This is a genomic window from Streptomyces sp. HM190, assembly GCF_009857135.1.
GTDB lineage: Bacteria > Actinomycetota > Actinomycetes > Streptomycetales > Streptomycetaceae > Streptomyces > Streptomyces heilongjiangensis.
In genome coordinates this window covers 2643228-2700072 of the sequence record NZ_CP047318.1, presented here as the reverse complement: position 1 = coordinate 2700072, position 56845 = coordinate 2643228, and the positions used below count along the sequence as shown (strand labels likewise).

Here is a 56845-nt window from a genome sequence, read left to right as displayed (position 1 = left end):
TCCCCCGGTCTGGTCCGTGGCGCGGGTACCGTCGAGAGTGGGAATAACGCCTTCGTGCACGTTGCCCTCCGCAATGACCTGTGGATGGATCGGAAGTCGCCGTGATCGGACCGGCAGACAGGATTCTTCGGGCAGCGGGGTCGTCACCGACAGTGTTCCCCTCACGCCTCCCATGTGAATTCGTCATGGGTCACCGCCTCCGTAATTCACGCGGCAGCGATGAAGCGCTCACTGGGGCGGCGCGGGCCACCGTGCCACTGTGGAGCGCTCGGAAACGCTAGCCGAGCGGTTTTGGCTGGAGGGAGAACCACAATGGAGGTCCGGGTCCTGGGGCCGCTCGTCGCCCAGCTCGACCACACGTCCGTAGTGCCCAGCGCGGCCAAGCCCCGCCAGGTGCTCGCCCTGCTGGCGCTGCACGCCGGCCAGGTCGTGACCGTGTCCACCCTGCTCGACGAACTGTGGGGGGACGCGCCGCCACGCACCGCGCCCGCGACCCTCCAGACGTACATCCGGCAGCTGCGCCGCCGACTGGCCACGGCGCTGGGCCCGACCGCGGTGCGCGGCCCCAAGGACGTCCTGTGCACGCGGTACGGCGGCTACGCGCTCGACGTGGCCGGCGCCTATGACGCGACGGAGTTCCAGCGGCTGTCCGCGGCGGGGCAGACCGCCCTGCGCGAGGGATCCGTCCGGGAGGCGTCCGTCCTGCTGCACCAGGCGCTCGCGCTGTGGCGCGGCCCCGCCCTGGCCGACGTGCAGATCGGCCGGGCGCTGGAGGTGGAGACGGTACGGCTGGAGGAGACCAGGCTGGGCGCGCTCGACGCCAGGATCGAGGCGGACCTGCGGCTCGGCCGGCACGCCGCGCTGCTCGGGGAGCTGACCGCCCTGGCCGCGCAGCACCCCCTGCACGAGACCGTGCACGCGCAGCTGATGCTGGCGCTGTACCGCTGCGGCCGGCCCTCCCACGCTCTCGGCATCTACCAGAGGCTGCGCCAGTGCCTCATCCGTGAGCTGGCGTTGGAGCCGTCGACGCGGCTGCAGCGGCTGCACCAGGCCATCCTGCGGGCCGACCCCGTCCTGGAGTCCCCCGAACCGGCCGTGTCCGACGGCCCCGCGTCGCGCGTCAGGCCGCTGACCCCCGCCTCGGTCTGACCCGCGCCCCGCCCCGGTCCGTCCCCCCCCACAGCCCTCCCGGTCCGCCCCCCCACAGCCTCGGTCTGCCCCCCACCGCCCCGCCGCGGGCTCCCGGTCGCCCCGTGGCCCGTGGCCGGTGGCCGGTGGCCGATGGCGGGTGGCCGGTGGCCGTGCGGGCGATCGGGACGTTCCTCCCTCTTCGGGCCCTGTCGTGGTTTGGCGGCCCTTAAGCGCCGCTCCCGACGCTGTGGGCACTGCGGGGGCTGGTCACCTGGTGGCCACCGCGTGACGAGAGGAGTTCCGGGGCACTATGACGCGATATCTGAGACGCGGTGGCACACGCCACGACGGTCGCCTGCGCATGTTCTGCTTCCCCTACGCGGGTGGCGGCGCCTCCGCCTACGCGGGCTGGCAGCGGTGGCTGGGATCCGGCGTGGAGGTGCTGCCGGTGCAGTTGCCCGGCCGTGAGGGCCGGATGGCGGAGCCGCGCTTCACCGACCTCCCCGCGCTCGTCGCGGACCTGGACCGGGAACTCGGCGAGGAACTCGACGGCCCGCACGTGCTGTACGGGCACAGCATGGGCGCCCTCGTGGCGTTCGCCCTGGCCCAGTACCGCCGTGCCCGCGGCGAACGGCTGCCCCTCGCGCTGCTCCTCGGCGCGCACCGCGCCCCGCACCTGCCCGCCCCGCCCCTCACCCACGGCTACGTGGCGGACGACATGGAACTCATGCGCGGGCTGTCCGCGCTGGGAGGTCTGCCCCGGGTGCTGCTGGACCGCCCGGAATGGCTGGCGGCGCTGCTGCCCGTCGTCCGGGGCGACCTGATGCTCTGTGAGGGCGCCGGGAGCGTGGACCGCACCCCGCTGCCGATCCCGCTGCACACCTTCGCCGGCGCGGAGGACCGGCTGGTGACCGTCCCCGAGGTGCGGGAATGGTCGCTCTACTCCACGGTGCACTGCGAGACCGTGGTGGTGCCGGGCGGCCACTTCTACATCAGGGAGCAGGAGAGCGCCTTCCTCGACCGGCTCACGGAGGTCCTGAGCCGGTACACCGACATCGCCGACCTGCTCGGCATGGACCTGGTGGGGGCGCCGAGCGACTGACCCTCCTGCGGCGGTCCGGGCCCTGCGGAGCCCGAGGCCGCCGGCGGGCACCGGGCACACAGCGGCCGCCTCCCCTCCCGAACTCGCGGAGGGGAGGCGGCCGTTCGCGTGTGACGGGCCGTCCGCCCGAGGGGCAGCCCCCCGCGCGCCGGGTCCGCCGGTGCGCCCGAGCTACGGCTCGCCGTACGCCTACACGGTCGTTGGGCACGCCGCGCGCCCACCCGGTCGTTGGGCACGCCGCACGCCGCACGCCGCACGCCGCACGCCGCACGCCGCACGCCGCACGCCGCACGCCGCACGCCACCGGGATGCCGTCGGCGGGGTGTAGTCGTCGGGGTGGCTCAGCCGACGGGCGTCCGTCCCGCCGGGGCCGGGGTCTTCGGAGCCCGGCCTCCCGGTGCCGGGGTTCCGGGGGCTCCGGTGCCGTCGGCCCGCGCTCCCGCCCCGCCGGACGTGCCGCCGACCGCCGCGCGGCCCGGCATCAGCAGGGCGGCGACCACCGAGCCGACCGCCACGCCGGCCGCCGCCACGGTCAGGCCGACCCCGGCGGCGTGGTCGAAGGCCGACCTCGCGGCCGCGGCGAGCACCTGTCCCGCGTCGCCTCCGGTGCGTTCGGCGAGGGCCAGGGCGCTCTCCAGTGTGCGCCGCGCCGCCCGTGGCCGGCCTGCGTCGGTCATCGCGTCCGTGTAGCTGTGGGCCAGCACGCTGCCGACCACGGCGACGCCCAGCGCGTTGCCGAACTCCTGCATCGTCATGTCCAGCGAACCCGTCGCCCCCGACCGCTCCGGCGGCACCAGCGACATCACCACGTCCGTGGTGGGCCCCATCGCGAGCCCGAAGCCGATGCCCGCGAGGACCAGCCCGGCGAGGACGGGCGCGTAGCCCTCGCCCACCCGGCCGAGGACCAGCACCCCCGCCGCCCCGAGCGCCAGACCCACGGCGACACTGCCGCCGGGTCCGGCCCGGCGGACCAGCGCGGGGCACACCACCGTGCCGAGCAGCACGGCGAACGCCACCGGCATCACGGCGAGACCGGCGCGCAGCGGCCCGTAGCCGAAGGCGAACTGCAGCCGCTGGGTGAGCACGAACAGTGTGCCCGCCAGACCGAACATCAGCAGCAGGATGCTCACGCTCGCCCCGATGAACGGCGCCCGCCGCAGCAGCGCGAAGTCCACCATCGGGGAGGGGTGCCGGCGTTCCCACAGCACGAAGCAGACGCCCGCGACGGCGGCCACGGTGAAGCCGGTGACCGGCCCCGTGGAGGTCCAGCCGTGCTTCGCCGCCTGGATCGTCCCGAAGACCAGCCCCACCATGGCGCCCGTGCCGAGCAGCGCGCCCACCGGGTCGGGGCGGCGCGGCGAGGGATCGGCGGACTCCGGCAGCAGCAGCGCGCCGGCGACCAGCACCACGGCCACCGGCACCAGGTTCACCAGGAAGATCGAGCCCCACCAGAAGTGGCTGACCAGGGCGCCGCCGACCACCGGACCGGCCGCCACCCCCAGCGCGGAGCAGCCGCTCCACACACCGATCGCCCGCGCCCGTTCGGCCGGCGGGAAGACGTCGACGAGGACGGCGAGCGTGCCGGGCATGATGCACGCGGCACCCAGCCCCATCAGCACCCGCGCCCCGATCAGCTGGCCGGTGCCGTCGGCGGTCATCCCGACCAGCGAACCCACGCCGAAGACGGTGGTCCCGAGCAGGGTCGCCCGCTTGTGGCCGTACCGGTCGGAGAGCGTTCCGGCGGTCAGCAACGCCCCGGCGAGGGCCAGGGCGTAGCCGTCCACGATGAACTGGATCTGGCCGACGTCGGCGTCCAGGCTCCGCATCATCTGCGGGATGGCCACGTTGAGCAGGCCGTTGTTGAGCACGATCGCGAACAGGGCGAGGGAGAGCACACCGAGGATCCACCAGCGGCGGGGATCCGCGGTCTCGGTGCCGGTCATGGGTTCGGTCCTCCGTCGGTGGCGGGCACAGCGGTCCCCGCCACCCTCACGGGCCCCGCTGAAGGGGGACTTGCGGCGGGTGCCGTCGCCCCGTGCCGTGCCGCCGTCCGCTCAAGCCGCGCTTCAGCGCCGCTCCCTACGGTCCGGGCGGTGCTGCCCTCGGGTGAGCGGCGGCGAACACCGAAGGAGGTGCCATGGAGCTCCCGGTTCGGCTGCGGCAGGCCCGCTCCGCACTACTGCTGATCTTCCTCGTCCACGGCGCGGTCTTCGCCCTGCTGGTCACCCGCATCCCGGCGATCCAGGACCGGTACGGACTCAGCGACGGCGAGCTGCCGCTGGCCCTCGCGGCCGTCCCGGTCCTGGCCGGCGTCGGCACGGTCACCGCCGCGCGGGTGGTCCGCCGGGTCCCCCCGCACGTCGTGGTGCGGGTCGTGCAGCCGCTGATCTGCCTGGCGCTGGTTGGGGTGGGCGCGGGCGAGGCCGTCTGGCAGCTCGCCGTCTGCCTGGTGGCCTTCGGGCTGCTGGTGGGCGCCATGGAGGCGAGCCTGAACATGACCGGCGTGGGCATCCAGCGCGGCTACGGCCGCAGCATCATGCTGGGCTTCCACGGCGCCGCGAGCCTCGGCGGCATCCTCGGCGCGGCCCTGTCCTGGGCCGGGGCCCACTGGCACCTCTCCCTGTTCACCGTGTTCGCCTCGTCGGTCGTCATGCTGCTCCCCGCCGCGGTGGCGGCCGGCCCCCGCCTCGGCGCGCGGCCGGCCGGCACCGCCACCACGAGCGGGGCCCCGTCCGGCGCCCCGACCGCCGCCCCGTCCGACGCCGGGACGGCCCCGGCGCGGCCGGCCGGCCGGCGTGGCGTCCCCTGGAAGCCGCTGCTGCCGCTCTGCCTGATCATGGCCGTGTCCGTCGTCGCCGACTCCACCGCGACGAACTGGAGCGCCAAGTTCCTGGAGGACACCCTGCACAGCTCGGAGGCGATGGCGACCGTCCCGTACGGCCTCTACATGGTGGCGACCCTGCTGGGCCGCGCGCTCGGCGACGGCTGGGTGCAGCGGTGGGGGGCGGCGGCCGTGGTCCGGGCGGGCGCCGTGCTCGCCGCCCTGGGGTTCGCCGTCGTCGCCGCGGCGCCGGAACCCTTGACCGCCGTCCTCGGTTTCGCCGTGCTCGGCGTCGGACTGTCCGTCATCATCCCGCAGGCCCTGGTCATCGGCGCGCAGCGGCTGCCGGGGGCCGAGGACACCGCCGTGGCACGCGTCAGCCTCTTCAACTACGTCGGCTTCCTGGTCGGCCCGCCCCTGGTCGGGGCCGTCGGAGCCGCCGTCTCCTACCGCGCGGCCATGTGCGTGCCGCTGCTGCTCGTGCTGGGCGTCCTGCTCGTGGCCCGTTCCCTGACCGCGCCGGACCCGGCCGGATCCGCCGCCCGCGTCCCGCGCCCGGAGGCGCCCCGGACCACCGTCGGCTGACGGCGCCCCGCGTCCCCCGGCGCGGCGCCCGCCCGGACGTGCCCCGGCTGCCCGCACGGCAGCCGGGGCACACGCGTTCCCACCCCGCGCGCGTTCCCGCTCCGCTCCCGCGATCCCGTTCCCACCCCCGCGCACGCCTCCGCCTCCGCCCCCGCGCACGCCCCCGCCCCCGCCCCCGCTCCCGCGCGGGCCGTCCCCCCGCCGTTTCGAACGCGCGCGTGCCGTCGTCCCCGAGCCGTTCCCCGCGCCCGCCGCGCCCGCCCCCGGTCTTTAGCCGGGCCAAAGCGGCAGGGCCGACGATCCCCGCAGGGCGGATCCCAGGAGCCCGGCCGTGCGGCCCGGCTGCCCGGTCATCCATGGGTGAGCCAACCGACGATGGGAGAACCATGCGCTGGGAAAGCGTTTACGTGGCGGGGACGGGGGCCTGGCTCCCCGAACCGTTCTCCGCCCGCGCCGCCGTGGAGGCGGGTGAGTACGACCCCGAGCAGTTCGAGGCGGACGGCCTGCTGTCCGTCCGGGTGGCCGGTGAGGACGTCCCGCCACCCGACATGGCCGTGCAGGCCGCCACCACCGCGCTGAAGCGGTCCGCTCTGGCCCCGGAGACCGTGCGTCTGCTGCTGCACAACTACGTCTGGTTCCAGGGCCAGACCATGTGGCCCGTGGCCTCGTACGTCGCCGACCACGCCGTCCACTGGGGCGTGCCGGCGTTCGAGGTGAAGCAGGAGTGCAACGCGGCCGTCGGCTCCCTGGAGCTGGCGGCCCGGCAGCTGACCACCGAGCAGGACGAGGCCGCGGTGGTGCTCACCACCGCCGACCGCTTCGCCGAGCCGCTCATCAACCGCTGGAGCGCGGAGGCGGGCCTCGTCTACGCCGACGGCGGCACCGCCCTGGTCCTCTCCAACCGCGACGGCTTCGCCCGCGTCCTGTCGACCGTGACCCGCGCCGACAACCGCATGGAGGCGCTGGCCAGGGGAGCGGGCCTCACCCCGCTGCCCACCCAGGAGCCCTACGACCACGCCGGCCGCTTCGCCCACTACCTGCGCTCCCGCGGCGGCAACATCCGCGAGGCCACCGACCGGCTGGTCGCCATGGTCAAGGGCGCCGTCGACGACGCCCTGGCCGAGGCCGGGACCACGCCCGACGAGCTGGCCCACGCCGTCATCCCGACCGGCGGCCGCAGCAAGATGCAGTGGCAGGCCGAGCAGTTGCTGGGTGTGCCCGAGGAGCGCACCACCTGGGAGTTCGGGCGTCGCACCGGACACCTCGGCGCCGGCGACCAGTTCGCCGCGCTGAACGACCTCGCCGAGACCGGGGCCCTGCGTCCGGGCGACCGCGTGCTGATGCTCTCCGCGGGCCCCGGCACCGCCAGTTGCGCCGTCCTGGAGATCCTCCGCACACCGGGCTGGGCGACCCCGGCCGCCGATCCGCAGACACCCGAGGAGCAGCGATGACCGCGACCGTGATCGGAACCTTCCCCGGCACGGCACTGATCGACAACGCCGTGGGCACCGACACCGCCCCCCGCGTCGACAACGCCGCGGAGGTGTTCCTCACCGCCGCCGTCGCCCGGCGGCCCGACGCCCCCGCCGTGCGGGACCGCTACGGCGTGTGGACGTACGCCGAACTCGACGCCGCCGCCGACTCCTTCGCCAGGGAGCTGCGCCGCCGCGGCATCCGGCCCGGCGACCGGGTGCTCGCCCGCGTCGACAGCGTCAAGGAGTTCACCGCCCTGCTGTACGGCACCTGGCGCAGCGGCGCCGTCCTGGTGCCGATCAACCCGGGCATGAAGGCGTTCCACCTCCAGGCGGTGCTCGCCGACTCCGAGCCCTCCCTGATCGTCGTCGACGCCGCCGAACGCGCGGGCGCCGAGGGCCTGACGTGGCCCGCCGAGGTGCCGGTCGCCGTCGTGTCGGAACTGGACCTGTCGGGACCGGCCGACCCGGCCGCCCGCACCGGGACCGAGGTGCCCGCCGACCGGCTCGCCCTGCTCATCTACACCTCCGGCAGCACCTCGGCGCCCAAGGCGGTGGCCTGCCCGCACGGCCCCGTCGCGTTCGCCGCCCGCGCCATCGCCGCCCGGCTGGACTACCGCGCCGACGACGTCGTCCTGACCGCCGTCCCGCTCTCCTTCGACTACGGCCTCTACCAGATCCTGCTGAGCGCGCTCGCCGGCGCCGAACTCCTGCTGTCCGGGCCCGCCGACCACGCCCGGCTCCTCGGCTTCGCCCGCGACCACGGGGCGACCGTCGTGCCGCTGGTCCCGTCGCTCGGCGAACTCCTCGTCAAGCTCGCCTCCCGCGACCCCCGGCCCACCCGGATCCGCCTGTTCACCAACACCGGCGCCGCCCTCAACGCCCCCCTCATCGCCACCCTGCGCGAGACGTTCCCCGGCGCGTCGGTGGCCCCCATGTACGGCACCACCGAGTGCAAGCGCATCACCATCCTGGAGCCCGACGGCGACCTGGCCCGCCCCGGCTCGGTCGGGCCCGCCCTGCCCGGCACCGAGGTGCTCGTCGTCGACGACGAGGGCCGGCCGCTGCCGACCGGGGAGACCGGCGAGATCGTGGTGCGCGGCCCGCACGTGATGGCCGGCTACTGGCGGGCCCCGGAGCAGACCGCGCTGCGCTTCCGGCCCGGCGCGGACGGCGGCCCGGTCACCCTGCACACCGGTGACTACGGCCGCCTCGACGCCGACGGCCACGTCTACTTCCAGGGCCGCCGGGACGACCTGTTCAAGCGGCGCGGCTCGCGCATGAGTTCCGTCGAGATCGAGGCCGCCGTCCTCGACATCGACGGCGTGCGGGAGGCGGCGCTGCTCGTCCCGGAGGAGGACCGCGACATGGTCCTCTTCGTCGTCGGCGAGACCCCGGACGTCACCGGCGAGCAGGTGCTGGCCCGGCTCGGGGACCGCCTGGAGGCCGCCAAGGTACCGGACGTGTGCCACGTGCTGCCCGCGCTCCCGCTCACCCCCAACGGCAAGACCGACCGCAAGGAGCTGCGCCGACGGCTCATGGAGGGCACCGATGGCCACTGACCACGACCGCACCGGGCACCCCGCCGACGACCTGACGGCCCGCCGGCTGGTCGAGCGGTACGGCAGCCCCCTCTACGTCTACGACCTGGCCCGGGTGCGCGCCGCGCTGGAGGACCTGCGGGCCGCGCTGCCCCAGCCGTGCCGCGTCTACTACTCCCTGAAGGCCAACTCCCATCCCGATCTCGTCGCCGAGCTGCGCCGGGGCGGGGCCCGCGCCGAGGTCACCTCGCGCGGGGAACTCGCCGCGGCCCTGGAAGCGGGCCACCCGGCGGCGGAACTGATGTACTCCGGTCCCGGCAAGGTGCCCGCGGAGCTCGACGAGGCGATCGCGGCGGGGATGCGCACCTTCTCCGCCGAGTCCTTCGGCGACCTGGAGCGCATCGGCGCCGCCGCCGACGCCCAGGGCGTCACCGCGGACTGCGTCCTGCGGATCAACGCCGCCGGGGCGCCCGGCCAGGCCGGGCTGCGGATGACCGGCGGCCCGTCCCAGTTCGGCTTCGACCTCGACGACCTGGCCGAGCACGGGGCGAGGCTCCTGGTGAAGGGAGTCCGGATCGTCGGGATGCACTTCTTCCCGCTCACCAACTCCCGCGACGAGGACGGCCTCATCGCCGAACTCGCCCAGAGCGTGCGCACCGCCGCCCAGCTCCGCGAGGAACTCGGTATCCCCCTGCACCTGCTGGACCTCGGCGGAGGCTTCGCCGCCCCGTACGCGACGCCCGGCGAGCGGCCCGTGTACGGGAGGCTGCGCACGGCCCTGACCGCCGTGCTCGACGAGCACCTGCCGGGCTGGCGGGACGGCGAACCGGTGATCGCCTTCGAGTCCGGGCGCCACCTCGTCGGCGACAGCGGCCGGCTGGTGACCACCGTCACCGACGTGAAGAACAGCCGCGGCAACACCTACGCGGTGCTCGACTCCGGCATCAACCACCTCGGCGGCCTCTCGGGCCTCGGCCGGCTGCTGCCCCTGTCCGCCCGGCCGCTGGCGGACACCGGCCGGCCCGCGGACCCGGCCGACGACCTGACCGACGACCTGACCGACGGCGCCGAGGACCGCGAACCGGTCACCGTGACCCTCGCCGGCCCGCTGTGCACCCCCGCCGACATCCTCGCCCGCGCGGCCGAACTGCCCGGACTGCGCGCGGGCGACCTGCTGGCCTTCCCCAACGTGGGCGCCTACGGCCTCTCCGCCAGCCTGCTCGGTTTCCTCGGCCACCCGGCGCCCGCCGAGATCGTCGTGGACGGCGGCGAGACCGTCTCCGCCACCCGCCTGGCCCTGCGCCGCCACGGCGTCGCACCCCTCACCGGATCCCGTACGGAGGACCTCACCACCATGAACGAGACGACCACCCGGACGGCGCCCGCCGCAGCGGACGCACCGGCCGCGCCCTGGGACGCGACGTTCGAGACGCTGCTCCTGGAGGCCCTGCCCCGGCTCGCCGCCAAGGGCGGACTGCGGCCCGACACCAGCCTCAAGGCGGCGGGCCTCGACTCGCTCGCCATGGTGGAGGTCCTGGTCCGCGTGGAGGAGACGTACGGCATCGCCGTCCCCGACTCCGAGCTGGCGGCCGACACCTTCGCCACCCCCGCCTCGCTGTGGCGCGTGGTGGCCGCCCTGCGGGAGCAGTCCGTCGGATCGGCCTGACCCCCCAGCGGCCGGAGAGGAGACCTCATGCAGTGGGACAGTGTGTACGTCGCGGGGACGGGGGTGTGGCTGGGCGAACCCGAGTACGCCCGGTCGGCCGTGGAGTCCGGCGCGTACGACGCGGAGCAGTACGCGGCGGACGAGATCGTCTCCGTGTCCGTCGCCGACGAGTCCATGGCCCCGCCGGACATGGCCGTCCACGCCGCGACGACCGCGCTCAAGCGGTCCGGGGTGGACGTGGCGGACGTGGATCTGCTGATCCACAGCGGCATCTGGTTCCAGGGCGTCGAGATGTGGCCCGCCGCCTCCTACGTGGCCGGCCACGCGCTGCGCCGGGGCGTGCCCGCCTTCGGGCTGGAGCAGGAGTGCAACGGCGGCCTCGGCGCGCTGGAGATCGCGGCCCGCCAGGTCGCCGCGCGCCCGGACGGCGGAGCCGCGATGGTCACCACCGCGGACCGCTTCGGGGCGCCCCTGGTGCGCCGCTGGAGCAGCGAGCCCGGATTCGTCTACGGCGACGGCGCCACCGCGCTGCTGCTGTCCGCGCGGGGCGGCTTCGCCCGTCTGCTGTCCACGGCCACCGGCGCCGACAACTCGCTGGAGGCCGTGGTGCGGGGCCCCGGACTGCGTCCCCTGCCGTCCGGTGAACCACTGGACCTGCTGGGCCGGGTGGGGCACTACATGCGCGCCCACGGCGGTGTCCGGGAGGCCACCGAGCGCGTCGCGGCGGTGGTGAACGCCGTCGTGGACACCGTGCTGGCCGACGCCGGCATGGCCAGGACGGACGTGGACCGGGTGGTGGCCCTCGCCAGCGGGCGCAGCCGGCTGGAGTGGCAGGTGCCGCAACTGCTGGGCATCCCCGTGGAACGCGCCACCTGGGAGTTCGCCCGCACGGTGGGCCATCTGGGCGCCGGCGACCAGATCGCCGGGTTCAACGACCTGCTGGAGCGCCGGGAGCTGGCCGCGGGCGACCGGGTGCTGCTCGTCGGCGGCGGCTCCGGCTTCAGCTGCACCTGCGCCGTCGTCGAGATCCTCGACGTACCGCGGTGGGAGCCGCTGCGCGGTCCGGGCGGTGCCGGGCCGGCAGACGCGTGACCGGGTGCGCGGGCGGGAAGGATCCGCCCGCCACCTGCGGCTTCAGCGCCACTCCAGCGGCCCGCCGCATACTGCGTTGTTCGATCGCTCGTGGCGTACGGCCGGGGCCGGAGCGTACGGCCCGCACGGCCGGCCCGGGCCGTACGCCTCGACACCGAGGAGAGATACATGGTGATGACCGAGTCCACCGGCGCCACGAGGAGTTCCGCGCCCTTACCGCTGCGCGTCGCCTGGGGCGTGCTGGCTGCCTTCCTGCTGCTCTGGGACGTCTTCGAGGTGCTCAAGCACATGGGCTGGGTGATCCCGGGGGCCGCCCTCGGCGCCGCCCTGCCCTTCCTCGGCCGGCTGGCCGGGCTGGGCCGGCCCCACGAGCCGGGTCAGCTCGCTCCCCGGGCCGTACCCCTGCACAACCTCCTGAACCGGGCCGTGATCCCGTTCGCGATCATGGTCGTCTTCTCCTTCCTCGGGGACGGCCCCGAGGACATCGCGGCCCCCTTCACCTTCGGCATGAGCTGGCTCACCTCCATCGCGTTCGCCCGCGCCCTCGGCTTCGGCCTGCGGACACCGGACGGCTGGCAGCGCTGAACCCGCCACGGTCCCAGGCCCGCCGCCCTTCCCCCGGGGCCGCGGGCCTTTTCCGTGCGCGTCCGACGCCCTTGGGGGCCGTCCGTGCGCGCCCCCGCCGGTACAGGGAGCCTTTATCGCTGCACAAGGCGCTCCTGCGACTGTCGGCTGGCAGCCCGACACGTCTGTGAACCGAAGTAGCCCTGGAGGCCACACCGATGGACACCGCCTCAGTGCCCCCCGCCGGGACCGGGACCGACAGCGAGACCGAGTACGAGTACCCCTTCCACCGTCCGTCCGCGGTGGAGGTGCCCCCCGTCTACGAGGAACTGCGCGCCAAGTGCCCCGTGGCCAAGGTGAGGCTGCCCAGCGGCGACGAGGGCTACGTCGTCAGCCGGTACGACGACGCCCGCGTCGTGCTGGCCGACCCCAGGTTCAGCCGGGCGGCGATGCTGGCCGAGGGCGCCCCCCGCCTCACCGCGGCCCCGCCCATGCCCGGCAGCCTGTTCACCATGGACCCGCCCGAGCACACCCGGGTGCGCAGGCTCGTCTCCCGCGAGTTCACCGCCCGCCGCGTGCAGAACCTCCGCCCGCGCATCCAGCAGCTGACCGACGAGCTGCTGGACGAGATGGAGGAGCTGTCCCCGCCGGTCGACCTCAACCCGGTCTTCGCCTTCCCCCTGCCGGTGATGGTCATCTGCGAACTGCTCGGCGTGCCCTTCGAGGACCGGGACCGCTTCCGCGGCTGGTCCGACGCGTTCGTCTCCCTCACGGCGCACACCGCCGACGAGGTGATGGAACAGCGGATGTCGATGGTCCAGTACCTCGCCCAGCTGGTCCAGCGCAAGCGCGAGGAGCCCGCCGACGACCTCATGAGCGCCCTGGTCGCCGTGCACGACGACGACGGCGACCGGCTCAGCGAGCACGAGCTGATCACCATGGGCATCACCCTGCTGGTCGCCGGCCACGAGACCACGGTCAGCATGATCGGCAAGTGCGTCCTGACCCTGCTGCGCCACCCCGAGCACCTGGCCGCCCTGCGTGAGCACCCCGAGAGCATCGACCACGTGGTGGAGGAGCTGCTGCGGATCAACCCCATCGGTGACGGCGGCCCGTTCCGCGTCACCCTGGAGGACGTCGAGATCGCCGGCACCACCATCCCCAAGGGCAGCGGTGTCATCGCGGCCGTCGCCTCCGCCAACCAGGACCCGGAGCGCTTCGGGGCGGACTCCGGTGCCTTCGACCCGGCGCGGCCCTCGGCCGGCGCCCACCTGGCGCTCGGCCACGGCGCGCACTTCTGCCTGGGCGCGGCCCTGGCCCGCGCGGAGCTGCAGATCGCCGTCTCCTCGCTGATCCGCCGCTTCCCCCGGCTGGCCCTGGCCGACGACGTCGACAACCTCAGCCTCACCAGCGGCATGATGGTGCACGCCCTGAGCCGGATGCCCGTCACCTGGTGACCTCCGCCGGTGATCGCCGGCCCACAGACCGCTGCCCGGGTCCCCTCCGAGGGACCCGGGCAGCGGTCTGCGGCGGTGCGCCCGTTCAGGGGCGGCTGGCCGGCTGCCGCACCACCCGCGGGGCCACGACCGGCCCCGGCTCCTGCACCTGGAAGTACGCCCTGGCCAGCACCTTCTGCTGGAGCGCACGGTTGCGGTCCACCACCCGGTACAGGGACCGGCGGGCCAGACCGCCGAGCCGCCCGTCGAGCGCGAACAGCCGCTCCTGGCGCAGCTGGAGGGCGCGGGAACGGCGTACGGCCTCCTCCCGCGACGCCTGGAACGTCTCGCCGGCCCTCACCAGCGCGGCCGCGCTGTCGTCGGCGAGCGCCTCACCGACCAGCGGTGCCAGCGTCACCGCGTCGATGATGGCGTGGTTGACGCCCTGGCCGAGGATCGGCGTCAGGGTGTGCGCCGCGTCGCCCATGAGGATCAGACCCGGCATGGACCAGCGGGGCACGACCGTGGTGAAGATGTCCAGCATCGAGGTGTCCGACCAGGCCCGCACCTCCTTGCGCACGGTGTCCGACAGCTCCGGGGCGAGCCGGTCCAGCCGCTCGTGCAGCGCGCCCAGCCCCTGGGCGCGCAGGTCCTTCAGGCCCCCCTTCGGGATGTTGAGGCCCACGCGGACGCTGTCCGGATGGGTCGGGATGAACAGCCCGTGCTCACCGCCCCGGATGCGGATGCGGTACGTGTGGCTGTCCCACTCGTCGGGGAAGGGCAGCCGCAGCCAGATGACGTCCCGGTCAAGCGGCTGCTTCTCGTACGCCAGCCCGGACATCTCCCGGACCTTGCTGAACCGTCCGTCGGCCGCGACCGTCAGCGCGGCCCGCACGACCAGCTCGCCGTCGGGGGTGCGGGCGCGCACCCCGGTGACCGGGCCGCTGTCGCCCTGCTCGCGCAACAGGCCGACGGCGGTGGCGGACTGACGCAGCGTGAAGCCCGGGTGCGCCCGCCCCGCGTCGGCCAGGGCGGACAGCAGAGCGGGCTGCGGCAGCTCCACCGGGTAGGGGTGGGGGTAGCGGAAGTCGGAGAAGTCGACGCCCAGCACGGTGCTGCCGGAGTCGACGATCTCCATGTGGTGCATCTGCGCATAGGTTCCGTCGAGCCGGTCGAGCAGACCGAGCCGGTCCAGCAGCCACACCGAGTCCGGGGAGACCGACTCGCCGCGGAAGGACCGGTTGAAGTGTCCGCTCTGCTCCAGAACCACCACCGACACGGAACGCTTGGCGAGCTCCACGGCCAGAGTGAGCCCGGCCGGCCCCCCTCCGACCACGCACACCTGTGCGGTCAGCTCTGCTGTCATCGTTTTTGCTGCCTCTCCAGCGGAGTCATGGTCGGTCGATGGTGGGACCGCGGGCTAAAGCTCCCCTTGCAGCGACCGCCCCGCGCCCGGTCACCCGGACACGCCCCTGACGCCGGACGACTCGACCCTGGTCCGCAACGCGTCCGTGAGGTGGCGGAACCCCTGCTCGGACGGGGTGATGATCGAATCCGTGAACGGCACCAGCAGCCCGCTGAACCGTTCCGTCTGCACCACGTGGGTGCCGCCGTCGCGCGGGATCAGCTCGAAGCTGTGCACCCCGTCGAAGACACCGGGCACGCCGAGCCGGCCGCGCCAGCGCAGCAGCCGCCCCGGCTCGCTCTCCAGCACGGTCGGCCGGAACACCATCTCCCGCCCGCTGCCGGGCAGTCGGAAACGCAGGGTGAGCCGGGCGCCCGGCTCGGCCCGGCCGGCGGCCTCGACGAGGAAGGGGTTCCACTCGTGGAACCGCTCGAAGTCGGTGAGCACCGACCACACCCGGTCGACACTGCTGCGGATGTGCACGGCGGACGAGATACGGCGCATGGCATTCCTTCCGGGACGGACTGCGGTGAACACGGGCACGACGAAGGCCCCGTACGGCCGTGCCGACGTGCGCTCGGGACCTCGTACGGACGAAGGGGGCGGGACGGGACCGGGGCACCGGGCCGGAGGTACGGAGGCGAGGGCAGGGGGCAGGGCGAGCCGTGAAGGCGCTCGGGAGGCCGACGGTACCGGCCGGGCCGCGACCGGCGCGGTCCACGGCGCCGCGGCTCCAGTGCCGCATCAGGCAACGTTCGCCCCGTCGCGACGCCCGGCACGCACTCCCGCCGCACCGGGCACAAGCCCGAGTACATCCCGTACGAGGACGTACGCCCGGCACGCCGGGAGCACGCACCGGACGCCGCTCCTTGACAGGCGAACGTTGCCTGCCGCGGCACCAGCACGACCTCAGCGCCGGTCAGCACGGTCCTCTCCGGACGCTTCAGTGAGAATCCAGCGCCCTGCCCGACGCTTGGCATACGCGTCCCGCCCCCCACGGGCGCGAAGGAAGGAAAACCCATGTTCTCGGCTCTGGGCTCGGCCCTGCACCGCCGGCGGATCGCCGTGCTCCTGCTGACCCTCCTGGTCACGGCCCTGGCCACCGTGTACGGCGGCACCGTGTCGGAGAAGCTCTCCAACGGGCTGTCCGACTACGACGATCCGGGCGGCGGCAACGTCGCGGCCCGCGAGATCATCGAGCGGGCCACCGGCATCGACCCCCAGCAGGGCCATCTGCTGCTGGTCCGCACCGACGAGCGGCTCGACAAGGACACCGCCGCGCCGAAGGCCGTCACGGCCGCCGCGGCGCTCCTGCGGTCCCGACCCGAGGTCGAGCAGGTGGTCGACTACACCTCCCCCGACGGCGCCGCGCTCATCTCCCGCGACGGACGCAGCACCGTGGTCGTCGGCGCCACCGGCTCCATGACGGACCAGGAGAGCGCCCGCGCCGTGGAGCGGCTCCAGAAGGCCATCGACGACGATCCCGCGCTGCGCGGCCGCACCTGGCTGGGCGGCGCCACACCCGGCCACGTCCAGGTGGCCGAGGTCTCCGACACCGACCTGGCCCAGGCCGAACTCCTCGCCACCCCGGTCATCCTGGTGGTGCTCTTCCTGGTCTTCCGCGGGCTGGTCGCCGCCCTGATCCCCCTGCTGGGCGGCATCGTCTCGCTGCTGCTCACCATGGCGGGCCTGCGCGTCGCCACCGAGTTCATGAACGTCTCCACCGGCGCGATGAGCCTCGCCTTCGCCCTCGGCCTCGGTCTGTCCATCGACTTCGGGCTGCTGCTCGTCTCCCGCTACCGCGAGGAACTCGCCGAGCGCGGACCCGGGGCCGAGGCCGTGCTGCGGACCGTCGCCACCGCCGGCCGCACCGTGCTGTTCAGCTCCCTCACCGTGGCCGCCGCCCTCGCCGCGCTGATCGCGTTCCCGCAGCCCTACCTGCGGTCCATGGGACTGGCCGGCGTCATCACCGTGGTGTCGGCGGCCCTGTTCGCGCTCCTCGGACTGCCCCCGCTGCTCGCGCTGCTGGGCAAGCGGGTCAACTCCCTCGCCCCGCGCCGCTGGCAGCGCCACTCCGGTGCCGCCCGCGCCACCGAGGGACGCTGGTACCGCGTCGCACAGGCCGTGATGCGCCGCCCCGCGGTGTTCGCGCTCGCCGCCACGGCCGTACTGCTGGTGATCGCCTCGCCGCTGCTGGGCGTGCGCTTCACCGGAGTCGACCCCACCCTCCTGCCCGAGGAGACCAGCGCGGGCCGGGTCGCCGCCGTGCTCGACGAGGACTACGACGCGAGGGCCACCTCGCCCCTGCAGATCGTGCTGGAGACCGACGGCGCCCCGGACACGGCGCGGCTCGCCGACTACACCGAGCGGATCGGCGCCGTCCCCGGCGTCAGGTCGGTGGGCACCCCCGTCGAACTCGACGACCGGTACTGGGAGATCGACGCCGTCCTCGCCGAGGACCCCCTGACCGACTCGTCGATGGACGCCGTCGAAGCCGTCCAGGACCTGGCCGCCCCGTACCCCGCCCGCCACACCGGCCGCACCGCCGACTTCCTGGCGCAGCGCGCGAGCATCGCCGACAGCCTGCCCCGGGCCGGCGCCATCCTGGTCGTCGTCACGCTGCTGCTCCTCTTCGCCTTCTCCGGCTCGGTGGTGCTGCCCCTGAAGGCCCTCGTGATGAACCTGCTGTCCACCAGCGCCGCCTTCGGTTTCCTGGTGTGGGTGTTCCAGGACGGCAACCTCGGCTTCTCCGCGCAGACCGGGCTGGAGGCCACCACACCCGTCCTGGTCTTCGCGCTCGCGTTCGGACTGTCCACGGACTACAACGTCTTCCTGCTGAGCCGGATCAAGGAGGCCAGGTCCCAGGGCCTGGACAACCGCGAGGCCGTCGCCCAGGGCCTGTCCCGCACCGGTGGCATCGTCACCTCGGCCGCCGTCCTGTTCTGCATCCCGGTGGGCGCGCTCGCGCTGTCCCGGCTGGTGTTCATCCAGGAACTGGGCCTCGGCGCGGCGTTCGCCGTCCTCATCGACGCGACGGTGGTACGCGCCTTCCTCGTCCCTTCCCTCATGGCCCTCCTCGGCGCCGCCAACTGGTGGGCCCCGGGCCCTCTGCGCGCCCTGCACCGCGCGCTGCGCCTCGACCGGATGGAACACGCCGCCGAGGACGCCCCCGCCACCACGCCGGCCTCCGACAGGACGGCCACACCGGTCGGCTGACACGGTGCCGGCCGGCGCCCGTCGGCCGGCGACCGTCGGACCGAACCGGGAAAGCCCGGGACCCACTGACCACGGCCCCCGCGTCGGCGCCCCGCACAGGGGCGCACCGGCCGGGGGCCGTGGTGTCCGCCGTCCGCCGTCCGCCGTCGTCCACGGGGTGTGCCGTTCGCCGCGGGCCCTCCCGCGCCGTGCCGGTCAACCCGCTGTCGTGGGCGTCAGCCCCAGGTCCACCGCGGCCCTGCGCAGGGCGTCCGTCACCGCCGCGACCAGGGGATCGGGGCCCGAGCGGGAGGCCCGGTGGACCGCGGCGATGCGGCGGTGGCCCGCCACGGGTGCCGACGGGAGCGAGACCGTCTCGGCGGGCGCCCCGGCGAGAGCCAGGGTCGGGACGACCGCGGCGCCGAGACCCGCCCGGACCAGGGCGAGCACGGTCGGGAACTCCCGGCCGACATGGGCGCACCGCGCGGTGAAGCCGTACTCGGCGGAGATGCGCTCCAGGGCCCGGCCGCACGCGGTGCCGGGCGGCGCCGCGACCCAGGGACGCTCGGCGAGGTCACGCACCGAGCGGGGCGGCGGTGACCAGTCCGCCGGGGTGATCACCCGGTACTCGTCGTCGGCGACGGCCGTCGACTCCAGGTCGCGCCCCTGCCCGGCGGGGTCGGGATCCGCGCGGTCGTACTCGACGACCAGCAGGTCCAGGCCCCCGGTGCGCAGCTCCCGCAGGGCGTCGGGGCCCTCCGCCTCGATGACGCGCGGCTCCAGGCCAGGATGGGTGCGGGCGAGAGCGGCGAGGGCCGGGACCAGGAGGTGGCACACCGCCGAGGAGAACGCGGCGACGGCCACCGGGCCGGTCGCCCGGCCGCTCAGTTCGGCGAGCTCGCGGCGCGCCTCGGCCAGCTCCTGCTCGATGCGTTCGGCGCGTGCCGCCAGCAGCCGCCCCGCCGGGGTCAGCCCGGCCCGGCGGCGCGAGCGGTCCACCAGCGGACGGCCGACCTCCCGCTCCAGCTGCGCGAGATGCTGTGAGACGGCCGACGGCGTCAGATGCAGCACCTTCGCCGCGTCCACCACCCCGCCGCGCAGCGCCACGGCACGCAGGACGCGCAGACGGCGGGGGTCGAGTTCCATAAGCGGCACTGTAGCTGTGCTTCAGTAATCCTTGCTTGTGGTGAAGTGCGGCTGCAGGGAGGATCGGGCCATGAGCGAGAACGACGAGCAGTGGCGGGTCCGGTTCGACGCCGAGGTGACCTTCGGCAACGGCGGCGGACTGCGGACGCGGGGCTTCCTGCTGGACGTGCCCGGACCGGAGATCGGTGACGCGGAACTGGCCGAGCTGTTCGTCCGGCATCTCGGACTGCTCATGGTCGACACGGTGCGGGTCAGCGGCCGGGAGGCGGTGCGGGAGCCGCACAAGGGGTCACGCGGCACCGGCGGCGAGGGCCGCCGGACCGCGGACGGCACGGAGAGCGGCGCGCGCGGCTCGGACGCCGAGCGCGGGCGGGACGGCCGCCGGATCGTCGACCTCAGCCACACCATCCGGCACGGGATGACCACGTACCCCGGACTGCCCGGCCCCGAGATCGGCGAGCACCTCACACGGGAGGCGTCCCGTGACCACTACGCGCCCGGCACCGAGTTCGCCATCGGCCGCATCACGATGGTCTCCAACACGGGCACCTACCTGGACAGCCCCTTCCACCGCTTCGGCGGCGGACACGACCTGGCCGGGCTGCCGATCGGCACGTTCGCCGACCTCGACGGCGTCGTCGTCCGCGTCCACGACGCCGGAGGCCGGGCGGTCGACCGCGCCGCGCTGCTGCCGTACGACGTCACGGGGCGGGCCGTACTGATCCACACCGGATGGGACCGGCACTGGGGCACCGAGCGGTACGGCCACGGCCACCCCTACCTGACGGCGGACGCCGTGGCCTGGCTGGTCGACCGGCGGGCGGCCCTGGTCGGCATCGACTCCCTCAACATCGACGACACCGACGACGGCACCCGCCCCGCCCACACCGGACTCCTCGCCGCCGGCATCCCCGTCGTGGAGCACCTGCGCGGCCTGGACCGCCTTCCGCCGCAGGGCTTCCGCTTCCACGCCGCACCGCCGCCCGTCGAGGGAATGGGCACCTTCCCGGTGCGGGCGTACGCGCTCCTCGACGCAGCCGATAGGGCCGGGTGAGAGGCGTGCGCGAGGCGTGAACCGGCGGCCGGGCACGGGTGGGTCAGAGCCGTGTGGCCGTGCGGACCAGCCCGGCGAGGGCGAGGGAGCGGCTGTGCGCGGGCCAGGCGATGTGCGTGACGACGGGGGGTGCGTCGGTCAGCGGGACGGCGGTGTGCTCGGCCCACAGCCAGGCACGGGCGGAGTCGGGGAAGACGGCCACGGTACGTCCGAGGGCGATCAGCTGGGCGAGCTGTGTCAGGTCGTGGATCTCGGGGCCCGGTCCGGGCGGGTACGTGCCGTTGCGGGGCCAGCGGGCGAGCGGAAGGCCGGGGATGTCGCGGACGTCGTCCAGGGCCAGCGTGCTGTGCGCGGCGAGGGGGTGCCCGGCGGGCAGGATGGCGATCTGCCCCTCCGTCGTCAGTTCCTCGCTGTCGAACCCGGCAAGGGAGTTGAACGGTGCGTGCATGAGCGCCACATCGGCGCGGCCGTCGCGCAGCATCGCTTCCTGCTCGCACGTGCCGCTCGGCAGCACCTCTATCTCGGCGGCGTCGGGGTCGGCCGCGTAGGCGTCGAGGAGCTTGTGCAGCAGCTCGTGAGACGCGCCGGCCTTCACCGCCAGCACCAGACGACTGCGGGGACCGCCCGGCCTGTCGGCGCCGGCGGCACGACGGGTGCGGCGAGCGGCGGCGGTGGTCGCGTCGAGGGCTGCGCGGCCCTCGTGCAGCAGCATCTCTCCGGCGTCGGTCAGCCAGACGCCGCGGCGGTTGCGTCTCAGCAGACAGACGCCGAGGCGCCGCTCGAGCTGCTGGATCGCCCGGGACAGCGGCGGCTGGGCCATGCCGAGGCGCTGGGCGGCGCGGCCGAAGTGCAGTTCCTCGGCGACGGTGATGAAGTACCTCAGCTCGCGGGTCTCCAACATCTCCATGGTCACAGGGTACTTGGGTGATACCTAACAGGTATGACAGGGCACCGTATCGGTATTGGATGCCCCGCTCGTCCGCGAGCGAGCATCGACGGCATGAGCGAAACCACCGACTCCCCCTCCGTTTCCCTGCCCGGCGGCACCTGGACCCTGGGCGATCTGACCGTCACCCGCTTCGGCTACGGCGCCATGCAGCTCGCCGGCCCCGGGGTCATGGGCCCGCCTGCCGACCGCGACGGCGCGCTCGCCGTCCTGCGCGAGGCCGCCGGCCTCGGCATCACGCACATGGACACCGCCGGCGCGTACGGCCCCCGTGTCACCAACCAGCTGATCCGTGAAGCGCTGCACCCCTACTCCGCATCGCTGCACATCGTGACCAAAGTGGGTGCGGTCCGCGATCAGCAGGGCGGCTGGCCCCCGGCCCGGCGGCCCGAGGACCTGCGCCGTGCCGTCCACGAGAACCTCGAGGACCTCGGCCTCGCCGCGCTCGATGTCGTCAATCTCCGGCTCGGCAACGCTCAGGGTCCCCGGCCGGGCTCGCTCGCCGAGCCCTTCGAGACCCTCGTCGAACTGCGGCAGCAGGGCCTGATCAGGCACCTCGGAGTGAGCAACGCGACGGCGGAACAGGTCGCCGAGGCGCAGACGATCGCGCCGATCGTGTGTGTGCAGAACATGTACAACCTCGCCCACCGCCAGGACGACGAGCTGATCGACGACCTCGCCGACCAGGGCATCGCCTACGTGCCCTTCTTCCCGCTCGGCGGCTTCTCCCCGCTGCAGTCCACGGCGCTTTCCGCCGTGGCCACCCGGCTGGACGCGACGCCGATGTCGGTCGCCCTGGCCTGGCTGCTGCGGCGGTCGCCGAACATCCTGCTCATTCCCGGCACCTCGTCGGTGGCGCACCTGCGCGAGAACGTCGTCGGCGCGGGGCTCTCGCTCTCCGACGAGGACCTTGCCGAGTTGGACGAGATCGGCCGCCAGGACACAGCCCGGCCGCGAGCGGAATGAAGACGAAGGGGCGGCTCCGCCTCGGGCCCCGTCGCCGCGGCCGGGCGGACCGGTGGCCCGCAGGGGGGCGTGTTGGGCGCCCGCCGCCGGCGGCCGGGCACTCAGGCGGTACGGCGTGCGGCCCAGACGGTGCGTTCGGTGCGCACGGCGAGATCGTCGCGGCGCAGGATGCTGTGCGCGCCGCCGATGTCGAGCAGCCGGTCGATCGCGGCCAGGTCCTCGGCCGGGAGTGCGTCGGCCACGCTCCGGCGCATGCGCTGCAGGCTGCCGAGGGCGTAGGCGCCGACCGCCTTGTTGTCGGAGCCTGGGATGTTCACGGCGACAGTGAGTTCGCCCTCGACGGCGAACCCTGCCTCGACCAGCTTCAGCCCCCAGTCGGCACCGCGGTGGGGGACGTGCTCGGCGTGGAGGCGACTGCTCGCCTCGTGGCAGCGCTCCTCCAGGCCGGGCCGGTCCTCCGGGGCGTCCTCGGGCAGGAACCGGGGGAAGCCGGACAGTTCCACCACGGCGAACAGTCCGCCCGGCGGGAGCAGGTCGTGGACGTGGCGCAGGGCACGGTCGGGACGGGCCGCGTGGTGCAACGAGGCTGATGCCCAGACCAGGTCCGGCGCGCCGAGGTCGGGCCAGTCGGCCTCGTCGAGATCGGCCTGAACGGTACGCACGTGCCCCTCCACGCCCCGGGCCCGCGCCTTCTCCCGCAGGCGCTGGAGGTGTCCGGCCGAGATGTCGACCGCCGTGATGTGGGCGCCGGGGAAACGGTCGAGGAGCGTGAAGGTGCCCGCCCCGGTGCCGCATCCCAGGTCCACGATCCGGCCGGGTGGTTCCTGAACCGGCAGCCACCGGGCGAGGGCGGCGGTGTGCTCGGCCAGAACCTGTGCGTCCAGGTCGAGGATCTCCGCCTGCCCGTCGACGTCATGCCGGTGGTGGCCAGGGAGGGAGGTCTGCGGGTGTGTGTGGGTCATGGCCCGACGCTACGGCGATCACGCACGCGGGGCGTCCTGGCTTCCCGTATCGGCAACGAGACGGCGGTGCGGAGTGCCGGACGCGCAAGACGCCACTCCTCAGCGGGCCGACGGTCCCGTGCGGGAGCCTTCTCAAGCGTGGTCGCCGCTGTCGGCGCGTGGGGTGTCGCGCTGGTGGCCGCGGCGGGCGTCGCGATCGAAGATGCCCAGGATCTCGCAGGGTCCGCCCTCGGCGCCGATGGCGTGCGGCAGCATCGTGGGGAACTCGGCGGCCTGGTTCGTCTCGACGCGAAAGCGCCGGTTGCCCAGCAGGAGCACCGCGGTGCCGGACAGGACCACGAGCCATTCGCGGCCCGGGTGGGCACGCATGCGCGAGGGATGGTCCTGGGGCGGCTCGGTCATCCGCTGGCGCACGACACTCATACCGGGGTCGCCCTTGACGGGCCAGCGCATCAGCCCGTGCGCACTGTCGATCATGGGACTGGTGACGACGTCGTCGGAGGCGGTCTCCACCAACTGGTCCAGAGAGGTGTCCAGAGCGCGGGCCAGGGCGACCAACTGGTCCAGCGCGAGACGCCGTCGGCCGTTCTCGATGCGGGAGAGCGTGGACTGACTGAACCTGGCGCGGTCGGCCAGTTCCTCCAGGGACCAGCCCTGCGCCACCCGCAAAGCACGGATGCGTTTGCGTACGAGGCTGTCCAACTCGCTGTCGCCTTGCGTCATGGGCAACATCGTATGCCCTTCCCGCAAGACGGGATTAGCGTCCTGCGCAGAGGCACGACGCCGCCGCCCGACAGCCGCCCGGCGCGCGCCCACCGATCTCCAGCCCGATCCCGGCGGCCGGACACGGGTCCGCCGCTGCCTCCGCATGTCTTCCCGAGAGGAATCCATGAGTACGAACCAGCCCGCACCAGCCGCAGCCGACGGTGCCGACCACGCCGGCGGTGCGCCGGACGCGCGTCAGCTGCGCGCCGTCCTGATCGCGGTCTGTGTCGCGTTGATGGCGGTCATCGCCTCGGTGTCCGGACTGAACGTCGCGCAGCCCGACCTGGCCGTCGAGTTCGGCGCCTCGCAGGCCACCGTCCTGTGGATCATCAACATCTACACGCTCACCCTGGCCGCCCTGCTGCTGCCGCTCGGCGCCATCGGTGACCGGCTGGGCCGCAAGCCCATGCTGATCACCGGCCTGGTCGTCTTCGGCGTCGCCGGCGCGACGGCTGGGCTCGCCCCATCGGCCGACGTCATGATCGGCGCGCGCCTGCTCAGCGGCATCGGCGCGGCGATGATCATGCCCATCACCCTCGCTGTGATCACTTCCACCTTCCCGGAGGAGGAGCGCGGCAAGGCGATCGGCGTGTGGACCGGCGTCGCCGGAGGCGGCGGCATCCTGGGCATGTTCCTCTCCGCCGCACTGGTGGACGTCGCCAGCTGGCGCTACCTGTTCATCCTGCCCGTCGCGCTGGCCGTCGTCGCACTCGCCATGGCGGTGCGCTCGGTGCCCAACTCCAGCGAGCACCCGGACCACCCCTTCGACACCGTCGGCGCACTGGCCTCCGCCGTCACCGTCGTCGGCCTCATCTTCGTCCTCCAGGAAGGCCCCGAGCACGGCTGGAGCGCCCCCGCCACCCTGACCGGTCTCGCCGTCGGTCTCCTCGCCGGTGTCTTCTTCGTGGTCCGGGAGCTGCGCCGCGGGGACGCCGCTCTGCTGGACGTCCGCCTGTTCCGCGACCGTGGCCTGGCCGGCGGATCGATCACGCTGCTGACCCTCTTCGGCGTCCAAGCGGGAATCTTCGTCGTCCTCTTCCCGTTCTTCCAGGCCGTCCTGGGCTGGTCGGGCCTGCTGTCCACGCTCGCGCTGATGCCCATGGCCGCGGCGATGATGACCACCTCGGGCCTGGCCCCCGCACTGGCCGCCCGCATCGGCTCCCGCTCCACCATGGCCACGGGGATCGCGCTGGCCGGTGCCGGTTTGGCGCTGATGGCCCTCATCGTCTCCGCCGACGGCGGATACCTGTCGATCCTGCCCGGCATGCTCGCCATGGGCATCGGCATGGGCCTGTCGATGACCCCGTCCACCGAGGCCATCACCGGCTCCCTGCCACGTGAGAGGCAGGGGGTCGCCTCCGCCCTCAACGACGTCACCCGTGAGTTCGGCACCGCCCTGGGCGTCGCCCTGCTCGGCGCACTGCTGTCCTCCGGATACCGCAGCGCCATCGACGGCAGGCTCGACGGCGTTCCCCGGGACGCCGCGGACACCGCACGCGCAGGTGTCGCGAACGCCGTCGAGGCGGTGGGCGGTACAGGGCCCCACGCGCGGGAACTGGCGCAAGCCGCGCGGGAGTCCTTCGTCGACGGTTGGCAGCAGGCCATGTGGGCGGGGGTGGTGGTCATGGGCGGCCTGCTCCTCTACATCCTCGCCCGCGGCCCGAAGGACACCGTCCCCGCGGCCGGAACCCGCGCGGAGGCCGCCGAGGCTCTGTCGTCCCGGTGACCCCGCGGAGGTGTCCTCGGCGGGCGCGCCTGCCGGCGAACGACCGTCCGCCGACCCTCGCACCGTGAGCGCGAACCCGTGTGGTGAGCCACGGACTACCGCGTGGATACAGGCCGGAAGGAGTGTCCAGTGCCGCGACGGGCAACGTTTGCCCCGTCGCGACGCCCGGCTCGCACTCCCGCCGCACCGGGCGCAAGCCCGAGTACGTCCCGTACGAGGACGTGCGCCCGGCACGCCGAGAGCACGCACAAACGCCGCTCCTCGACGGGCAGACGTTGCCTGCCGCGGCACCAGGCTGAGCCGGTGACCGCCCTCGACATCCAGCACGTGGACGGTGCCGCCGGCGACGAGCAGCTCGAAGCCTGGCGGTACGTCCACAACACGATCATCCCCGCGCACCTCCTCTCCCTGGCCGACGTCCGCGAGCGCGCCGCCCGCAACCACCTCGAACTGGCCTACGCGGAAGGCGAGTTGATCGGCAACTCCACGGTCCGTCCGCCCGCCGGGGCCGACGCCGCGGCCATGGTCGCCGCCCGCGTCCTCGCCGCGCACCGCGGTCGCGGCCACGGCGGGCACCTGTACGAACGGGCGCTCCTGAAGGCACGTGAACTGGGCGCACGGGTCATCGAGACCTGCGTCCTGGAGTCCACCGAGGACGGCCTCCGCTTCGCCGAGAGGCACGGCTTCGTACAGACCGAGCGCTACCGACTGGACGGCGACCCGACCTGGGGGATCGACCTGCGGCTGGCCGGGTAGCTCCGCCGCCGGAGCGGCCCGGCCGTCGGGCTCACGACGAGCACGCCCGGCTCACAGCGGGCACGCCCGGCTCACTACGAGCACGCCCGGCTCACAGCGCGCCCGCGAGATCCAGTGCCGCCACGTAGCCGAAGGTCATCGCGGGCCCGATCGTCGAGCCCGCGCCCGCGTAACTGCGGCCCATCACCGCGGCGCTGGCGTTGCCCGCCGCGTACAGGCCGCGGATCACCGAGCCGTCCGGGCGCAGGACCCGGGCCCGGGCGTCGGTGAGCAGCCCGCCCTTGGTGCCGAGGTCGCCGGGGACGATGCGCAGGGCGTAGTACGGCGGCAGCCACAGCGGCGCCAGACAGGAGTTGGGCCGCACGGACGGGTCCGTGTAGTAGTGGTCGTAGGCGCTGTCGCCGCGCCCGAAGTCGGGGTCGTCGCCCTGCCGGGCCTGGGAGTTGAAGCGGTCGACGGTGGCGCGCAGCGCGCCCGCGGGGACGCCGATCGCGGAGGCGAGCGCGTCCAGCGACCACGCCTTGTGGACGGCCCCGGCGTCGTACCACTCGGCGGGGAACGGCAGCGCCGGCACGATGTCCTTGAACAGGTACCGGTTGCGGTAGTTCTGGTCGACGACCAGCCAGGCCGGGATGTGGCGGGCGGACGGGGTGTCGCGCTCGTACATCGTGTGGACGACATCGCTGTACGGCCCGGCCTCGTTGACGAACCGGGCGCCCGCCGCGTTGACCAACAGGCCACCGGGGAGCGTGCGTTCGGCGAGGCAGAACCACGGCTGCCCCGGGGTGGCGACGGCCGGCCCCCACCAGGCGTCGTCCATCAGAGCCACGTCGGCGCCCGCGCGCTGCCCGGCGCGGATGCCGTCGCCGGTGTTCTCCTTCGCGCCCACGGACCAGTGCGCGACGGGCTGCTCCTGGTACTGCTCGCGCATGGCGGCGTTGTGCTCGAAGCCCCCGGAGCCGACGACGACGCCGCGCCGGGCCCGCAGCAGCCCCGGGGCGCCGTCGCGGGTGACGACGGCCCCGGTGACCGCCCCGTTCTCGAGGTGCAGGTCGGTCAGCGGGGTGTCGAGCCACACCGGTACGCCGGCGGAGAGGAGGCCGGCGCGCAGTCCGCCCGCCAGGGCCTGGCCCATGGTGAGCGGCTTCTGCCCGAGCAGTGCCGCCCTGGTCCCCCGCGCGAGGCACTCGGCGGCGACGGCGACTCCCTTGGCGCTCACGGCGGTCAGGGCGAGCCACTTGTAGTCGGCGCTGAAGACGACCATGCCGGGCGGGGTGGCCAGGTACGGCGGGTTCAGCCGGGCGAGTTCGGCGCCCAGCACGTTCCCGTCGAGCTGGTCGGGCTCGATGGAGCGGCCGTTCGGCAGCCCGCCGGGCAACTCCGGGTAGTAGTCGCTGTACCCCTCCATCCAGCGGAACCTGAGCGGGCTGTTCGCCATGACGAAGGAGAGCATGGCGGGGCCGTGGTCCAGGAACGCCTTCTGCCGGTCTGCCGGGACGTCGTCGCCGACCACGGCCGCGAGGTACCGGGCGGCCTTGGCCGGGGTGTCGGGCACACCGGCGGCCTTGATGACGCTGTTGTTGGGCAGCCAGATCCCCGCGCCGGACCGGGCCGCCGACCCCCCGAAGGTCGGCGCCTTCTCCACGACGACGCAGCTCAGCCCCTTGCTGGCCGCCGTCAGCGCGGCGGTCATCCCGGCGGCACCGGAGCCGATGACGACGACGTCGTAGGTGCCGAGCAGGGGAGGGGCGGCAGCCGGTTCCGCCGCGACGGCCGTACCGCCGAGCCCCCCGGCCGCCACGGCGGCCCCGGCCCCGGCGGCGGCCCCGAGCACACGCCGCCGCGACGGGGCGGCGGCCGGTACGGTCGTACGTCTGTGGGGGTCCGCGCTCTTGGACATGCAGGTCGCTCCAGCCTGGTCAAGGGGTGGGTGGCCGTGCTGCTTCCCCGGGAGGCACACGTGCCCCTGCGTCCCGGGTGGGTGCGGAGCCTCGAATCTGACGGGCGGGCATGGCGAAGTCAAGGCATGCGTCGCGCAGGATGTTCGGTACGAGAGGCCCCCGCGCTTCGGGCGCAGGGCGCAGGTGGCGGCCCCGTGATGTGCACCTGGCCGGATGAGGCGCATCGCCCGATGCCCGGGCCGCCGTCACGCGCTCGAACCGTTTCGGGGGAAGCGCGAACGGGAACGGTCCGGGCAGCGTGGTCCCGGTCCTGACGGACCGAGGGAGGGGGAGCGCTGTGCATGACCTCGCACGGGCACCGGACCACGTCCGGGCGCCCGACGGGCGGCTGCTCCGGGTCGAGTGCTCGGGGGATCCGGCAGGGCGGCCCGTCTTTCTCTTCCACGGCATGCCGGGCAGCCGCGTCGGCCCCCGGCCGCGGCCGATGTTCCTCTACCAGCGGGGGACACGCCTCATCAGCTACGACCGGCCCGGCTACGGAGGGTCCGACCGTCGAGCGGGGCGCCGCGTCGTGGACGCGGTGGAGGACGTGACCGTCGTCGCCGACGCGCTCGGTGTGGACCGGTTCGCGGTGGTGGGCCGTTCCGGGGGCGCCCCGCACGCCCTGGCGTGCGCCGCCCTGCTGCCGCACCGGGTGACGAGGGCCGCGGCCCTCGTCAGCCTCGCGCCCCGTGACGCGACGGGTCTGGACTGGTTCGCGGGCATGGCGCCGTCGAACGTGCGGGACTTCCGCTCGGTGCTCACCGACCCGCAGGGCTTCACCGACCGGCTGATACCGCGTTCCGCCGCGATCCGCTCCGACCCCGCCCGGCTGCTGGAGGACCTCCGCGCGGACCTCACCGACGACGACCGTCTGATCGTCTCCGACAACGGAATCCGCTCCATGCTGCTGCGCAACTACCACGAGGCGGTGCGGTCCTCTCCGTACGGATGGCTCGACGACGCGCTCGCCCTGACCTCGCCCTGGGGCTTCGACCCCGGCGAGATCCGGGTGCCCGTGCTGTGCTGGTTCGGGGCGAAGGACGTCTTCTCCCCGGCGGCCCATTCGACGTGGCTCGCCGCACGCATCCCGCGGGCCACGGCCGTCCTCGAACCGGCCGCCGCCCACTTCGCCTCGCTGCGCGCCCTGCCGACGGTGCTGGGCTGGCTCCTCAAGGGGACGCCCCTGCCCGTGACACCACCGGTCTGAGCCGTGGGGACGCCCGCGGGCCCGGTCAGACCGCCAGCGGCTCCAGGTCGCGGTAGACCCGGCGTTCCCGGGAGACAAGGTTGGAGATGCCGTTGTTCTCGCCCAACTGGCGACTCTGCCGGGTGAGTTCCGCGATGGTCTCCGCGCGCAGGCGCTCCGCCTCCCCGGTCCGGCCGAGCCCCCGCAGCGTCAGGGTGGAGTTGGCGACCACGCCCAGTGCCTCCGGATGGTGCGGGCCCAGTACCTGCTGGAGCGCCGCGCGGGCCGGTTCCTCCAGCATCCACGCCTCCTCGTACCGACCCTGTTCGGCGCAGATGTTGGCGTAGTTGGCCTGGCAGAAGAGCGTGTGCGGATGCCGGTCGCCCAGCACGTCCGCCATCCGGTGCATCACACGCCGGAACACCGCGTCCGCCTCCTCGGCGTCGCCGCAGGCCCAGTGGTAGATGCCGAGGTTGTTGAGCGCGGCCTGCGTGTACGGGTGCTCTTCCCCCGGCACCCGCACGTACTCGGCGAGCGCGTCCAGTGCGAACCTGCGTGCCTCCTCCCGCTCGTCGGCGGCGTACAGATCCGCCGCCCAGTTCAGGTCGCAGGCCAGGGAGTCCGGGGTACGGGTGTCGTACTGCCTCTGGTACTGCCCCCGGGTCGCCCTCGTCAGCCGCTTCGCGTTCTCGAAGTCACCCGCTCGTCTCAGCGACACGGCAAGCGACTTCGCGCAGCTGAGGGTGCCGGGGAAGTTCTTGCCCAGCACCCGTTTGTGCGCCTCGTACGCCTCTGACAGCAGGGCCACCGAGTCCGTGTACCGGCCCACCTCGCGCAGGTCACGGCCGAGACTCGTGGCGGACGACAGGGTGTACGGGTGGTTGGGGCCGAGGACGTCCTTGCGGCGGCCGTAGGTGTCCTGGTCGATGTCCCGGGCGTCGTCGTAGCGGCCGACCATGCGCAGCGCCAGCGCGAGGTTGTTCGCCGCGCTCAGCGTCCGCGGGTGCGACTCGTGGAAGATCTCGCTGAACCCCTGGTGGGCGTCGCGCGCCAGCTCGACCGCGTTGCGGTACTCGCCGAGGGCCGCGCAGTCGCTGGCGAGGGACGAGGTGGTGATGTACGTGTGGGCGTCGGACGGGCCGAGGACGCGGCGCTGGTGTTCCACGAGGTCCTCGTCGATCGTCTTGGCCTCCACGAAACGCCCCTGGGAACGCAGGACGTTGGCGAGCTGGCCCCGCAGGTACAGAAGCTGCCGGTCGTCCTCGCCGAGCGCCGGCCGCCAGTGCGCCAGCAGTTCCTCGGCCAGGCGCTGGGCATCCGGGAAGGCGCCGCGCTTCCAGAGGTAGCGGATGCGGTCGATGAGCAGCCGGCGGGGTTCGACCTCGGTGCAGTCACGGACGTCCGAGGGACGCAGATGCGGCCAGATGGCCTCGAACAGCGGCCACGTCCCGGGGTCGTCGGTGGGCTCGTCGACGTCGGGTCGGGCGCCCGCCAGGACGGTGTGGACGACGTGCCGGGCGCGCCGCTGCTCGTCCACGGTGAGCTGGGAGCGGATCACGGCCTGGACCAGGCGGTGGATCTGCACGCTGCTGCTGACCCGGTCGACCTTGGCGAGGGCCAGCCGGGCTATCTCGCGGATCACCCGGCCCAGCATCAGGTTCTCCTGGAGAGTGGGGTCGACCTTCCGCAGTTCGTCGCGCATCTCCTTGCTGTAGAGCAGCCGGGAGGAGATCGGCTCGGGAGCCATGAACGCGCACAGCTGGAGGAGCCGCACCGAGGCCGGGGAACGTTCCGCCAGACGGGCTATCGAGATGTTCCAGGTCGCGGCCACCGTCATCGGGTAGTCGGTGGGCTGGTTGAGGTCCAGGACGTGCGTGGCCTGCTCGGTGAGTTCGTGCAGGTACTCCTCCACGGGGGTGGCCGTCTCGGCGAGCCAGGCCGCCGCCTGTTCCACGGCCAGCGGAAGGTCACCGACCGCCTCCGCCACCCGGTCGGCCTCCTCGCTGCTGAGTCCGGGCGCACGCAGGGAGAGGTGTTCGATGCTCTCCTGACGGAGGAAGACATCGACGGTCAGCGAGGCGCCCCGGTCGGCCCAGGCCTGATTGCGGGAGGTGACGAGGATGTGCCCGCCACCGCCCGTCGGGAAGAAGGGCGAGAGCACCCCGGGGTCGTCGGCGTTGTCGAAGACCAGCAGCCAGCGCGTGGTCGGCTCTCCCCGGGCCAGCATCTGTACCGCCTCCTGGCTGGCCAGCGCCATGTCGTCGCCGCCGGGCGCCCCGATCCTGGAGCCGAGCAGGGCGAGTGAGTCCACGACGTTGTCGACGTGCTCGGCGGAGATCCACCACACCAGGTCGTAGTCGGCCATGAACCGGTGCACGTATTCCAGAGCCAGCTGGGTCTTGCCCACGCCCCCCAGTCCGAACAGCGCCTGCGGGCGCGGCAGTACGACGGACATGCCGCCGCGGAGCTGCTCGCGCAGTTCGTCGAGGATGACCCCGCGCCCGGTGAAGGTGGTGTTGCGCTGGGGGGCGTTCCAGATGGCCGGTGCCCGCCCCGGGAAGCGGGGGTCGGACGCTCCGGTCGCCACGGGTTCCGCCCGCAGGCCCAGGGCCTCCAGGAGTGCTCTGGCACCGTCCGCCTCCTCCCATCGGTGCAGGTCGACCAGGTCCGGGGTATGGCCGGACGGCCGGACGTCGTCCACGCGCGCGTAGGCGGAGACGGCGGCGAGGGCGCCCTGCGGGGTGGGGGTGAGGACGCGCCGTGCCGGTTCCGCGTTGCGGGACTTCTGGAAGGCGTGCGACAGCAGGAACAGCACACGGGTCTCCGCGCCGGGCCCCTCCTCGGGCACGGTGGCCACGTCGTGCAGGGCCACCCGACAGCCGGCCCGTTTGAGCACGCCCTCGGCCCACTCGGCCCACATACGGTTCTCCGCCGCGTACGCCACGAGGACATGCACCGTCCGCGTCGCCGGTGACTGCCGGGTGAACGCCTCCAGACAGCGCAGCCGGGCCGGTTCGGGCACCGGCGGCAACTGGGTGACCTCGCCGTCGGAGAGCACCGCTGTCAGCCGTTCGAAGGCCGACAGCAGGGAGTTCGCGATGCCGCTCTTGTCGCCGACGGTGGCGAGTGTCTCCTCGTAGGCGTAGTACGGGCGGTAGGGGATCTCGACCGTGCCCCAGTACGCGGTCTGCTCCTCCGGGCTCAGCTCCCGCCCGTCGGCCCCTTTGGGCAGCCCGTCGAACTTCAGCCTGGCCAGTGCCCGACCCGCGTCGACCTTCTCCTTCTCGCCCTCGTCGATCCGCATCGGCACGGGCAGGACGCGGATGCGCCGCTTGCGGTAGCCCGTGGCGACGGTCTGTGCGACGGCGGCGGCGCCGTCCAGTGCCTGGCCGCTGAGCGTGAAGCAGTCGACGAGCACGTCGGGCATCTGGATCGTGCAGATGTCCGCGTTGTCGGACAGGCCCGTGCGACTGTCGATGAACACGTAGTCGTAGGACGCCTTCATGTCGTCGCGCAGCGCGTCCAGGAACAGACCGCCGCCGAGCCGCTCGTAGAAGTTGTCCCACTCGAACGAGGAGACGTGCGCCGAGTACTCCCGGTTCTGCCGTCCGGCGGACAGGAAGTCGAGGGTGCCGCCGTCCGGGAAGGACAGGCCGAACCTCTCGGGTTCGAGGGAGACGGCGTGGTCCTCCACCCGGGCGTAGTCCAGGTGCCAGGGCCCGGGGCGGGGCCCGCCCGTGGTGGCCGCCCAGGAGTAGTCGGTGATGATGTCGATGACTCCGGAGGTCGCGGCCAGGGCGTTGGGGTCGAGGAACGGCTCGAAGAACCGGTGCAGACCCGGCGCCTCCAGGTCCCAGTCGACGGCCAGCACGCGCTTGCCGTTGGCCGCGAGGATCCAGGCCGTGTTGGCGAGGGCCATCGTGCGGCCCGTTCCGCCTTTGTACGAGTAGAAGGTGATGATGCGTCCGCCGGACGGGGCCGTCATGCTTCTCCTCGGGGGTCGGGACCCGCGCTGTACGGCGGGTAGGTGGGGCCCTTCAACCGGGGTTGCTCGAAGTGCGGGCCCTCGGGTGGATGCGCCTCGGCCTTCTTCAGGTACTGCCGGGTCAGATGTGCGACGACGGACGGCAGCACATCGGTGAACGCCTTGAGCGTGGGTACGCCGTTGACCGCGATCCGGAAGTCGGTGCGGCGGCCCCGGTCCAGGATCGACGGGAGGGTGCGCTCCAGTTCGGCCTTGACCTGCTGCCCCTCGTCGCCCTGGCAGGGTGTGTCGGCGCGGTTCCAGGGCACCACCGCCGCCACCCAGGGCTGGGCGGCGGAGTCGAAGGCCTTGAGTCTGCGCCGGCGTTCCTCGTCGAGGACCGACCAGCAGTCGACCAGCAGCAGCGCCGGATGGCCGGACGTGCCGGACCCGGTGTCGGGCTCGGCGTCGGCGCCGCCCGTGGTGAGGTCGGCGGTGACCGGATCCGAGTCGTCGAAGTCGGACACGGTGATCTGGTAGTCCAGCGATCGGATCAGTTCCTCCGCCAGCACGGGCAGCGGCCGTCGCGACTCGTTGTGATAGGGGTTCCACTTCAAGGCGTTGTCGCCGTACGGGTCACTGCCGCGGTGTGCCGGAACGGTGTGGCGGGTGGGTGCGGCCACGCTGACGTGAATCCGGCGGGGCCCGTCTCCGGGTGGCCGGAAGGCGCTCGGCATCGACTCGAACGGGCGGGGGTCGCTGGACGGCAGCGGTGTCTCCTCGGCGATCTGCACGATGCGCTGGGCCAGCATCAGCACGGTCTCGTCGTACTCGTCCCGCAGCCGCTTGAGCTTGATCAGTCCGTAGATCCCGTGGGACAGGTAACGCTCGCCGAAGGCCGTCTGCTCCACCTGGATGTTCCGCACCGACTCCGGGAGCCGATTGAGGTCGACGCGGGTCCACAGCACCGGCACGATGGCCGGAATGTCGCCGCCGCCGGTGTCCCGTGCCTGACGCATACGGTCGGTGAAGGCGAACCATTCCCGACCGCAGTACGGACTGCTGAAGTAGCGCGGGGAGTACAGCGGTACGAAGACCCGGCAGTGCGCGAGGTTCAGACTGAGCTGCTCCGGCCAGCCCGCTCCCGACCGCATCTCCCGGTCGATGAACCCCACGGGGGTGTCGTCGATGGCCGTGAGCTCCAGGATGTCCTTGCACAGGTCCTTGAAGAGCGTGTGCACCCAGTGGTTCGGGTCGCCGCTGCCGGGCCCCGAGGACGGGGTGTGGGCGTAACTCAGGAAGAAGTAGGGCCTGTTGTCCGGAACGACTCGCCCCCGTTCGTACGTGTTCACGTGCCCCCCGCCTCTGGACGCGCTCGTTCCCCCGCCGAAGACTCATGTGGCCGGAGCCAACAATGTGCCTGACCCGTCCGGCCGCCGGATGGCGTTTTTCACGCCAAATCATCCGCGATATGCGGACATGAGCCTGCTCGCCGAGTCGACCGCGTCACGCACACCGATGTGCACGACCCGCCTTCGGGCCCATTCCCGTTCCACGTACAGCTCGCGCGGGACCAGGGCTCCTATCGCGCCGAAGTCCCCGTCGTACAGTTCGAGATCCTCGTACTCGATCCAGTTGCCCTTCTCCTCCACCACGCAGCGGTACGTCCGACGCGCCGGGGGAGGCGTCATCCGGTACTCGGCGAGGTGGAAGGCGCTGCACACCTCGAACCCCACACGCAGAAGCAGTATCCGCGCGTCCGCCTCGTACAGCCTGGCCATGGGCGAGTCCTCACCGAGATGGCAGTGCGGATCGTGGCCGTCGAGCAGTGCCGCGGCGCGTGGGCCGAGGCCGGCGAAGGAGGTCTGCGGATGGGCGCTGCGGACCGCCCCCGGTGTGCTCCGCACGCATTCGGCGAGCGCCCCCATGGACGGGCAGGGGGTCGTGGCCTGCTCGAACGGCAGCACCCCTGCCCGGAACTCGGCCTTCTCCTGCTCCGTCATGCCCTCGACCATGCGGCGGTACTCGCGGGAGGTGTCGGAGTTCTCCGGGGTGAACGCGGGCACCACGAGGGTGCCTTCCGGCCCCAGTGCGCGCAGCAGCACGTCACGTACGGCGGTGGCGCCGGTCCCGGTGCCGCCCAGGGAGGAGTGCACCATGAGGGTGCTTCCCGGGCGGACACCCACCGCGGTCAGCGTGTCCTGAAGCTGGTGCAGAAGGTTCCGAGGGCGAGCGGCATCAGCCATGGAGCGCAACCCATTCCTCTCGTAGTTCCTGGACCACGTACGTTCCATTCTCGGTGAGTTCGCCTGCGGAGGGTCCTGCCAGGAGATCGAGTGCGTGCCGGGCCCGTCGCAGTTCCTCGTCGGCGGCGAACCGGTCCGGCCCCGTGGCCGCCCTGCCGAGGCTGGCGCTCGCCTCGTCGAGGAGGCGGCCCGCACGGGTACCGGGTACATGGAGGTCCGCCACCTGGCGCAGTGCGGCGAGACGCGCCCGCCGCGCCAGCAGGGGGAGTTCACGGACGATCTCCTCGGGTTCGACGTCGACGGCCAGGCCCAGCGCGTCGGGCGCTGACGCGCTGAGCTCCAGCCCGCAGCCCGCTCGGAGGGGGGTGACGGTGGTCGCGAAGAGGACGTGGGAGGCGTCGCGCAGACCGGGGTGGCGCTCGTCCAGTACGTCGTGGGCGGTCCGCAGCCGTTTGCCGAACAGTGTGAGGTCGCTGGGGCTCAGCGGGGCGGCGACCGGTGTGGGGTAGCGGTCCCGGTACGGGTCTGCGTCGTCGATGAGCAGTGTCCGACCGTCGGCCGGGCGCAGCCGTTCCAACGGCCGCCACCGCGCCGACGACCGGGAGCCGCCGTGCTCGGAGGTGCGCCACCGGAAGTCCCCTTCGGCGACCGTGAACTCCACGCGGCCCGGCCGTGGCAGCCGCACGGTCCCGAGCGTCGGGAGGTACACCTCGGTGTCCGGCTCGTCCCAGCCGAGGGTCGTCTCCACTCCCGCGCGGACGGAGGCGGCGACGGCGGTCGCCATGAGCCGGGGCAACCGGCCCCGGGCGTCCGTGGCCCTGAGCAGGGAGGGCCGTAGATAGGGGTGGGAGAGGACCGCGTCGAGCGACACGCCGCTCGTCTCGCCGGTGTCCAGACCCAGCAGCAGCTCCCAGGCGGGGTCCCAGTCGGGGTGGCCGGCGAGGTGCCGGTGCGCGTCGGCGACGAGCAGGCGGCTCAGCTCGGTGTGGGCCCGTCGCAGTTCCTCGATCCCGGTGACGGAGGGGGCCAGGGCGCGCTCGGTGATCCGCTCGGCGACGCCCTCGATGAGGGCCCGGAGATCGGTGCAGAATACGGACGGATTGTCGAACCCGCGTTCGTCGCTGTACCGGTGGGCGTAGAGCCCGCCCCCGCAGGACTCCACGACCGGACAGGCGCGGCACGTCTCGCTCAGCCCGTTCACGCCCTGCTGACGGGCGCGGACGCCGGGATGGTCCGCGAACTCCGCGAAGCTGTGCCGGAAGACGTCGTAGCCGGTGGCCGGGGCACCGTCGTACGCCGTCTTCAGGGAGTCGGCCTGCTCGAACGAGCCGTCCGTCTCGACGACCGCGAGGTCGGACGGAGTCAGCCCCAGGGCCTCGGTGAGGCTGGGGCCGCCGCGGAGTGTGCTGAGCACCGAGTCGAAGGTCCTGACCGGCATGGGCCGTCCTTGTTCCTCCCAGCGGTCGAAGACCCTGAGCAGCCAGTCGGCGTAGGGGGTTCCCTCGCCGTGGCCCGGCGGAGGCGCGGCCCAGGTCGAGTGAGGGAGCAGATAGTCGATCCGGGGCGGCTCCAGCGCGGTCAGCGCGTCATGCACCGCGATCGGGTCGTTCGCCACGTCCACCGTGCACAGCAGCCCTTGGTACAGATGCCGGTACTCCGGGAGGCCCAGCAGGTCGATGGCCCGCAGGACCCGGTCGTAGCTGCTGCGGCCCCGGCGGTCGAGTCTGTGGCGGTCGTTCGAGACCCGGTCGCCGTCCAGGGAGATCCCGATCTTGACGCCGAACTCCCGGAAGACCTCCAGATGGGGCCTGCCCAACTGGACGCCGTTCGTGTGAATGCGCAGGTCAAGCGTCGTGAGCGGCGTCAGTGCGCTCGTGATTTCGGCGCAGACGTCACGCAGCCGGGCCGGGCCGGCGAGCAGGGGTTCGCCTCCGTGCAGGATGACCGTGACCGACTCCGGGGAGGTGTCGGTCACATGGTCGGCCAGTCGGCGGGCGACCTGGCCGACGACGTCCTCGGTGATCACGGTCGGCCGCGCGCGCCAGCTCTGGTCCGCGTGCTCGTACACGTAGCAGTGGTCGCAGGCCAGATCGCATCGGCTGTGCACCTTGAGGACCAGCTGTTGAATCGTCTGCCGGCCGTGAGAGTCCGTCACTTCTCGAACTGTACCGGCGTCGGCCCCTCCGGACCGCTCACAGGCGACCCCAACCTCCTTGTTGATCAAGGAAGTTGGGGTCGGTGAAGGGCTGGGCTCAAACGGCCGAGTTGAACCCCGCGCGCTGCGTCTCGCCCGGGGTGATCAGCCGGTCGGTGGACCGCTGGGCGCGCAGAGCGCGCGCGTCGATCTGCCCGAGGGAGGGCGCCCGCCCGGTGGCCGGCCGAGCCGCGTCCGGTCGGCGCTTCGACGTCGTGAGCGTAGGGTTCATGTCTTTCCCGTCTGGATCAGGGGACCAACGTGCTGTCATCGGTCCCTGGCCGACGAGATCCCGTGGCGAGGGCCTGGTCATTGAGGTTAGGACGACACTGTGGGTGATGTTTCTATCATGCACGCCCTATACCACGCACGCCTCCTGACGTAAAGAGTGCCCTGGGTGTGTGTGCGGACACGGGCGCTCTGGTGCAGTTCTCGAATTGACGAGAGCATGACTGTCCGTGCGGTCTCCAGACATCTGTGCGAGGTCCTGATATGGCTGCCACGCCCGGCCCGAGCACCACAGTGAGTGATCGCGATCTGCCCCCGTTGTTCCACGTGTGCGATCGGCTCGCGCTGGTCCATCAGGGGGAGTCGTTCCGGATCGTGCGGACGCAGCTGTTCGTGCTGCTGCTCGCCACCGCGACCGCCTCGCTCGCGGAGCGGGTGGGGAGCCGGATACCGTCCGCCGTCGCGGCCGTGCTGTACGCCGCGACCATCGCCGTCGGGATCCACGCCTCCCGGCGCCGGGCCCGCGTGCACTGGCAGGCGCACCGCGCCGCCGCCGAGGTCATCAAGTCGCTGGCCTGGCAGTACATGGTGCACGGCGGTCCTTTCCCCGCGCGGCTCACCAACCCCGAGGCCCTCTTCGCGGAGCGGCTGGAGGAGCGGCTGAGCGAGTTGCGCAAGGTGGGGTGGGACGACCCGCGGGACAGCTCCGCCGAACTCGGGCTCGGGCAGATCACTCCCCGGATGCGGGCCGTGCGCGCCAAGCCGTTCGCCGCGCGGCGCGACATCTACCTCAGGGACCGGGTGCTGGAGCAACTGGCCTGGTACGGGGGCAAGGCGGGCCAGGCCCACCAGGCCTCCGTGCGCTGGTCCGGCGTCACCACCACCCTGACCGGGCTGGCCCTGGTCACCGCCGTGCTGCGCGGCCTCGGCGTGATCGGCAGCCGCTGGGACCCGACGGGTGTCCTCAGTGCCGCCGCCGCGGCCGGTGTGGCCTGGCAGGAGGTCCGCCGACACCGCCCCCTCACCTACGCCCACAAGCTCGTCGAACAGGACCTCGACACCCATCGGGTCGCCATGAGCACCACGGTCACCGAGGACGGCTGGGCCGACGCGGTCGCCGAGGCCGAACGCCTGGTCTCCCCCCAGCACACGGACTGGCTCGTGCGGTTCGGGTCCTGAGGGGGCTGAGGGGGCTGAGGGGGCTGAGGGGGCCCGAGAAGGTCTGAGGGGCGCCGGTCCGTACCCGGTCCGGTGGCGGGGGAGCGCGGTGCGGCGGTCCGGCCGGCGGGTCAGGCCCGGCGTGCTCCCGGGCTCCACAGCACCGTCACCGGGACGCCCGTCCGCCGCGCGTACGCGACGATGTCGGCCGTGCCGCCCAGGCCGCGGGCCGGGCCGCCGTCCCAGACGGCGACCATGCGGTCCGCGTGGTCGACGATGTAGCGGCCCGCCGCGTAGTACGCCTCGTCGTGCGTGCGTTCGTAGGGCAGTTCCACGCGTTCCGCGCAGCACTTGAGGAGCCGGCGGTACTCCGCCCGCACCTCGTCGCCGCCCAGGTGGGTCTCGTAGTCCATGCCGGGGATCACGGCCGTCAGCGGGACACCGCAGTCCAGCGCGATCTCCGCGAACACCTGGTCGGCTCCGGCGGCGAGGCTGCTGAGGGCGCGGGCCGACGGCCGGTGGTTCCGCAGTTCCGAGCGGATGCCGGAGCGTACGGCGGACAGGGCGGCGTCCGGGATCTGCCGGTGTCCGGTGATGCCGATCCGGGTCACGGGCCCTGGCATCCCAAGCCTCACCTCCGTGGCCGCGGTCGTCCGACCCACCCTAGCGGCGCGGGACTTCACCGAGAACGACACGTACGGGCGTTCGGTGGGGCGTCGTGGGCTCACGGGGGCGACGGACGGGGACCGGTCCGGTGCCGACCGCCCCCGCGTGCTCCGGATGCTGCCGTCGTCCGGGCCGGACCGGGTCGGGGGGGGGGGGTGACGAGGCCGGGGAGTGATGGTGGATCAGTCGCCGACCGGGTCCAGGGAGATGGGTTCGAGGCGTCCCTCCAGCATCGCGCCGACACCGAGGGCCGCGCAGACGTCCGGCCTCTCCGCGATCGACACCGGCATGCCCGTGGCGTGCCGCAGCATCTGGTCGAAGCCGGGCAGCAGGGCGCTGCCGCCCACCATCATGATCCCGCGGTCGGCGAGATCGGCCACCAGGTCGGGCGGGCAGTCGCGCAGGACCTTGCCGATGCCGTCGACGACCGCCGTCAGCGGGGTCTGGATGGCGTCGCGCACGGCCGCCGTGTCGACCTGCACGGAACGGGCGAGACCCGTCGCCACGTCCAGGCCGTGGATCTCCGTGGACGCGGGACCGTGCGGGGTGAGGCCGTTGCCGGACAGGGCCAGTTGCAGCGGCCGTACCGACTGGCTGGGCAGGGTCAGCTCGTGCCGCAGCCGCAGGTGCTGCACGATCGCGTGGTCGATGGCCTCGCCGCCCACCGGGATGCGCACGGCGTTGACCACCGAGCCCAGCGACAGCACCGCGAGCTGGGTGGCCGCCGCGCCGCACACCATGATCATGGTCGCCTCGGGCTGCTCCACGGGCAGACCGCAGCCGACCGCCGCCGCGATCAGCGTGTCCACCAGCTCCACCCGGCGCGCCCCCAGACCGACCAGTGTCTCGATCGTGGCGCGCTGGGCGAGGGGGTCCGCGTCGTGCGGGGTGCAGGCGGCTGCCCGGAGCACGGGCTTGCGGCGCAGGGTGCGGCGGACCTTGTCGCCGAGCAGCTGGCGCAGCATCCGCTGGGCCATGTCGATGTCCACCACCGTGCCGCCGGACACCGGCCGGGCCACCCGGATGTAGTCGGGCGTCCTGCCCGTCATCTTCTCCGCGAACTCGCCGACCGCGATCAGCGCGCCCGTCCTGGTGTTGACGGCGGCCACGCTCGGCTGGTCCACCACCAGGCCCGCGCCCTTCACGTACACCCGGGTCCGCGCCGCACCCAGGTCGACGGCGAAGTGGCAGCGGCGCAGCTGCTCCAGACTGGCGGTCATGGTCGTCATGGCGGCGGATCCTCCCGAGAGCACGGGCCGTGCGGGCCGCCGGGCGGCGGTTCCCTGGTTCCCTTGCATCGTGCGCGGGCGGGAGACCGGGTGCCCGCTGGGGTGGGCCGGGTGGGGTGCGGCTGGACGGGTGGTTCTGTGACACCCGGTCACCCCGGTCACCCCGGTCACCGGCCGGCCGCCGGACCCGTGATGCCCCTGATCACCCCCAGGTCCACCAAGTCCTGTGGACGGATGCGGAGTTCGTCGGCCGTGGCCCGCACCTGGCTCGCCGGGCGTTTGAGGATCGCCGCGGCCGGTTCGGGGGCGATCACCGAGAAGTAGCTGTCGGGGGTGGCCCACGTGTTGTCGGGGGCGGCGAGGGCCAGGGCGCCGCCCGAGCCGCCCTCTCCGACGACGAGGGTGGTGACGGGGGTGCGGGCGGTGGCGACGGCCGTGAACAGGTCGGCGATTGCGGCGCCCGCGCCCTGGCGTTCCGCCTCGGCGTCGTTCGCCGCGCCGGGGGTGTCGACCAGGGTCAGGACGGGGATGCCGAGCCGGTCGGCCAGGCGGATCAGACGGGCGGCGGTGCGGTAGCCGGCCGGGCGGGTCGCCGTGCCGCACTGGGCCGCGTAGGCGATCGTCCGGCCCTCGTGCTCACCGAAGCCGCACAGCATGCCGGGGTCGGTGCCGCCCGCACGGTCGCCGGAGACGGCCGCGCGGTGCGTGAAGTAGGCGTCCAGGTACGCCTCGGCGCGGGGCCGGTGGGGGGAGCGGGCCCGTTCCACGGCTTCCCAGCCGGTGGCGGGGAGGGGCCGCGGGGCACCCCCGGCCGGGGCCGGGGGGAGCGCGGGCAGGTGCGGCGGGGGCGGGGCCGGGGCCGTCGAGGGGGCGGTCAGGAGGCGCAGCCAGCGGGTCAGGGTCGCGCGGAGGTCCTCGGGGGCCACGATCGCGTCCACGGTGCCCGCGTCCCGCTGTGCCTCGGCCGTGTACGCGGCGGGGTCGGCGTCGGGCGGGCGGACCCGGGAGCCGGCGAAGCCGACCTGCGCGGCGGGGAGCGCGAGGACGACATCGGCACCGGCGCCCAGGGTGGCCCAGCCTCCGCCCGTCGTGGGGTCGCGGAGCACGGCGATCTGGGGGAGGCCCGCCGCACGGGTGAGGGCCGTCTGGCGGGCCACCCGCTGGAGTTGGGTGAGCGCCCGCATGCCCTCCTGCATCCGGCTGCCGCCGGTCGCCACCAGCGACACGACCGGCAGACGGTGCTCCCGCGCGTACCGGTGCGCCGACTCCAGCCGGTCACCGGTGCGTTCGCCGAGGGAGCCGCCGAGGAAACCGAACTCGAAGGCGATGAGGACGGCACGCACCGCACCCGCCGGGCGGGTGGGGGCGGGACGGGGCGGGGGGACGGGGGCCGGTGCGGGACGCGGGGGAGGTGCCGGCGTGCCGATCGTGGCGACGCCGCACACCACCGACTCCTCCTCGCCCGTGCGCTCGGCGGCGCGGGCGCGTGCCGCGTCGTAGCCCGCCCAGGCGAGCGGGCCGTCGGCGGCGTACCGCTTCGGCGGGGCGGGGAGGCGGGTGAAGTCGTCGGTGAGGAACGCGATGGCCTCGCGGGCCGAGAAGCGGCGGTCAGTCATCCGTCTTCAGCGCCCGCTTCATGATCTTCCCCATGTCGTTGCGGGGGAGGGAACCGAGGTAGTGGACGGTCCGGGGCCGCTTGTGGGGAGCCAGCCTCGCGGCCACGTGCGCGGCCAGTTCCTCGGGTGAGGGGCGGGCGCCGGGGTCCGCGGGGACGATCCAGGCGACCACGCGTTCGCCGAGGTCGGGGTCGGGTTCGCCGGTGACCGCCGCCTCCCGCACCGCCGGGTGTTCGAGGAGCGCGTTCTCGATCTCGCCCGCGCCGATCTTGTAGCCGCCGCTCTTGATGAGGTCGGTGGCCTTGCGGCCGACGATGCGCACGTAGCCGTCGGGGTCGCGGACCGCCATGTCACCGGTGCGGAACCAGCCGTCCGCGGTGAAAGCGGCGGCGGTCGCGTCGGGGCGGTTGAGGTACTCGGTGAAGAGGTTCGGGCCCCGTACCTGGATCTCGCCGACCGACTCCCCGTCGTCCGCGGTGAGCGGGGTGCCGTCGTCCTCCACCAGCCGCAGCTCTACGCCGGGCAGCGGGACCCCGACCGTACCGGCGCGGGGTTCGCCGTCGGCGCGGACGCTGGTGTTCATGAGGGTCTCCGTCATGCCGTACCGCTCGATCACCCGGCGCCCGGTGGCCGCCGCGATCCGTTCGTGGTCGTGCACGGGCAGCGCGGCCGAACCGGAGACGAGCAGACGCGCGCGGGCCAGGGCCTTCGCCAGCTCCGGGTCGCCGGGCAGGGCCTCGGCGACGCGGTGGTACATCGTCGGCACGCCGAACAGCATGGTCGCGCCCGCGGTCAGCTCCCGGGCCACGCCCTCGGTGCCGAACCGCCCCAGGTGGCGCACCGAGCCGCCGCGGCGCAGTGGGCCCAGGACGCCGAGGATCAGGCCGTGCACATGGAACAGGGGCAGGGCGTGGACGAGGACGTCGTCCCCGGTCCACTGCCAGGCGTCCGCCAGGGCGTCCAGGGTGGTCGCGATGGCACGGCGGGGGATGACCGCGCCCTTGGGCGGACCGGTGGTGCCGGAGGTGTACACGATGAGCGCGGGGGCGGTGTCCGGGACGTCCCCGACGGTGTACGGGGCGCCGCCGCCCGGCGTCGCGTCGATCTCCACGCGTGCCAAGTCTCCCAGGGCGGAGGGGAGTTCGGTGCCGGGCGCGGTCAGGATCAGGGTGGGGGCGCTGTCCTTCACGATGTGGCCCAGTTCGCTGTCGCCCGACTTCGGGTTGAGCGGTACGGCGGGGACCCCGGCGAGCAGCGCGGCGACGACGCCGACCGCCGTCTCCAGCGTGGGCGTCGCCCACACGGCCACGCGGCCCGCCTCGCGCAGACGGGGCGCGAGGGCACCGGCCGCGGCGGCAAGCTCGGCGTAGGTGAGGCCGCGGTCGCCGAAGCGGAGGGCGGGGCGGTCGGGCGGGGCGGGGCGGCTGAGGTCCGGGAAGAGGGGGGACACGCGTCGTACTCCTTGGGTGTGGCCGGGGCGCGGGGTGCGGGGCCCGGCGGGCGGGGCTGGACCGATGGTGCGAGGTCCGGGGGTTCGGGGGGTTCCAGAGGTTCGGGGGTGGGGCGAGGTGGTCCGTGGGGGCCTACCCGAATCCCGGGACGACCAGTACCAGTCACGCCGCCGCCGGTACCGCCGCCACCACGATCCCGCCGTAGATCATCAGCTGCCGGAAGAAGCGCTCCCGGTCGACGTCGGGTGCGGCGGCCAGGACGAGCATCGAGATCAGCTCGGGGACATACGGGCTCCCGTCGTAGGGTCCTGGGGGAAGCGGGCGGGGGAGGGGAGGGCGGGCGTCGGGGGCGATGGTCGAGCGGCTCAGTCACCGGGAGTGGCCGAGTGGCTCAGCCACTTCCGGATGGTCAGCGTGCGGGTCCCGGAGTGCCGCGTCAAGGGGTCGCGCAGGAATTGGCTCAGCCACTTGGCCACCGGGCCGTCACGGTGGCGCCGGTGTTACTCTCCGGAACGAGAGGGGGACTCCGTGACCGACGCCCTGCGCCCCATGACCAAGCAGCGCCTCTACGAGCAGGTGCTCGACCGGCTGCGCCAGTACGTCGTCGAGGGCGGGCTGAAGGCCGGTGACCGGTTGCCGCCCGAGCGGGACCTGGCCCAGCGGCTGGGGGTCAGCCGGGCCTCGGTGAAGCAGGCGATCGTGGTGCTGGAGGTCCAGGGCCTGGTCGAGGCGCGGCACGGCGGCGGCACGTATCTCGTGCGCGACAGCCTCGACGTCGAGCCGGTGGAGCGGATGGTCGAGCGCCGGCGGCGGCTGCCCGACGTCCTCGACGCCCGTGAGGCGCTGGAGACCAAGCTCGCCGAACTGGCCGCCGAGCGGCGCACGGAGGACGACCTCACGGCGATGCGCGACGCGCTCGGCCACATGGCCGGCGAGATCGAGCGGGACGGTCACGGCGTGGAGGGCGACCGCCTGTTCCACGCGGCGGTCACGGCCGCCGCGCACAGCAGCCTGCTCGCCGAGTTCATGCGGACGATCGCCGACCAGATCGCGGAGAGCCGCACGGAGTCGCTGCGCCAGCCGGGCCGCCCCGACCGTTCCCTCGCCCAGCACCGGGCGATCCTCGACGCCATCGCGGCCGGGGAGCCCCGGCGGGCGGCCTCCGCGATGCGCCGCCATGTGCGCACGGTCGCGAAGGTCCGCCTCCTCGACTGGGACCCGGGCGACTCGGCCTCCTAGTGCCGCGGCAGGTGACGTCTGCCCGTCGAGGAGCGGCGTTTGGTGCGTGCTCTCGGCGTGCCGGGCGCACGTCCCCGTACGGGATGTACTCGGGCTTGTGCCCGGTGCGGCGGGAGTGCGTGCCGGGCGTCGCGACGGGGCGAACGGTGCCTGATGCGGCACTGGAGCGCGGATTCCAGGACCGTGGCCTCTTGGGGCGCGGCCTCCCGGGGCGTGCCCGGCACCGGCCCGAACCGCCGTCCCCGTCGTCCTCTGTCCGCTACCCCTCCACCACGTCGGCCACCACGCAGCTGACGTTGTCCGGTGCGCCCGCCCCGTTCGCCTCGGCGACGAGGGCGTCCACGGCTGCCGCTGGGGTTCCGGACGAGGTCAGGATCCGTCGGATGTCGGGGTCGGCGACGACCGTGGACAGGCCGTCGGAGCAGAGGAGGTAGCGGTCGCCGGGGTAGGCGTCCCGCAGCCGCACATCCGGGGCGGAGGTGTCCGCGCGGCTGGTCAACGCCCGCAGCAACAGAGCGGGTTGGGGATGGGCCGTCGCCTCCTCGGGGGTCAGCCGGCCCTCGTCGACCAGGGACTGGACCACGGTGTGGTCATGGGTGATCCGGAACAGTTCACCGCCCCGGAGGAGATACGCGCGGGAGTCGCCGATGTGGACGAGGGCGAGCCGGGAGCCGGTCCACAGCAGCGCGGTCAGCGTGGTGCCGTCGTCCTCGGTCGCCGCGCTCTCCCGTACGGCGTCCGAGGCGTTCCGTACGGCGTCCTCCAGCACGTTCAGCACGTCGCCCGCCGGGAGGGGCTCGCGCTCCAGGGTCTTCAGCGCCTCCACGGCGGCCGTGCTCACGGGGGCCCCGCCGGGCCCGAAGCCGTCGGCCACCGCGAGGAGGCGGGCGCCGGCGTACGCGGTGTCCTGGTTGGCGGCGCGCACGCGTCCGGTGGCGGAGAGCGCGGCGTAACGGAGTTCCAGCACGGTGGTGTCCTTCCCCGGGGTGTCGGTGAGGTGGTCCACGAGGAACGCCGCCAGTTCGCGCCGGGCGGCCGTGTCGGCCTCGACGCCTGCCCAGTACGCCCGGATCTCCCGGGCCGCGGGGCCGGGCGGCAGCGCGCACACCGTACGGATCCGGGCGAGCGGCATGCCCAGGCGGCGCAGCCACGCCACCAGCCGGGCCCGTTCCAACTGCCCGGTGGCGTAGTAGCGGTAGCCGGTGTCGGGGTCGACCCGGGCGGGGCTCAGGAGGTCCAACTCGTCGTAGAGCCGTAGTGCCTTGGGCGACAGCCGGCACGCCTTCGCGAACGCGCCGATCGTCAGCATGGCTCCCGGTTCGGCCACAACTCCCCCTTGATGCGGGCCGGTTCGACGTGTCCCGGCTGTTCCTCGTGCCGCTCTCGATGCTGGGGCTTCACCGAGGGGGAAGGTCAAGCGCGCGGGTTCGACCGCCGGTTCGGCATCACGCGGATCATCCGTTATCGTTCCGTGATCGAATGGGTCTCATCCGATCACAACCTGATCACACTCTGAAGGAACATGACCGAGCGCAGAGCAACGCCTCCCCCTGACCGTCGCCGCCGGAGCGGTTCCGCGGAGCCCACCGGCCGCCGGGCCCAAGGCGGTGGGCGTCGCCGCAAGGCCCCCGCCCGTCCCGGCCGGGACGGCCGACCCGGTGACAGCGGGGACGGCGTCGTTACGGGTCGCGACGGTGCCGGAGGCGGGGGCGACGGCCGGGAGGGCGTCGGCGGCGTTGGCGGGGGCGGTGAGGTCACCGACCGTGTGGGCCGGGGCCGTCGGGCCCGCCATGGGCGTCGGGGCAGGGGTCGGCCCGGTGCGGGGCGTCCGGGGCGCGGGCGGCTGTGGGGCGGGCTGGGGGCGGTCACCGTCCTCGGTGCCGCCGCGTTCGCGGCCGTGAGCTGGGCGCCCGTCGACCGGGACGGGTCCGCCGGGGCCCGGTCCGCCGTCTCCGCCGAGGCCGACCCGGAGCGGTCCCGGCGCACGCCGGGCGCGGGTGCCGGGGCCGACGGCGAGCGCGGGCCCGTCGTCTCGCCCAGTACGTCACCGGGCCGCTCGACCGGCGGTTCGACCGGCGGCTCCACCGGCGGGGCGGCCGGCGACGCGACCAGCGATGGCTCCAAGGGTTCCCAGGGCTCCCGGGGCGCCGGCGGATCCGGCGGCTCGACCGGTGGTTCCTCCGCCGGTTCCGCCGGAGGTCCGGCCTCGCCGTCGCCGTCCGGGCGCGCCATCCCCGCGTCCGGGCCGGGCACCTTCACCAGGGCTCCCGGTGGCGGCCCCAAGGTGGGCGAGGGCAAGCTCCTGCGCTACCGCGTCGAGGTCGAGAAGGGGCTGTCCCTGTCCGCCGCCGACGTCGCCGAGGAGGTGGAGCGCATCCTGGCCGACCCGCGCGGATGGACGGCGGACGGCGACTCGGCGTTCCAGCGGGTCTCGGGCGGCGCCACCGACTTCGTCGTGAAGGTCGCCACACCGGGCACCGTCGACGACATCTGCGGCGCGTACGGTCTGCGGACCCGCGGCGAGGTCAACTGCAACGTCGACGACAACGTCATGGTCAACCTCAAGCGCTGGGAGCTGGCCACCCCCGTCTACGCCGACGACGTCACGGCCTACCGCGCCCTCATCATCAACCACGAGGTCGGCCACTTCCTCGGTGAGGGGCACGTCGGCTGCCCCGGCCGGGGCAGGCCCGCCCCCGCGATGATGCAGCAGATCAAGGGCATGAACGGCTGCGTACCGAACGTCTGGCCCCACGACGCGAAGGGACGGCTCATCACCGGGCCCGCCGTGCCGTGACGGGCGGCGGCCGACCGGCGCCCGTCACGGCACGCCCGGTTGTTAGCCTGCGCCGCAGAACGGACGCCCGGGCATCCGTCCAAACCTGGACGGATGTACGAGCCCCTGCACGAGAACGGAGTCCCCGTGGCCCGCACCACCGCCCCCCGGATCGCCCTCGCCACCTACGACCCCGGCGCGCGGGCCAGTGCCGACCGGGACCTGCCGGTCCTGGTGGGCGCGCTGCGGGTGGCCGGTGCCGAGGCGGAGGCCGTGCACTGGGACGACCCGGACGTGGACTGGGCGGCCCACGACCTCGTCGTCATCCGGTCCACCTGGGACTACAGCTGGCGGGCGGCCGAGTTCACGGCGTGGGTGGAGCGGTGCGGCCGGGCCACCCGGCTCGCCAACCCGGCCGACGTCGTCCGCTGGAACACCGACAAGCGGTACCTCGGCGACCTCGCGCGGGCCGGGGTGCCCGTCGTCCCGACGGCGTACCTCGCGCCGGGCGACCCCGTGGAGCTGCCGGAGGCGCACGAGTACGTCGTGAAGCCGACGTCCGGGGCCGGGGCCCGGTTCGCCGCCCGGTACGGGGCCGGGGCGGAGCAGCGGGAGATCGCCGCACGGCATGTCGAGCGGATGCACGCCGAAGGGCTCACCGCGATGGTGCAGCCGTTCGTGGCCAGCATCGACACCGAGGGGGAGCGGGCGCTGCAGTTCTTCGGCGGCCGGCTGCTGCACGCCAGCCGCAAGGGCGCGGTGCTGTCGCCGGGCACGGCGTACGACGCGGACAAGGTGGCCCACCCGGATCTGGTGCGCTGGACGCCGACCGAGGCGGAACTCTCCCTGGCCGGGCGGGCGTTGGCGGCGGTACCGGGCCGACCGGAGCTGCTGTACGCGCGGGTGGACCTCGTCACCGGGCAGGACGGGCGGCCGTGCGTGATGGAGCTGGAGCTCGTCGAGCCGAACCTGTTCCTGTGGCTGCACACGGAGTCGGTGGGGCGGGTCGTCGAGGCGGTGCTGGCCGCCGCCACGGACTGACGCCACGGCCCGCGGCCCTGCCCGGAGCCCCGTCCCCTTGCCCGGAGCCCCGCCCGCGGCCCGCCCGGGGCGGTTCGGTCGCTCACTCGAACCGGCGGCAAATCCGGTTCCACGGCGGCCCGCCCGTGCCCGGTGGCTGCTCCGCACGGTTACAACAGCCTGTACAGGAACCACAAGTGGGGGCGTGACCGGGGTCGTGGGCGGATCGGAGTCGCGGCGCATCTCCGGCTTCCCGGCGGAGCTGACGAGCTTCGTGGGGCGGCGGGACGAGGCGGCGGAAGTCAGGCGGTTGCTGTCGGCGGGGAGACTGCTGACGCTGACGGGGCCCGGCGGGGTGGGCAAGACCCGGCTCGCCGGACATGTCGCGGAACAGGTCGCGCGGGCCTTCCCGGACGGGGTGTGGCTCGTGCCGCTGGCCGCGCTGCGGGACGAGGCGTTCGTCCCGCACGCCGTGAACGACGCGCTCGGGGTGCGCAACGAGACCGTACGGCCGCCGCTGGACGTCCTCGTCGAGTACCTGCGCGACCGTCGGGCACTGATCGTGCTCGACAACTGCGAGCATCTGCCGCGCAGTTGCGCCACGCTCGCCGGGACGGTGCTGGCGGCCACCGAGGGCGTGCGGATCCTCGCCACCAGCAGGCACCGGCTCGGGGTCGCCGGGGAGCGGCTGTTCGAGGTGCCGCCGCTGCCCGCGCCGCCCGCGGAGGACGTCGGCCCGGAGGCCGTCGAGACGTTCCCGGCGGTGAAACTGTTCGCGGACCGGGCGGCGGCCGTGGTCCCCGGCTTCACCGTCGGCGCGGCCAACCAGCGGGCCGTGGCCCGGCTGTGCCGGCGCCTCGACGGGCTGCCGCTCGCCATCGAACTCGCGGCCGTCCGGGTCCGCGCCCTCGGTGTGGACCAGCTCGTCGAACGGCTGGACGACCGCTACCAGTTGCTCACCTGTGGCAGCCCCACCTCCGCGCCCCGCCACCGCACGCTGCGCTCCGCCGTCGACTGGAGCCATGAGCTGTGCACCCCCGAGGAACAGACGGTGTGGGCCCGGCTGTCGGTGTTCGTCGGCGGCTTCGATCTGGCCGCCGCCGAGGCCGTCTGCGGCGGCGACGCACCCGGCGGGGACGGGACCGGTGAAGCGGAGGCCGGCGACGGGGGGACCGCCGGAACCACCGGAACCGCCGGGATCTCCGGAACCGCCACCGCCGGTGCGGTCGGTACGGCTGGAACGCCTGCTCCGGCCGGCACCGGTGGCGCCGCCAGGACCGACTCGCTCGACGTGCTCGACGCGGTCGCCGGGCTCGTCGACAAGTCCGTGCTCGTCCGGGAGGAGCACGACGGGCGGGTGCGCTACCGGCTGCTGGTCTCCCTGCGCGACTACGGCCTGGAGAAACTGAACGACCTGGGGGAGACGGTCGCCACCCGGCGGCGCCACCGTGACCACTTCGCCCGGCTGGGCGCCGCGTACGAGCGGGCCTGGTTCGGCCCCGACCAGGTCGACATCACCGAACGGCTGCGCCTCGACCAGGACGACTTCCGGGCCGCGCTGGACTTCTGCCTCACCACCCCCGGCGAGGCGCAGCACGGGCTGCGGCTCGCCTCCACCCTGTGGTTCCACTGGGTCGCGTACGGGGTCTGGGGCGAGGGCCGGCACTGGATGGACGGCGCCCTGCTGGCCGGGGCCCGACCGGACGGCGCCCTGACCCGCGCGCTGTGGGCGGGCGCCCTCACCTCCCTGGTGCACAGCCGCTCCGCCGCCGTCCTGGCCGGTCCCGACCCCGGCCGGCCCGCGCCCGCCGACGACACGGAACTCCCGGTGCCCGCGCCGCCGCCCGTCACCCTCGGCCCCGGCCGGGCCCGGACGTCCCACGCCTCCTTCGTCGTCCTCACCCGGATCGAGCTGGCCTGCACCCTCGTCAGCCGGGGCCGCGCCGCCGAGGCGATCCCGCTGTGCGCCGAGGCCGTCGCCGTGTGCGAGGCCCACGGCGAACAGTGGGTCCGCTCCTGGGCGTTGCGCGTCCTCGCCCTCGCCCACTGGTCGTCCGGGGAGTACGAGCGGGCCGCCGGGCACGCGCGCGCCTGCCTGCGGCTGCCGTACACCGAGCGCCGGCACCAGGGGCTCGCCCAGACCCTCGACCTGCTCGCCGCCGCCGAGGCCCTGGCGGGGCGGGCCGAGCGGGCCGCCGTCCTGCACGGCGCCGTCGACCGCCTCTGGCACGCCATCGGCGGCGACCCCACGGCCGCCCAGCGACCGGACGGCCCGAGCGCCGCCGAGCACCACGCCCGTGAGGTCCTCGGCGACCACGCCTACGAACGGTCCCGTCGGCGCGGCGCCGCCCTGTCACCCGAGGAGACGATGGCGTACGCCCTTGAGGAGGCGGCGGCGCCGACACCGACGGCGACCGCGGGCACCGCCCCCGTCCCGGTGCCGGGGAGAGGGCCCTCCTCCGCCATACGCGGCGCCGGCCGCGCCGTGGCCGGGCCCGCCCCCGGCGCACGCGACGCCCGGACCCCGGCCGGCAGCCGCGCCCCCGACACCGCCGCGGCCCCCAGGCCCCCCGCCGCGCCCGTGCCGCTCACCCGACGGGAACTCCAGGTCGCCGCCCTCGTCGCCCAGGGCCGCACCAACAAGCAGATCGCCGACCATCTCGTCATCGCCCGCCGCACCGCCGAGGGCCACGTCGAACGGATCCTGGTGAAGCTGGGCTTCCGCAACCGCAGCCAGGTGGCGGCCTGGTTCAGCGCGCGGTCCTGGTCCTAGGGTCGGCGTCGGACACCCGTCGGCAGTCGGCCGGCGTCGGACACCCGTCGACGGCCGGCCGCCGTCTCACCCGGCGGCCGCCGCCTCGCCCTCCACCCTCACCACCAGCTGCGGCACCCGCGCGGCGCCCAGTTGCTCCAGCACCAGCGCGAGCAGTTCCCCGCAGCGCACGGTGACCGCGCTGCCGGGCGGCAGGGACGAGGCGAGAGTGATCAGCTGCCACGCGCAGTGCGCCTCCATGAAGCACAGGTCCCGCAGATCGAGGACGACGTGGCCGGGCCCCGAGTCGTTCCGGTGGTCCAGCGCCTCCCGCAGCGCCTCCACGAAGTCCGGGCGCGTGCCCGGCTCCGCGGTACCGGCGATCCGGCCGCCCTCCGGGATGCCGGTGACCGCCGGAGAGTCCGGCAGCCGCACGACCCGCACCGGGTGCGCCCTCGCGATCCGGGCCGTCAGCTCGTCGCCGAACCGCCGCCGGTCGTACCAGCAGATCGCCGTGAACAGCGGGTCCGCGAACAGCGGCGCGACCGACGCCTCGTAGTCCAGCAGCCGCTCCTGGTCGAGACCGACGCGGGCCGCCCAGCTCATGTCGGCGGTCACCCGCAGCCCCGACCAGCCCTCCGCGTAGGAACGGTCGACCTCGGAGCGGTACGCGTCGATCGTGCGCTGCTTCTCGAAGCGGCCGTCGGGGACGTACATCTCCGTGTTCCGCCGCAGCACCAGCTGCCCGCTGTCCCGCGCCGCCGCCGCCCGCCCGCTGCCCCCGTCCAGCAGCGTGACCACCTCGTCGTCCGTCAGGTCGTCCGGGTCCATCACCAGCAGCACCTTCTCCCGGCGCGCCAGACTGGTCCGCGTGTACGCCGTGAACACCGCCCACGGCGCATCCCCGGTCACGTCCGCCGTCCCCATGCACGCGTGATCCCCCAGCCGCAGCCCGTCGACGGACACGATGCGACGCTCCGCGGAACGTTCGGACGACATGGGGGCGCCTCCAGGCGGTTCCAGGCGGTACGGGACTCTGCGCGGAGACTAAGCCCTCACGGACCGCCGTCGAGAGGATGATCACGACTGGTCGACTCGGGTCCGGCGGCGAACGAATCAGGGACAGGGGTGAACAGTCCCGTCCGCCGCCGGTGACCGCGTCCCAGGTCCCAGGCAGGTCCCCGGCTCCGCACCAGCCGCGCGGTGGCCCTACTCCGTACTCACCCGCTGCAGCAGCCCCCAGGTGAACTCGGCGACGGCCTCCCGTCGCCGGCCCCGCGCGTCCGGGGCGACGAACGCCAGCCCCCAGCGGGTCGGCGCCGTCCCTTCCAGCGGCCGGGCCGGGGCGAACGCGCGGGCCACCTCGTCGACCGTGCACGACCACGGGGTCAGGTCCTCCAGCGTGGCCGGTTCGGCGCCGGACGCGCCCGGCGCCCGGACGAGCCACTCGTTCCAGACCGACCCGTCCGGCCCGACCAGCACCTCGAACCGGAGGTCCGGCCACAGCGGCACCGGCCACAGCCGGGCCTCGCAGTCCAGGTCGCCGATGCGGCGCGGCGCCACGGACTCCGGGGCGCCCAGCACGGACCGGTACCGGGCGGCGGCGCCCCGCGCCCGCGGCGAGCGGACCATCGCCTGCCACCGCTTGTTCGCCTCACGCATCCCGGCGATCGACACCCCCAGCTCCCGCCGGGCCTCCTCCACCAGCCCCGGGTTGTGGTCGGCCATGCGCCGCAGCAGGACGAGCTGGAAGTCGAGCGGGGTGAGCGGGCCCGAGGGGCTACCGGGGCGCTTCGCTGAGGGCATGGGAGCCATGCTCCCCCACCATCGCCCCGCCCGGCGGGCGCCCGTCCGGCAGGAACAGCACCGAGTTCACGTACCGCGGCCCCCCGAACGGAAGGACCCGGCGCAGCAGCCCGTGCGACGCCACGTACGACGTGCGCGCCTGGTGGGCCTCCAGCACGTCCGGGTCCAGCCGGTGCCAGGTCCCGGCGGGCAGCACCCAGCCGGTGTAGCCGAGGCCGCTGAGGAGGTCGACGACCGGGGCGATCGGCCGGATGCGGGACTCCAACTCGATGAACAGGGCCGGGCGGTCGCGGGCCAGGGTCCTGGACGCGCCGCGCAGCACGGCGAGTTCGTGGCCGTCCACGTCGATCTTCACGAAGCCGACCTCGCTCAGGCCGAGCCCGTCGAGGGTGACGCACGGGACGTCGAGGGCGCGGGCGTGGATGTCCCGGCGGACCAGCGACGACACGCCCCGCCCGCCGTCGTCGCCGGGCGGCAGCCACAGCCGGGCGGTGCCCGGCCGGTCGGAGGCGGCGGCCCGCACGACCCGGACGTTGCCGGGGGCGCCCGCGACGAGCAGCCGGGCCAGCCGGGGCACCGGCTCGACGGTCACCACCCGCGCGGCACGCCGGGCGAGCCGGTGCGTCCACGGGCCGTACCAGCCGCCGACGTCGACGGCCGTGCCGCAGCCGGGCGGGCACAGCTCGTCGAGCCGGTTCAGCTCGGGCTCGAACCGGGGGTAGACGAACCGGGCGGTCGCCGCGACCGCCCGGTCGGGCAGCAGCGGGGCCAGCCGGGCCGCGAGCGTGGTCATGAACACATCCTCCTGAGCATTTCCTCGTGTTCGTCCTCCGTGACCTGCTCGCCCGAGGACGGCAGCAGTTGCGGGATGCCGTCGACGATCGGGTACCGGCGGTGCAGCCGCGGGTTGTAGAGCGACTCCGGTGACCGGGACGCCTCGTCCGGGCCCTCCTCGGGCACGACCAGATGCAGCGGGCCCTTGTCGAGCGGGCACGCCAGGATCTGCAGCAGCGGGTCGTCGGGCTTCATGGCGGCGTCAACTCCTTAGCGGGGGTGGGGCGTTGGGGCGCCGGCGGCGGCGCGTCGTGCTTGGGCACGCTCAGCAGGACACCGACCGCCAGCACCGTGCCGGACAGCCGCAGCGCCAGCCGCAACGGATCGTCCGGCAGCGACTCGCCGAACGACAGCGTGCCGAGCACGGCCGTGAACAGGCAGGTCACCGTCGTGCACACCGGCACGATCAGCGACGCCCGGCAGCGCTGCAGCGCCGCCTGCGACATCACCAGGCCGAACGCGCCGGTGAACAGCAGCAGGTACGGGTACGGGGAGCGCACCACGGCGGCCACCGTGTCCCCGATCCCGCCGACGCCGAGACGGCTCGACACCCCCTTGATCGCGAGGGAGCTGACGCCGTACAGCAGGCCCACGGCCACGCCGTACTCGACGCCCGTGGTCGGCAGCCGGTGCCGGTGCCGGGCGCGCCGCTCCGCGGACCGGTACAGCCACACGCCCAGCGCCAGCGACGGCAGGCAGACGGTGAGGACCAGCGCGTACGGCGCGTCGCGGCTGACCGTGTCGGAGCCCTCGTCCAGCGACAGCACCACCATCAGCAGCGCGGCGAGGACGGCGCCCAGCGCGTACCGTTCCCGGCCCGTCGTCTCCTCCCCGAGCAGCCGCGCCGACAGCAGCACCAGCAGGACGAGCCCGGAGACGAAGACCGCCTGGGCGGCGGCGATGGGCAGCGTCCGGTACACGGCGAGCTGCGCCGCGAACCCGGCGGTCAGCGACAGCGAACCCCCGATCCACAGAGGGCTGCCGAGGACCAGCCGCAGCAGTCTCAGCGGCTGCCGCACCGACACCGGGGGCAGCGCGCCGAGCGCCCGTTTCTCCAGCACGAACCCGGTGCTGTAGAGCGCGTTCGCCAGCAGGGCCGCGGCCACCCCCCACCACATGGTCACGCGCCCCGTGCCGGCGGCCTGCGCGCGTGCAGCAGCAGGATCGACGCGGCCGACGGGGCCGCGCACACCAGCCGGTCCAGCGGGCGCGCCGGACGCGGTACGCCGTGGAAGGGCGCGCCCCGCAGCCGGACGATCTCGAAGCCCGACGCGGCCACGAACTCCCGCAGCGCGCGGGCCGTGTAGAGCCGCAGATGGCCCACCACCTCGGTGCCCGGCCGGCCGTGGATGCCGCGCAGGCTGACCTCCGAGAACACCGGCTGGACGCCCGCGAGCAGCAGGGCCCGGTTGTACCAGGCGGCGAGGTTCGGGGTGGAGAGCATCAGATGGCCGCCGGGGCGCAGGACGCGGCGGATCTCGTCGAGGGCCGCGTCCGGGTCGACGAGGTGCTCGATCACCTCGCTGAACAGCACGGCGTCCGCGGACTCGGTCCGGAACGGCAGCCCCCCGTCGGTGAGTTCGCCGCGCACGGTGTGCGGCAGACGGGTGCGGGCGCGGCGCAGGGCGTCCTGGGACCAGTCGACGCCGACGAGGCGGTGGCCGGGCAGGAGGGGCGCGGCGGTGGCGGCGGCGGTGCCGTCGCCGCAGCCGATGTCGAGGATGGTGCGGGCACCGTGGGCGGCCGGGCCGAGCGCCTCGGCGAGCATCCGGGCCTGGCGCAGACTGCGGGGGCCGCCGGAGGCGACGGGAACGGCCGGGTCCTCGTAGAAGTCCCGCAGGCCGGGGCGGTCCGCGGTGGCCGTCGTCGTCGGAGTCTTCGTGGACATCAGGGGGTGTCCTCTTCCGTCGCGTGCAGATAGTGCTCGAAGAGGTCGCGCAGGCGGGCGCCGTCGCCGTGGCCGAGCAGGGCACGGGACCAGCGCAGCGCCAGGTGGAGGCGGCCCCTCGTGGAGGCGGTGGTGACGGTGAGGCCGCGCGGCATGCGGGCGGGCGCCGAGAACCACACGGCGTGCGCCCGGCCGGCCTCCTGGCCGAAGTCCAGGGAGTAGGGGATGCGGCCGATGTTGCTGAGCAGGGTCGTCGACGTCCACGGGGCGGCCGCCCGGCGCAGGCCCCGGGTGAGGGCGGCCCGCCAGACGACGGGG

Annotated in this window: 46 protein-coding genes (2 of these 46 only partly in view); 20 read left to right on the top strand and 26 right to left on the bottom strand. The window is 73.9% G+C overall.

What is annotated here, in order from left to right:
- A protein-coding gene (locus GSY65_RS11280; RefSeq protein ID WP_236579743.1) for a TIGR04351 family putative TOMM peptide crosses the window boundary here: on the bottom strand, positions 1-60 show its beginning. 309 nt of this gene lie to the left of the window's left edge; only the first 60 of its 369 coding nucleotides appear in the window; the start codon lies at positions 58-60; its stop codon lies beyond the left edge, outside the window.
- Positions 61-312: 252 nt separating this feature from the next.
- Between GSY65_RS11280 and GSY65_RS11275 the strand changes: the two genes are divergently transcribed.
- Together GSY65_RS11275 and GSY65_RS11270 are read left to right on the top strand one after the other, a co-directional pair.
- Positions 313-1149, top strand: a complete 837-nt coding sequence (locus tag GSY65_RS11275; protein ID WP_159767206.1) for an AfsR/SARP family transcriptional regulator — start codon at positions 313-315, stop codon at positions 1147-1149.
- A gap of 292 nt (positions 1150-1441) precedes the next feature.
- Positions 1442-2233, top strand: a complete 792-nt coding sequence (locus tag GSY65_RS11270; protein ID WP_236579742.1) for a thioesterase II family protein — start codon at positions 1442-1444, stop codon at positions 2231-2233.
- A 341-nt stretch (positions 2234-2574) separates the two neighbouring features.
- Here the strand turns inward: GSY65_RS11270 and GSY65_RS11265 are convergent, their stop codons facing one another.
- Positions 2575-4176 carry an MFS transporter gene (locus GSY65_RS11265; RefSeq protein WP_236579741.1) on the bottom strand — a complete coding sequence of 534 codons (1602 nt, stop codon included), beginning with the start codon at positions 4174-4176 and terminating at the stop codon, positions 2575-2577.
- Between the two features lie 194 nt (positions 4177-4370).
- Between GSY65_RS11265 and GSY65_RS11260 the strand changes: the two genes are divergently transcribed.
- From GSY65_RS11260 to GSY65_RS11230, 7 genes are all read left to right on the top strand, one after another.
- A complete protein-coding gene (locus tag GSY65_RS11260; RefSeq protein WP_159767205.1) occupies positions 4371-5639 on the top strand; it encodes an MFS transporter in 1269 nt (422 codons plus the stop codon).
- A 386-nt stretch (positions 5640-6025) separates the two neighbouring features.
- Positions 6026-7090 carry a ketoacyl-ACP synthase III family protein gene (locus GSY65_RS11255; protein ID WP_159767204.1) on the top strand — a complete coding sequence of 355 codons (1065 nt, stop codon included), beginning with the start codon at positions 6026-6028 and terminating at the stop codon, positions 7088-7090.
- Positions 7087-8673, top strand: coding sequence for a class I adenylate-forming enzyme family protein (locus GSY65_RS11250; RefSeq protein WP_159767203.1), 1587 nt, complete (start codon positions 7087-7089; stop codon positions 8671-8673). The genes GSY65_RS11255 and GSY65_RS11250 overlap by 4 nt, the downstream gene beginning before the upstream one ends.
- A complete protein-coding gene (locus tag GSY65_RS11245; protein WP_159767202.1) occupies positions 8663-10318 on the top strand; it encodes a phosphopantetheine-binding protein in 1656 nt (551 codons plus the stop codon). Before GSY65_RS11250 ends, GSY65_RS11245 begins: the two co-directional genes overlap by 11 nt.
- Positions 10319-10345: 27 nt before the next feature.
- Positions 10346-11410 (top strand): ketoacyl-ACP synthase III family protein, encoded by a 1065-nt coding sequence (locus GSY65_RS34300; protein ID WP_159767201.1) that lies wholly within the window; start codon positions 10346-10348, stop codon positions 11408-11410.
- A gap of 168 nt (positions 11411-11578) precedes the next feature.
- Complete coding sequence (locus GSY65_RS11235; RefSeq protein ID WP_159767200.1) at positions 11579-11995, top strand: hypothetical protein; 417 nt, start codon at positions 11579-11581, stop codon at positions 11993-11995.
- A 197-nt stretch (positions 11996-12192) separates the two neighbouring features.
- Positions 12193-13431, top strand: coding sequence for a cytochrome P450 (locus tag GSY65_RS11230; protein WP_159767199.1), 1239 nt, complete (start codon positions 12193-12195; stop codon positions 13429-13431).
- A gap of 85 nt (positions 13432-13516) precedes the next feature.
- Here GSY65_RS11230 and GSY65_RS11225 read toward each other — a convergent pair whose 3' ends face one another.
- Positions 13517-14776, bottom strand: coding sequence for an FAD-dependent oxidoreductase (locus tag GSY65_RS11225; protein WP_159767198.1), 1260 nt, complete (start codon positions 14774-14776; stop codon positions 13517-13519).
- A gap of 90 nt (positions 14777-14866) precedes the next feature.
- The gene (locus tag GSY65_RS11220) at positions 14867-15319 is read right to left on the bottom strand and encodes an SRPBCC domain-containing protein (protein WP_159767197.1); all 453 of its coding nucleotides are present in this window, start codon (positions 15317-15319) and stop codon (positions 14867-14869) included.
- A gap of 516 nt (positions 15320-15835) precedes the next feature.
- Here GSY65_RS11220 and GSY65_RS11215 point away from each other — a divergent pair.
- Positions 15836-18031 carry an MMPL family transporter gene (locus GSY65_RS11215; RefSeq protein WP_159767196.1) on the top strand — a complete coding sequence of 732 codons (2196 nt, stop codon included), beginning with the start codon at positions 15836-15838 and terminating at the stop codon, positions 18029-18031.
- Positions 18032-18226: 195 nt separating this feature from the next.
- Here the strand turns inward: GSY65_RS11215 and GSY65_RS11210 are convergent, their stop codons facing one another.
- Positions 18227-19156 carry a LysR family transcriptional regulator gene (locus tag GSY65_RS11210; protein ID WP_159767195.1) on the bottom strand — a complete coding sequence of 310 codons (930 nt, stop codon included), beginning with the start codon at positions 19154-19156 and terminating at the stop codon, positions 18227-18229.
- A 70-nt stretch (positions 19157-19226) separates the two neighbouring features.
- Here GSY65_RS11210 and GSY65_RS11205 point away from each other — a divergent pair, with 70 nt between their 5' ends.
- Positions 19227-20210 carry a cyclase family protein gene (locus GSY65_RS11205; RefSeq protein ID WP_159767194.1) on the top strand — a complete coding sequence of 328 codons (984 nt, stop codon included), beginning with the start codon at positions 19227-19229 and terminating at the stop codon, positions 20208-20210.
- 43 nt (positions 20211-20253) lie between these two features.
- Here the strand turns inward: GSY65_RS11205 and GSY65_RS11200 are convergent, their stop codons facing one another.
- On the bottom strand, positions 20254-21117 hold the full coding sequence (locus GSY65_RS11200; protein WP_159767193.1) for a LysR family transcriptional regulator: 864 nt from the start codon (positions 21115-21117) through the stop codon (positions 20254-20256).
- Between the two features lie 93 nt (positions 21118-21210).
- On the opposite strand from GSY65_RS11200, the gene GSY65_RS11195 reads away from it, so the two are divergent.
- The gene (locus GSY65_RS11195) at positions 21211-22122 is read left to right on the top strand and encodes an aldo/keto reductase family oxidoreductase (protein WP_159767192.1); all 912 of its coding nucleotides are present in this window, start codon (positions 21211-21213) and stop codon (positions 22120-22122) included.
- Between the two features lie 101 nt (positions 22123-22223).
- Here GSY65_RS11195 and GSY65_RS11190 read toward each other — a convergent pair whose 3' ends face one another.
- The gene (locus tag GSY65_RS11190; protein WP_159767191.1) at positions 22224-23084 is read right to left on the bottom strand and encodes a class I SAM-dependent methyltransferase; all 861 of its coding nucleotides are present in this window, start codon (positions 23082-23084) and stop codon (positions 22224-22226) included.
- Between the two features lie 132 nt (positions 23085-23216).
- The gene (locus GSY65_RS11185; protein WP_159767190.1) at positions 23217-23816 is read right to left on the bottom strand and encodes a helix-turn-helix domain-containing protein; all 600 of its coding nucleotides are present in this window, start codon (positions 23814-23816) and stop codon (positions 23217-23219) included.
- Positions 23817-23973: 157 nt separating this feature from the next.
- Between GSY65_RS11185 and GSY65_RS11180 the strand changes: the two genes are divergently transcribed.
- Both GSY65_RS11180 and GSY65_RS11175 read left to right on the top strand, forming a co-directional pair.
- Positions 23974-25575 carry an MFS transporter gene (locus GSY65_RS11180; RefSeq protein ID WP_159767189.1) on the top strand — a complete coding sequence of 534 codons (1602 nt, stop codon included), beginning with the start codon at positions 23974-23976 and terminating at the stop codon, positions 25573-25575.
- Between the two features lie 303 nt (positions 25576-25878).
- Positions 25879-26331 (top strand): GNAT family N-acetyltransferase, encoded by a 453-nt coding sequence (locus tag GSY65_RS11175; RefSeq protein ID WP_236579740.1) that lies wholly within the window; start codon positions 25879-25881, stop codon positions 26329-26331.
- A gap of 91 nt (positions 26332-26422) precedes the next feature.
- Here the strand turns inward: GSY65_RS11175 and kstD are convergent, their stop codons facing one another.
- Positions 26423-28231, bottom strand: coding sequence for a 3-oxosteroid 1-dehydrogenase (gene kstD / locus GSY65_RS11170; protein WP_159767188.1), 1809 nt, complete (start codon positions 28229-28231; stop codon positions 26423-26425).
- A gap of 338 nt (positions 28232-28569) precedes the next feature.
- On the opposite strand from kstD, the gene GSY65_RS11165 reads away from it, so the two are divergent.
- Entirely contained in the window at positions 28570-29481 is a 912-nt protein-coding gene (locus GSY65_RS11165) for an alpha/beta fold hydrolase (protein ID WP_159767187.1), read from the top strand.
- A 25-nt stretch (positions 29482-29506) separates the two neighbouring features.
- Here GSY65_RS11165 and fxsT read toward each other — a convergent pair whose 3' ends face one another.
- The 5 genes from fxsT to GSY65_RS11140 all read right to left on the bottom strand — a co-directional run bounded on the left by fxsT (position 29507) and on the right by GSY65_RS11140 (position 38096).
- A complete protein-coding gene (fxsT, locus tag GSY65_RS11160) occupies positions 29507-33445 on the bottom strand; it encodes an FxSxx-COOH system tetratricopeptide repeat protein (protein ID WP_159767186.1) in 3939 nt (1312 codons plus the stop codon).
- Positions 33442-34776, bottom strand: coding sequence for a TIR-like protein FxsC (locus tag GSY65_RS11155; RefSeq protein WP_159767185.1), 1335 nt, complete (start codon positions 34774-34776; stop codon positions 33442-33444). The genes fxsT and GSY65_RS11155 overlap by 4 nt, the downstream gene beginning before the upstream one ends.
- Positions 34777-34884: 108 nt before the next feature.
- Positions 34885-35670: an AAC(3) family N-acetyltransferase gene (locus GSY65_RS11150; RefSeq protein ID WP_159767184.1), complete on the bottom strand. Its 786-nt coding sequence runs from the start codon at positions 35668-35670 to the stop codon at positions 34885-34887.
- A complete protein-coding gene (gene fxsBH, locus GSY65_RS11145) occupies positions 35663-37825 on the bottom strand; it encodes a radical SAM/SPASM protein FxsBH, inactivated beta-hydroxylase extension form (RefSeq protein WP_159767183.1) in 2163 nt (720 codons plus the stop codon). The genes GSY65_RS11150 and fxsBH overlap by 8 nt, the downstream gene beginning before the upstream one ends.
- Positions 37826-37922: 97 nt before the next feature.
- A complete protein-coding gene (locus GSY65_RS11140; RefSeq protein WP_159767182.1) occupies positions 37923-38096 on the bottom strand; it encodes a hypothetical protein in 174 nt (57 codons plus the stop codon).
- A 260-nt stretch (positions 38097-38356) separates the two neighbouring features.
- Between GSY65_RS11140 and GSY65_RS11135 the strand changes: the two genes are divergently transcribed.
- On the top strand, positions 38357-39271 hold the full coding sequence (locus GSY65_RS11135; RefSeq protein WP_159767181.1) for a DUF4231 domain-containing protein: 915 nt from the start codon (positions 38357-38359) through the stop codon (positions 39269-39271).
- 110 nt (positions 39272-39381) lie between these two features.
- Here GSY65_RS11135 and GSY65_RS11130 read toward each other — a convergent pair whose 3' ends face one another.
- The 4 genes from GSY65_RS11130 to GSY65_RS11115 form a co-directional block, all read right to left on the bottom strand.
- The gene (locus GSY65_RS11130) at positions 39382-39873 is read right to left on the bottom strand and encodes a hypothetical protein (protein WP_201452510.1); all 492 of its coding nucleotides are present in this window, start codon (positions 39871-39873) and stop codon (positions 39382-39384) included.
- A gap of 225 nt (positions 39874-40098) precedes the next feature.
- Complete coding sequence (locus GSY65_RS11125) at positions 40099-41136, bottom strand: rod shape-determining protein (RefSeq protein ID WP_159775805.1); 1038 nt, start codon at positions 41134-41136, stop codon at positions 40099-40101.
- Positions 41137-41312: 176 nt separating this feature from the next.
- The gene (locus GSY65_RS11120) at positions 41313-42761 is read right to left on the bottom strand and encodes a carboxyl transferase domain-containing protein (protein WP_159767180.1); all 1449 of its coding nucleotides are present in this window, start codon (positions 42759-42761) and stop codon (positions 41313-41315) included.
- A complete protein-coding gene (locus tag GSY65_RS11115; RefSeq protein ID WP_159767179.1) occupies positions 42754-44211 on the bottom strand; it encodes an acyl-CoA synthetase in 1458 nt (485 codons plus the stop codon). The genes GSY65_RS11120 and GSY65_RS11115 overlap by 8 nt, the downstream gene beginning before the upstream one ends.
- Positions 44212-44740: 529 nt before the next feature.
- Here GSY65_RS11115 and GSY65_RS11110 point away from each other — a divergent pair.
- Complete coding sequence (locus GSY65_RS11110; RefSeq protein WP_159767178.1) at positions 44741-45451, top strand: FadR/GntR family transcriptional regulator; 711 nt, start codon at positions 44741-44743, stop codon at positions 45449-45451.
- Positions 45452-45710: 259 nt separating this feature from the next.
- On the opposite strand, the gene GSY65_RS11105 is transcribed toward GSY65_RS11110, so the two are convergent.
- The gene (locus GSY65_RS11105; RefSeq protein WP_159775803.1) at positions 45711-46760 is read right to left on the bottom strand and encodes a MerR family transcriptional regulator; all 1050 of its coding nucleotides are present in this window, start codon (positions 46758-46760) and stop codon (positions 45711-45713) included.
- Between the two features lie 588 nt (positions 46761-47348).
- Between GSY65_RS11105 and GSY65_RS11100 the strand changes: the two genes are divergently transcribed.
- From GSY65_RS11100 to GSY65_RS11090, 3 genes are all read left to right on the top strand, one after another.
- A complete protein-coding gene (locus tag GSY65_RS11100) occupies positions 47349-48248 on the top strand; it encodes a DUF3152 domain-containing protein (RefSeq protein WP_236579738.1) in 900 nt (299 codons plus the stop codon).
- A gap of 93 nt (positions 48249-48341) precedes the next feature.
- Positions 48342-49268 carry an ATP-grasp domain-containing protein gene (locus GSY65_RS11095; RefSeq protein ID WP_159767177.1) on the top strand — a complete coding sequence of 309 codons (927 nt, stop codon included), beginning with the start codon at positions 48342-48344 and terminating at the stop codon, positions 49266-49268.
- A 184-nt stretch (positions 49269-49452) separates the two neighbouring features.
- Positions 49453-52020 carry an ATP-binding protein gene (locus GSY65_RS11090; RefSeq protein ID WP_159767176.1) on the top strand — a complete coding sequence of 856 codons (2568 nt, stop codon included), beginning with the start codon at positions 49453-49455 and terminating at the stop codon, positions 52018-52020.
- Positions 52021-52086: 66 nt separating this feature from the next.
- On the opposite strand, the gene GSY65_RS11085 is transcribed toward GSY65_RS11090, so the two are convergent.
- The 7 genes from GSY65_RS11085 to GSY65_RS11055 form a co-directional block, all read right to left on the bottom strand.
- Positions 52087-52998 (bottom strand): MEDS domain-containing protein, encoded by a 912-nt coding sequence (locus GSY65_RS11085; protein ID WP_159767175.1) that lies wholly within the window; start codon positions 52996-52998, stop codon positions 52087-52089.
- Positions 52999-53208: 210 nt separating this feature from the next.
- Positions 53209-53805 carry a hypothetical protein gene (locus GSY65_RS11080; protein WP_236579737.1) on the bottom strand — a complete coding sequence of 199 codons (597 nt, stop codon included), beginning with the start codon at positions 53803-53805 and terminating at the stop codon, positions 53209-53211.
- Positions 53780-54598 (bottom strand): FkbM family methyltransferase, encoded by an 819-nt coding sequence (locus GSY65_RS11075; RefSeq protein ID WP_159767173.1) that lies wholly within the window; start codon positions 54596-54598, stop codon positions 53780-53782. The genes GSY65_RS11080 and GSY65_RS11075 overlap by 26 nt, the downstream gene beginning before the upstream one ends.
- Positions 54595-54834: a Trm112 family protein gene (locus tag GSY65_RS11070; protein ID WP_159767172.1), complete on the bottom strand. Its 240-nt coding sequence runs from the start codon at positions 54832-54834 to the stop codon at positions 54595-54597. The genes GSY65_RS11075 and GSY65_RS11070 overlap by 4 nt, the downstream gene beginning before the upstream one ends.
- Positions 54831-55745: a hypothetical protein gene (locus GSY65_RS11065; protein ID WP_159775800.1), complete on the bottom strand. Its 915-nt coding sequence runs from the start codon at positions 55743-55745 to the stop codon at positions 54831-54833. Before GSY65_RS11065 ends, GSY65_RS11070 begins: the two co-directional genes overlap by 4 nt.
- A 14-nt stretch (positions 55746-55759) precedes the next feature.
- Positions 55760-56527, bottom strand: coding sequence for a class I SAM-dependent methyltransferase (locus GSY65_RS11060; protein ID WP_159767171.1), 768 nt, complete (start codon positions 56525-56527; stop codon positions 55760-55762).
- Positions 56527-56845: the 3' end of a condensation protein gene (locus tag GSY65_RS11055; protein WP_159767170.1), read on the bottom strand. Its footprint extends 1085 nt past the window's final position; 319 of the gene's 1404 nt are visible here — the last part of the coding sequence; its start codon lies off the right edge, out of view — the gene reads right to left on this strand; it ends in the stop codon at positions 56527-56529. The genes GSY65_RS11060 and GSY65_RS11055 overlap by 1 nt, the downstream gene beginning before the upstream one ends.

What these genes read in the sequence shown, in the direction of transcription:
- kstD (WP_159767188.1), bottom strand. Translation starts at nt 28,231, where the DNA reads ATGTCCAAGAGCGCGGACCCCCACAGACGTACGACCGTACCGGCCGCC.
- GSY65_RS11265 (WP_236579741.1), bottom strand. Translation starts at nt 4,176, where the DNA reads ATGACCGGCACCGAGACCGCGGATCCCCGCCGCTGGTGGATCCTCGGT.
- GSY65_RS11095 (WP_159767177.1), top strand. Translation starts at nt 48,342, where the DNA reads ATGTACGAGCCCCTGCACGAGAACGGAGTCCCCGTGGCCCGCACCACC.
- GSY65_RS11220 (WP_159767197.1), bottom strand. Translation starts at nt 15,319, where the DNA reads ATGCGCCGTATCTCGTCCGCCGTGCACATCCGCAGCAGTGTCGACCGG.
- GSY65_RS11150 (WP_159767184.1), bottom strand. Translation starts at nt 35,670, where the DNA reads ATGGCTGATGCCGCTCGCCCTCGGAACCTTCTGCACCAGCTTCAGGAC.
- GSY65_RS11260 (WP_159767205.1), top strand. Translation starts at nt 4,371, where the DNA reads ATGGAGCTCCCGGTTCGGCTGCGGCAGGCCCGCTCCGCACTACTGCTG.
- GSY65_RS11120 (WP_159767180.1), bottom strand. Translation starts at nt 42,761, where the DNA reads ATGACTGACCGCCGCTTCTCGGCCCGCGAGGCCATCGCGTTCCTCACC.
- GSY65_RS11210 (WP_159767195.1), bottom strand. Translation starts at nt 19,156, where the DNA reads ATGGAACTCGACCCCCGCCGTCTGCGCGTCCTGCGTGCCGTGGCGCTG.
- GSY65_RS11190 (WP_159767191.1), bottom strand. Translation starts at nt 23,084, where the DNA reads ATGACCCACACACACCCGCAGACCTCCCTCCCTGGCCACCACCGGCAT.
- GSY65_RS11195 (WP_159767192.1), top strand. Translation starts at nt 21,211, where the DNA reads ATGAGCGAAACCACCGACTCCCCCTCCGTTTCCCTGCCCGGCGGCACC.
- GSY65_RS11200 (WP_159767193.1), bottom strand. Translation starts at nt 21,117, where the DNA reads ATGGAGATGTTGGAGACCCGCGAGCTGAGGTACTTCATCACCGTCGCC.
- GSY65_RS11125 (WP_159775805.1), bottom strand. Translation starts at nt 41,136, where the DNA reads ATGACCGCCAGTCTGGAGCAGCTGCGCCGCTGCCACTTCGCCGTCGAC.
- GSY65_RS11215 (WP_159767196.1), top strand. Translation starts at nt 15,836, where the DNA reads ATGTTCTCGGCTCTGGGCTCGGCCCTGCACCGCCGGCGGATCGCCGTG.
- GSY65_RS11250 (WP_159767203.1), top strand. Translation starts at nt 7,087, where the DNA reads ATGACCGCGACCGTGATCGGAACCTTCCCCGGCACGGCACTGATCGAC.
- GSY65_RS11080 (WP_236579737.1), bottom strand. Translation starts at nt 53,805, where the DNA reads ATGCCCTCAGCGAAGCGCCCCGGTAGCCCCTCGGGCCCGCTCACCCCG.
- GSY65_RS11075 (WP_159767173.1), bottom strand. Translation starts at nt 54,598, where the DNA reads ATGACCACGCTCGCGGCCCGGCTGGCCCCGCTGCTGCCCGACCGGGCG.
- fxsT (WP_159767186.1), bottom strand. Translation starts at nt 33,445, where the DNA reads ATGACGGCCCCGTCCGGCGGACGCATCATCACCTTCTACTCGTACAAA.
- GSY65_RS11225 (WP_159767198.1), bottom strand. Translation starts at nt 14,776, where the DNA reads ATGACAGCAGAGCTGACCGCACAGGTGTGCGTGGTCGGAGGGGGGCCG.
- GSY65_RS11235 (WP_159767200.1), top strand. Translation starts at nt 11,579, where the DNA reads ATGGTGATGACCGAGTCCACCGGCGCCACGAGGAGTTCCGCGCCCTTA.
- GSY65_RS11205 (WP_159767194.1), top strand. Translation starts at nt 19,227, where the DNA reads ATGAGCGAGAACGACGAGCAGTGGCGGGTCCGGTTCGACGCCGAGGTG.
- GSY65_RS11070 (WP_159767172.1), bottom strand. Translation starts at nt 54,834, where the DNA reads ATGAAGCCCGACGACCCGCTGCTGCAGATCCTGGCGTGCCCGCTCGAC.
- GSY65_RS11140 (WP_159767182.1), bottom strand. Translation starts at nt 38,096, where the DNA reads ATGAACCCTACGCTCACGACGTCGAAGCGCCGACCGGACGCGGCTCGG.
- GSY65_RS11270 (WP_236579742.1), top strand. Translation starts at nt 1,442, where the DNA reads ATGACGCGATATCTGAGACGCGGTGGCACACGCCACGACGGTCGCCTG.
- GSY65_RS11085 (WP_159767175.1), bottom strand. Translation starts at nt 52,998, where the DNA reads ATGTCGTCCGAACGTTCCGCGGAGCGTCGCATCGTGTCCGTCGACGGG.
- GSY65_RS11275 (WP_159767206.1), top strand. Translation starts at nt 313, where the DNA reads ATGGAGGTCCGGGTCCTGGGGCCGCTCGTCGCCCAGCTCGACCACACG.
- GSY65_RS11245 (WP_159767202.1), top strand. Translation starts at nt 8,663, where the DNA reads ATGGCCACTGACCACGACCGCACCGGGCACCCCGCCGACGACCTGACG.
- GSY65_RS11105 (WP_159775803.1), bottom strand. Translation starts at nt 46,760, where the DNA reads ATGCTGACGATCGGCGCGTTCGCGAAGGCGTGCCGGCTGTCGCCCAAG.
- GSY65_RS34300 (WP_159767201.1), top strand. Translation starts at nt 10,346, where the DNA reads ATGCAGTGGGACAGTGTGTACGTCGCGGGGACGGGGGTGTGGCTGGGC.
- GSY65_RS11180 (WP_159767189.1), top strand. Translation starts at nt 23,974, where the DNA reads ATGAGTACGAACCAGCCCGCACCAGCCGCAGCCGACGGTGCCGACCAC.
- GSY65_RS11185 (WP_159767190.1), bottom strand. Translation starts at nt 23,816, where the DNA reads ATGTTGCCCATGACGCAAGGCGACAGCGAGTTGGACAGCCTCGTACGC.
- GSY65_RS11060 (WP_159767171.1), bottom strand. Translation starts at nt 56,527, where the DNA reads ATGTCCACGAAGACTCCGACGACGACGGCCACCGCGGACCGCCCCGGC.
- GSY65_RS11255 (WP_159767204.1), top strand. Translation starts at nt 6,026, where the DNA reads ATGCGCTGGGAAAGCGTTTACGTGGCGGGGACGGGGGCCTGGCTCCCC.
- GSY65_RS11135 (WP_159767181.1), top strand. Translation starts at nt 38,357, where the DNA reads ATGGCTGCCACGCCCGGCCCGAGCACCACAGTGAGTGATCGCGATCTG.
- GSY65_RS11230 (WP_159767199.1), top strand. Translation starts at nt 12,193, where the DNA reads ATGGACACCGCCTCAGTGCCCCCCGCCGGGACCGGGACCGACAGCGAG.
- GSY65_RS11130 (WP_201452510.1), bottom strand. Translation starts at nt 39,873, where the DNA reads ATGCCAGGGCCCGTGACCCGGATCGGCATCACCGGACACCGGCAGATC.